This window comes from Streptomyces sp. NPDC008313, assembly GCF_042956125.1.
Classification (GTDB): domain Bacteria; phylum Actinomycetota; class Actinomycetes; order Streptomycetales; family Streptomycetaceae; genus Streptomyces.
Window position 1 is genome coordinate 1 of sequence record NZ_JBIBFR010000009.1, and the last position, 57671, is coordinate 57671.

General features: G+C 68.4%; 52 protein-coding genes, 1 pseudogene and 1 riboswitch (1 of these 54 running past the window's edge). Of the genes and pseudogenes, 29 read left to right on the plus strand and 24 right to left on the minus strand.

The window, feature by feature from the left end:
• Nucleotides 1–502 (minus strand): annotated as a pseudogene (locus ACFY93_RS13655) (transposase); the annotation flags it as partial.
• A 287-nt stretch (nt 503–789) separates the two neighbouring features.
• Between ACFY93_RS13655 and ACFY93_RS13660 the strand changes: the two are divergent.
• Together ACFY93_RS13660 and ACFY93_RS13665 are read left to right on the plus strand one after the other, a co-directional pair.
• Nucleotides 790–1857: a metallophosphoesterase gene (locus tag ACFY93_RS13660; protein WP_391357391.1), complete on the plus strand. Its 1068-nt coding sequence runs from the start codon at nt 790–792 to the stop codon at nt 1855–1857.
• Nucleotides 1858–2038: 181 nt separating this feature from the next.
• Complete coding sequence (locus tag ACFY93_RS13665) at nt 2039–2905, plus strand: hypothetical protein (RefSeq protein ID WP_391357393.1); 867 nt, start codon at nt 2039–2041, stop codon at nt 2903–2905.
• Nucleotides 2906–2986: 81 nt separating this feature from the next.
• On the opposite strand, the gene thiC is transcribed toward ACFY93_RS13665, so the two are convergent.
• Nucleotides 2987–4801, minus strand: coding sequence for a phosphomethylpyrimidine synthase ThiC (gene thiC / locus ACFY93_RS13670; protein ID WP_391357394.1), 1815 nt, complete (start codon nt 4799–4801; stop codon nt 2987–2989).
• A riboswitch (TPP riboswitch) is annotated at nt 4794–4949 on the minus strand. Its footprint overlaps the gene before it by 8 nt.
• A gap of 71 nt (nt 4950–5020) precedes the next feature.
• On the opposite strand from thiC, the gene ACFY93_RS13675 reads away from it, so the two are divergent.
• The gene (locus ACFY93_RS13675) at nt 5021–6421 is read left to right on the plus strand and encodes a YibE/F family protein (RefSeq protein ID WP_391357397.1); all 1401 of its coding nucleotides are present in this window, start codon (nt 5021–5023) and stop codon (nt 6419–6421) included.
• A 63-nt stretch (nt 6422–6484) separates the two neighbouring features.
• Here the strand turns inward: ACFY93_RS13675 and ACFY93_RS13680 are convergent, their stop codons facing one another.
• The 3 genes from ACFY93_RS13680 to ACFY93_RS13690 all read right to left on the minus strand — a co-directional run bounded on the left by ACFY93_RS13680 (nt 6485) and on the right by ACFY93_RS13690 (nt 7892).
• The gene (locus tag ACFY93_RS13680; RefSeq protein WP_391357399.1) at nt 6485–6922 is read right to left on the minus strand and encodes an SsgA family sporulation/cell division regulator; all 438 of its coding nucleotides are present in this window, start codon (nt 6920–6922) and stop codon (nt 6485–6487) included.
• A gap of 220 nt (nt 6923–7142) precedes the next feature.
• On the minus strand, nt 7143–7355 hold the full coding sequence (locus ACFY93_RS13685) for a DUF5326 family protein (protein ID WP_391357402.1): 213 nt from the start codon (nt 7353–7355) through the stop codon (nt 7143–7145).
• A gap of 219 nt (nt 7356–7574) precedes the next feature.
• A complete protein-coding gene (locus ACFY93_RS13690; protein ID WP_391357404.1) occupies nt 7575–7892 on the minus strand; it encodes a cupin domain-containing protein in 318 nt (105 codons plus the stop codon).
• Between the two features lie 57 nt (nt 7893–7949).
• Between ACFY93_RS13690 and ACFY93_RS13695 the strand changes: the two genes are divergently transcribed.
• The 5 genes from ACFY93_RS13695 to ACFY93_RS13715 all read left to right on the plus strand — a co-directional run bounded on the left by ACFY93_RS13695 (nt 7950) and on the right by ACFY93_RS13715 (nt 12392).
• On the plus strand, nt 7950–8327 hold the full coding sequence (locus ACFY93_RS13695; RefSeq protein ID WP_391357407.1) for a phage holin family protein: 378 nt from the start codon (nt 7950–7952) through the stop codon (nt 8325–8327).
• 155 nt (nt 8328–8482) lie between these two features.
• Nucleotides 8483–9655, plus strand: a complete 1173-nt coding sequence (locus tag ACFY93_RS13700; protein ID WP_391357410.1) for a cystathionine gamma-lyase — start codon at nt 8483–8485, stop codon at nt 9653–9655.
• Nucleotides 9656–9894: 239 nt separating this feature from the next.
• On the plus strand, nt 9895–10800 hold the full coding sequence (locus ACFY93_RS13705; protein ID WP_391357412.1) for a LysR substrate-binding domain-containing protein: 906 nt from the start codon (nt 9895–9897) through the stop codon (nt 10798–10800).
• A 125-nt stretch (nt 10801–10925) separates the two neighbouring features.
• Nucleotides 10926–11408, plus strand: a complete 483-nt coding sequence (locus ACFY93_RS13710; RefSeq protein WP_391357415.1) for an NUDIX domain-containing protein — start codon at nt 10926–10928, stop codon at nt 11406–11408.
• 117 nt (nt 11409–11525) lie between these two features.
• Nucleotides 11526–12392 carry a GNAT family N-acetyltransferase gene (locus tag ACFY93_RS13715; protein WP_391357417.1) on the plus strand — a complete coding sequence of 289 codons (867 nt, stop codon included), beginning with the start codon at nt 11526–11528 and terminating at the stop codon, nt 12390–12392.
• Between the two features lie 184 nt (nt 12393–12576).
• On the opposite strand, the gene ACFY93_RS13720 is transcribed toward ACFY93_RS13715, so the two are convergent.
• Nucleotides 12577–13785 (minus strand): MFS transporter, encoded by a 1209-nt coding sequence (locus tag ACFY93_RS13720; protein ID WP_391357421.1) that lies wholly within the window; start codon nt 13783–13785, stop codon nt 12577–12579.
• A 140-nt stretch (nt 13786–13925) separates the two neighbouring features.
• Between ACFY93_RS13720 and ACFY93_RS13725 the strand changes: the two genes are divergently transcribed.
• Both ACFY93_RS13725 and ACFY93_RS13730 read left to right on the plus strand, forming a co-directional pair.
• Nucleotides 13926–14384 carry a MarR family transcriptional regulator gene (locus ACFY93_RS13725; RefSeq protein WP_391357424.1) on the plus strand — a complete coding sequence of 153 codons (459 nt, stop codon included), beginning with the start codon at nt 13926–13928 and terminating at the stop codon, nt 14382–14384.
• A 10-nt stretch (nt 14385–14394) separates the two neighbouring features.
• Nucleotides 14395–14847 carry a GNAT family N-acetyltransferase gene (locus tag ACFY93_RS13730; RefSeq protein WP_391357426.1) on the plus strand — a complete coding sequence of 151 codons (453 nt, stop codon included), beginning with the start codon at nt 14395–14397 and terminating at the stop codon, nt 14845–14847.
• A 73-nt stretch (nt 14848–14920) separates the two neighbouring features.
• On the opposite strand, the gene ACFY93_RS13735 is transcribed toward ACFY93_RS13730, so the two are convergent.
• Together ACFY93_RS13735 and dnaB are read right to left on the minus strand one after the other, a co-directional pair.
• Nucleotides 14921–16306, minus strand: a complete 1386-nt coding sequence (locus ACFY93_RS13735; RefSeq protein WP_391357428.1) for a serine hydrolase — start codon at nt 16304–16306, stop codon at nt 14921–14923.
• Between the two features lie 60 nt (nt 16307–16366).
• Nucleotides 16367–17845 carry a replicative DNA helicase gene (gene dnaB / locus ACFY93_RS13740; protein WP_391357431.1) on the minus strand — a complete coding sequence of 493 codons (1479 nt, stop codon included), beginning with the start codon at nt 17843–17845 and terminating at the stop codon, nt 16367–16369.
• Nucleotides 17846–18295: 450 nt separating this feature from the next.
• Between dnaB and ACFY93_RS13745 the strand changes: the two genes are divergently transcribed.
• Nucleotides 18296–19642, plus strand: coding sequence for an MATE family efflux transporter (locus ACFY93_RS13745; protein WP_391357435.1), 1347 nt, complete (start codon nt 18296–18298; stop codon nt 19640–19642).
• A 183-nt stretch (nt 19643–19825) separates the two neighbouring features.
• On the opposite strand, the gene rplI is transcribed toward ACFY93_RS13745, so the two are convergent.
• From rplI to rpsF, 4 genes are all read right to left on the minus strand, one after another.
• On the minus strand, nt 19826–20272 hold the full coding sequence (gene rplI, locus ACFY93_RS13750) for a 50S ribosomal protein L9 (protein WP_391357437.1): 447 nt from the start codon (nt 20270–20272) through the stop codon (nt 19826–19828).
• A gap of 18 nt (nt 20273–20290) precedes the next feature.
• Nucleotides 20291–20527 carry a 30S ribosomal protein S18 gene (gene rpsR, locus ACFY93_RS13755; RefSeq protein ID WP_003949403.1) on the minus strand — a complete coding sequence of 79 codons (237 nt, stop codon included), beginning with the start codon at nt 20525–20527 and terminating at the stop codon, nt 20291–20293.
• A gap of 42 nt (nt 20528–20569) precedes the next feature.
• A complete protein-coding gene (locus tag ACFY93_RS13760) occupies nt 20570–21169 on the minus strand; it encodes a single-stranded DNA-binding protein (RefSeq protein WP_391357441.1) in 600 nt (199 codons plus the stop codon).
• A 77-nt stretch (nt 21170–21246) separates the two neighbouring features.
• Nucleotides 21247–21537, minus strand: coding sequence for a 30S ribosomal protein S6 (rpsF, locus tag ACFY93_RS13765; RefSeq protein ID WP_052578287.1), 291 nt, complete (start codon nt 21535–21537; stop codon nt 21247–21249).
• A gap of 276 nt (nt 21538–21813) precedes the next feature.
• Between rpsF and ACFY93_RS13770 the strand changes: the two genes are divergently transcribed.
• The 3 genes from ACFY93_RS13770 to ACFY93_RS13780 all read left to right on the plus strand — a co-directional run bounded on the left by ACFY93_RS13770 (nt 21814) and on the right by ACFY93_RS13780 (nt 24588).
• A complete protein-coding gene (locus tag ACFY93_RS13770) occupies nt 21814–22128 on the plus strand; it encodes a hypothetical protein (protein ID WP_391357444.1) in 315 nt (104 codons plus the stop codon).
• A 180-nt stretch (nt 22129–22308) separates the two neighbouring features.
• Nucleotides 22309–23430: a peptidoglycan bridge formation glycyltransferase FemX gene (gene femX, locus ACFY93_RS13775; protein WP_391357447.1), complete on the plus strand. Its 1122-nt coding sequence runs from the start codon at nt 22309–22311 to the stop codon at nt 23428–23430.
• Between the two features lie 126 nt (nt 23431–23556).
• On the plus strand, nt 23557–24588 hold the full coding sequence (locus ACFY93_RS13780) for an alanine racemase (RefSeq protein WP_391357450.1): 1032 nt from the start codon (nt 23557–23559) through the stop codon (nt 24586–24588).
• 107 nt (nt 24589–24695) lie between these two features.
• On the opposite strand, the gene ACFY93_RS13785 is transcribed toward ACFY93_RS13780, so the two are convergent.
• Both ACFY93_RS13785 and ACFY93_RS13790 read right to left on the minus strand, forming a co-directional pair.
• Nucleotides 24696–26201 (minus strand): glycosyltransferase 87 family protein, encoded by a 1506-nt coding sequence (locus ACFY93_RS13785; protein WP_391357452.1) that lies wholly within the window; start codon nt 26199–26201, stop codon nt 24696–24698.
• A gap of 117 nt (nt 26202–26318) precedes the next feature.
• Nucleotides 26319–28997 (minus strand): transglycosylase domain-containing protein, encoded by a 2679-nt coding sequence (locus ACFY93_RS13790; protein WP_391357454.1) that lies wholly within the window; start codon nt 28995–28997, stop codon nt 26319–26321.
• A 372-nt stretch (nt 28998–29369) separates the two neighbouring features.
• Between ACFY93_RS13790 and ACFY93_RS13795 the strand changes: the two genes are divergently transcribed.
• The 3 genes from ACFY93_RS13795 to ACFY93_RS13805 all read left to right on the plus strand — a co-directional run bounded on the left by ACFY93_RS13795 (nt 29370) and on the right by ACFY93_RS13805 (nt 32012).
• A complete protein-coding gene (locus ACFY93_RS13795; protein ID WP_391357456.1) occupies nt 29370–30053 on the plus strand; it encodes a helix-turn-helix transcriptional regulator in 684 nt (227 codons plus the stop codon).
• Nucleotides 30054–30097: 44 nt separating this feature from the next.
• Nucleotides 30098–31180, plus strand: a complete 1083-nt coding sequence (locus ACFY93_RS13800) for an inositol-3-phosphate synthase (RefSeq protein WP_391357458.1) — start codon at nt 30098–30100, stop codon at nt 31178–31180.
• 367 nt (nt 31181–31547) lie between these two features.
• On the plus strand, nt 31548–32012 hold the full coding sequence (locus tag ACFY93_RS13805) for a hypothetical protein (RefSeq protein WP_391357459.1): 465 nt from the start codon (nt 31548–31550) through the stop codon (nt 32010–32012).
• Nucleotides 32013–32121: 109 nt separating this feature from the next.
• Here ACFY93_RS13805 and ACFY93_RS13810 read toward each other — a convergent pair whose 3' ends face one another.
• Nucleotides 32122–33588 (minus strand): CCA tRNA nucleotidyltransferase, encoded by a 1467-nt coding sequence (locus ACFY93_RS13810; RefSeq protein ID WP_391357461.1) that lies wholly within the window; start codon nt 33586–33588, stop codon nt 32122–32124.
• Nucleotides 33589–33821: 233 nt separating this feature from the next.
• Between ACFY93_RS13810 and ACFY93_RS13815 the strand changes: the two genes are divergently transcribed.
• The 7 genes from ACFY93_RS13815 to trxA all read left to right on the plus strand — a co-directional run bounded on the left by ACFY93_RS13815 (nt 33822) and on the right by trxA (nt 43531).
• A complete protein-coding gene (locus tag ACFY93_RS13815; RefSeq protein WP_391357462.1) occupies nt 33822–36197 on the plus strand; it encodes a DUF6049 family protein in 2376 nt (791 codons plus the stop codon).
• A gap of 46 nt (nt 36198–36243) precedes the next feature.
• Nucleotides 36244–38496 carry a murein biosynthesis integral membrane protein MurJ gene (murJ, locus tag ACFY93_RS13820; RefSeq protein WP_391357465.1) on the plus strand — a complete coding sequence of 751 codons (2253 nt, stop codon included), beginning with the start codon at nt 36244–36246 and terminating at the stop codon, nt 38494–38496.
• A 118-nt stretch (nt 38497–38614) separates the two neighbouring features.
• The gene (locus ACFY93_RS13825) at nt 38615–40330 is read left to right on the plus strand and encodes a protein kinase family protein (RefSeq protein ID WP_391357467.1); all 1716 of its coding nucleotides are present in this window, start codon (nt 38615–38617) and stop codon (nt 40328–40330) included.
• Nucleotides 40331–40355: 25 nt separating this feature from the next.
• Nucleotides 40356–41072, plus strand: a complete 717-nt coding sequence (gene sigM / locus ACFY93_RS13830) for an RNA polymerase sigma factor SigM (RefSeq protein WP_391357470.1) — start codon at nt 40356–40358, stop codon at nt 41070–41072.
• On the plus strand, nt 41069–41998 hold the full coding sequence (locus tag ACFY93_RS13835) for an anti-sigma factor family protein (protein ID WP_391357473.1): 930 nt from the start codon (nt 41069–41071) through the stop codon (nt 41996–41998). The genes sigM and ACFY93_RS13835 overlap by 4 nt, the downstream gene beginning before the upstream one ends.
• A gap of 184 nt (nt 41999–42182) precedes the next feature.
• The gene (trxB, locus tag ACFY93_RS13840) at nt 42183–43154 is read left to right on the plus strand and encodes a thioredoxin-disulfide reductase (RefSeq protein WP_391357476.1); all 972 of its coding nucleotides are present in this window, start codon (nt 42183–42185) and stop codon (nt 43152–43154) included.
• A 44-nt stretch (nt 43155–43198) separates the two neighbouring features.
• Complete coding sequence (trxA, locus tag ACFY93_RS13845) at nt 43199–43531, plus strand: thioredoxin (protein ID WP_391357478.1); 333 nt, start codon at nt 43199–43201, stop codon at nt 43529–43531.
• Between the two features lie 148 nt (nt 43532–43679).
• On the opposite strand, the gene ACFY93_RS13850 is transcribed toward trxA, so the two are convergent.
• From ACFY93_RS13850 to rpmH, 9 genes are all read right to left on the minus strand, one after another.
• Nucleotides 43680–44297, minus strand: coding sequence for a GNAT family N-acetyltransferase (locus tag ACFY93_RS13850; protein WP_391357481.1), 618 nt, complete (start codon nt 44295–44297; stop codon nt 43680–43682).
• 327 nt (nt 44298–44624) lie between these two features.
• Nucleotides 44625–45719: a ParB/RepB/Spo0J family partition protein gene (locus ACFY93_RS13855; RefSeq protein WP_391357484.1), complete on the minus strand. Its 1095-nt coding sequence runs from the start codon at nt 45717–45719 to the stop codon at nt 44625–44627.
• Nucleotides 45716–46789: an AAA family ATPase gene (locus tag ACFY93_RS13860; RefSeq protein ID WP_391358024.1), complete on the minus strand. Its 1074-nt coding sequence runs from the start codon at nt 46787–46789 to the stop codon at nt 45716–45718. The genes ACFY93_RS13855 and ACFY93_RS13860 overlap by 4 nt, the downstream gene beginning before the upstream one ends.
• 352 nt (nt 46790–47141) lie before the next feature.
• Nucleotides 47142–47858 carry a 16S rRNA (guanine(527)-N(7))-methyltransferase RsmG gene (gene rsmG, locus ACFY93_RS13865; protein WP_391357487.1) on the minus strand — a complete coding sequence of 239 codons (717 nt, stop codon included), beginning with the start codon at nt 47856–47858 and terminating at the stop codon, nt 47142–47144.
• 204 nt (nt 47859–48062) lie between these two features.
• Nucleotides 48063–48572 (minus strand): R3H domain-containing nucleic acid-binding protein, encoded by a 510-nt coding sequence (locus ACFY93_RS13870; protein WP_391357490.1) that lies wholly within the window; start codon nt 48570–48572, stop codon nt 48063–48065.
• Nucleotides 48573–48587: 15 nt separating this feature from the next.
• Entirely contained in the window at nt 48588–49868 is a 1281-nt protein-coding gene (gene yidC, locus ACFY93_RS13875) for a membrane protein insertase YidC (protein ID WP_391357492.1), read from the minus strand.
• Between the two features lie 3 nt (nt 49869–49871).
• Complete coding sequence (gene yidD, locus ACFY93_RS13880; RefSeq protein ID WP_391357494.1) at nt 49872–50225, minus strand: membrane protein insertion efficiency factor YidD; 354 nt, start codon at nt 50223–50225, stop codon at nt 49872–49874.
• The gene (gene rnpA, locus ACFY93_RS13885; RefSeq protein WP_391357497.1) at nt 50222–50593 is read right to left on the minus strand and encodes a ribonuclease P protein component; all 372 of its coding nucleotides are present in this window, start codon (nt 50591–50593) and stop codon (nt 50222–50224) included. Before rnpA ends, yidD begins: the two co-directional genes overlap by 4 nt.
• A 19-nt stretch (nt 50594–50612) precedes the next feature.
• Nucleotides 50613–50750 carry a 50S ribosomal protein L34 gene (gene rpmH, locus ACFY93_RS13890; protein WP_003949374.1) on the minus strand — a complete coding sequence of 46 codons (138 nt, stop codon included), beginning with the start codon at nt 50748–50750 and terminating at the stop codon, nt 50613–50615.
• A gap of 383 nt (nt 50751–51133) precedes the next feature.
• Here rpmH and dnaA point away from each other — a divergent pair, with 383 nt between their 5' ends.
• From dnaA to ACFY93_RS13915, 5 genes are all read left to right on the plus strand, one after another.
• A complete protein-coding gene (dnaA, locus tag ACFY93_RS13895; protein WP_391357499.1) occupies nt 51134–53167 on the plus strand; it encodes a chromosomal replication initiator protein DnaA in 2034 nt (677 codons plus the stop codon).
• A 991-nt stretch (nt 53168–54158) separates the two neighbouring features.
• Nucleotides 54159–55289, plus strand: coding sequence for a DNA polymerase III subunit beta (dnaN, locus tag ACFY93_RS13900; RefSeq protein ID WP_391357502.1), 1131 nt, complete (start codon nt 54159–54161; stop codon nt 55287–55289).
• A gap of 213 nt (nt 55290–55502) precedes the next feature.
• Nucleotides 55503–56378: a phosphogluconate dehydrogenase (NAD(+)-dependent, decarboxylating) gene (gene gnd / locus ACFY93_RS13905; protein WP_391357505.1), complete on the plus strand. Its 876-nt coding sequence runs from the start codon at nt 55503–55505 to the stop codon at nt 56376–56378.
• Between the two features lie 51 nt (nt 56379–56429).
• Complete coding sequence (gene recF, locus ACFY93_RS13910) at nt 56430–57554, plus strand: DNA replication/repair protein RecF (protein WP_391357508.1); 1125 nt, start codon at nt 56430–56432, stop codon at nt 57552–57554.
• Nucleotides 57551–57671, plus strand: partial view of a DciA family protein gene (locus ACFY93_RS13915; RefSeq protein WP_391357511.1) — the 5' end (the start) only. It continues 473 nt past the right edge of the window; only the first 121 of its 594 coding nucleotides appear in the window; it begins with the start codon at nt 57551–57553; its stop codon lies beyond the right edge, outside the window. The genes recF and ACFY93_RS13915 overlap by 4 nt, the downstream gene beginning before the upstream one ends.

A 57671-nucleotide genomic window follows, 5' to 3' on the forward strand; every position in this document is an offset into this window, starting at 1 on the left:
CCGCCGCGGGAACGGCCCAGACTCGCCGCCGCCAGACGGGCCCTGCGGCGCCTGGTCAGCCGTCGGCGCTCTTCGACGGCGGGATCATGCTGTCCGTCTTGTTCCTTGCCTGTGCCCCTTTTTCGGCGGCTGCCTTCTCCAGGGCGTCCAGCACCTCGGCGTCGACGGGCAGTCCGGCCGCGTCGTGATGGGCCCGGGCCGTGGTCGAGTCCACGCTGACCAGCGACAGGTCCACCTTGCCCTGCCGGGCGGCCTCGGCGATCACACCGTCAAGCAGCGCGGTGAACACGCCGACCTTCCGCCAGTACCGGAACCGGTCGTAGACGGTCTGCCACGGCCCGAAGCGCTCGGGCATCTCCCGCCACTGGGCCCCGGACCGGAACTTCCACACGACGCCCTCGAACTGGGCCCTCAGATTCTGCGGATACGGGCCGAAGGCGCCGATCGGCAGGAAGGGCGCGATGAAGTCCCAGTCGTCATCGGTCAGTTGCGCTCGAGTCACGGGCACTGTTCTACCGAAGGTTCCGGCCCGCCAAGGCCGGAACCGCCAATAGAGAGATCACGACATCAGACAGGCCCTAGCCCAGGCGGCCAGGTCCGGCTCACGTGGTCGAAAGCTCCGCACAATTAGGGCGAAAGCCGCGGTGAAGCGGGGTCCTTCCCCGATTCACCACCCCTGGGTCATCACATGGCGCGATCCGCATTCCTATGATGGGCGGACGACACCGCGGGCCGCTGCGACCAGGCAGTCCGACAAGGTGCAGATGCGGCGCGATGGTGGAGGGGTCGATGACTCAGGGGGCCGGTCAGGGACCCGAGGTGATGCGCACGGCGACGTTGCGTGACTTCCGGGTACCCGCGTACGTCCACGAGACCGGTCCGTACGCGCAGAGCTCGCCCCCCGACGAGGCCACCGCGCCGGTCGCGGAGCCCGAGGGATACACGCCCACACAGCGCGACCTGCCCGTCATCAACAGGGACGACACCCTTCAGGTGGCCGTCGGCCCGGCGGCCGTGCCGGTGCCGCAGCCCACCGACGGCAAGGGACCGCTGTTCGTCGTGGGGGACGTGCACGGTTATCTCGACCAGCTGATGGCCGCGCTCCAGGAGAAGGGCCTCCTCGACTCCGCCGGGAACTGGTCGGCGGGCACGGCACGCCTCTGGTTCCTCGGCGACTTCACCGACCGCGGGCCCGACGGCATCGGCGTCATCGACCTCGTGATGCGGCTGTCGGCCGAGGCAGCCGCGGCCGGAGGATACTGCAAGGCGCTCATGGGCAACCACGAGCTGCTGCTGCTCGGTGCCAAGCGGTTCGGTGACACCCCCGTGAACTCCGGCGCCGGGACGGCCACCTTCCAGGCCGCCTGGCTGCTCAACGGCGGACAGAAGTCCGACATGGACCGCCTCCAGGACCACCACCTCCAGTGGATGGCGCGGCTCGACGCCATGGAGCAGGTCGACGGGCACCTGCTGGTGCACTCCGACACCACGGCGTACCTCGACTACGGCGACTCCATCGAAGCGGTCAACGACACCGTCCGCGAGACCCTCACGCGCCACGACGCGGACGAATGCTGGGACCTCTTCCGCAAGTTCACCAAGCGGTTCGCCTTCCGCGACGACGGCGCCGGTGCCGTCCGCGAGCTGCTGGACGTCTACGGCGGCAGCCGCGTCGTGCACGGTCACAGCCCGATCCCCTATCTGCTGGGCGAAGTCGGCTCCGAGGACGGCGACGACACCTCGGGCCCGGTCGTGGAAGGACCCCACGTCTACGCCGACGGCCTGGCCATCGCGATGGACGGCGGCGTGACCATGGCCGGAAAGCTGCTGGTCCAGCAACTTCCCCTGGCCGTCTGAGCATGCACCGGACCGGCGTCGTCCACCGAGGACTTCGCTGACCAGGGGGCAATTTCTGGAAACCCCCTGTCACGGTGGACCGTCACCGCTCTACCATCGGCTTATCCGTAGCAGGCTCCCCTCCGTTTCTGCCCGACGGCTCGTCAGCGTGCGAGCCCCAAGCCCTACGGAGCATCGGGGGATGCACATGAACAGCGTTCCGCAGCACCTGCTGAACGAGGACCGCCAGGAGTACGAGCGGATCCTCGATGAGGCGCTGCGCTCCGCCCCACACCGACCGGAACTCGCCGCTGTCGGCCGGCGGCTCAACTCCGAACAGCTGCGGACCATGGCACTCAACGCCACCGCCCTCATCACGGTGGCCGCCGCGGCCGAATACCAGCATTACGTCAAGGTCCGCGAGGAACTGCGCCGTCCGGCGCGGTCCGCCCCGTCCGCCCACGAGGAAGCCGGTTCCGCGGAGCCGGGCACGGGAGGACTGGGGCTCGCCACCACGATGGGAGAAGTCACCGAGACGGCCGGGGCCGGCGCCGTCGCCGTCGTCGCGGTGCTCGCCCCCGTCCTCGCAGGGACGTCAGCGGCGATATTCCTGCTCGTGGGCTACATCCTCAAGATGGTCGCCCCCGGCCAGGCGTTCGCGCAGACCCTGCTCACCACGGGATGGGTGTTCGCCGCGATCACCGCGGCCGCGATCCTGGTCGCCGCCGGTGGCCTGCTGCTGACCGCCCTGCGCAACGGCTCCGCCTCGTTCGAGGCGGGGGCCCACGGCGAGCTGGACGAAGAGGTGACCCGCGCCAGAGAAGCCTGGCACGACGCCCTCCTGGAGCGCGGCTTCCTGCCGTTCCTGCACGATGCGCTCACCACCCCCGACACGGCTCCGGTGGGCCCCAAGACGCAGCAGCCGACCGGCCGTATGCCGCATCTCGGGTACCACCGCCCCGGGTTCAGCAGCCCCGAGGGCGGCCCGGCGTCGGGCTCCCGTCCCAGCTTCTCCAGCCCGGACTTCTCCAGCCCGGACTTCGGGGGCCCGGAGCACCAGCCGGAGTGACATCCCGGCTTGCGCCCCCTCACCGGGAGCGCAAGCCGCCGTCACTCGTGAGCGGAGCCGTCGGCCACCGCCGCGGCGCCGCTATTCGGCCATGGGCAGGTACACCTTGTTCCCGCTCGCCGCGAACTCCTTCGACTTCTGAGCCATGCCCTCCTCGATCTCCGAGCGTGTGCCGCCGTGCTCGCGACGAATGTCCTGCGAGATCTTCATGCTGCAGAACTTCGGGCCGCACATCGAGCAGAAGTGCGCCGTCTTGGCGGGCTCCGCCGGCAGAGTCTCGTCGTGGAACTCCCGTGCGGTGTCCGGGTCGAGAGCCAGGTTGAACTGGTCCTCCCACCGGAACTCGAAGCGGGCGTCCGACAGGGCGTCGTCCCATTCCTGCGCGCCCGGGTGCCCCTTGGCGAGGTCCGCCGCATGAGCCGCGATCTTGTACGTGATGACGCCCGTCTTGACATCGTCCCGGTTGGGCAGACCCAGGTGCTCCTTGGGCGTGACGTAGCAGAGCATGGCCGTGCCCCACCACGCGATCATGGCGGCACCTATACCGGAGGTGATGTGGTCGTACGCCGGCGCGACGTCTGTCGTCAGCGGGCCGAGCGTATAGAACGGTGCTTCATCGCAGATCTCCTGCTGAAGGTCGATGTTCTCCTTGATCTTGTGCATCGGGACATGCCCCGGGCCTTCGATCATGGTCTGTACGTTGTAACGCTTCGCGATCGTGTTGAGTTCCCCGAGGGTCCTCAACTCCGCGAACTGCGCCTCGTCGTTGGCGTCCGCGATCGATCCGGGCCGCAGGCCGTCGCCGAGCGAGTACGTGACGTCGTAGGCGGCGAGGATCTCGCAGAGTTCCTCGAAGTTCTCGTACAGGAACGACTCCTTGTGGTGCGCCAGGCACCAGGCCGCCATGATGGACCCACCGCGGGAGACGATGCCGGTCTTGCGGTTCGCGGTCAGCGGCACGTACGGCAGGCGTACGCCCGCGTGGACCGTCATGTAGTCCACGCCTTGCTCGGCCTGCTCGACGACCGTGTCCTTGTAGATCTCCCAGGTGAGTTCCTCGGCGCGGCCGTCCACCTTCTCCAGCGCCTGGTAGAGCGGCACGGTGCCGATCGGCACCGGCGAATTGCGCAGTACCCACTCGCGGGTGGTGTGGATGTTGCGTCCGGTGGACAGGTCCATGACCGTGTCGGCCCCCCAACGGGTCGCCCACGTCATCTTCTCCACCTCCTCCTCGATGGAGGAAGTGACCGCCGAGTTGCCGATGTTGGCGTTGACCTTCACCAGGAACCGCTTGCCGATGATCATCGGCTCGATCTCCGGGTGATTGACGTTCGCCGGAAGAACCGCCCGGCCGGCCGCGATCTCCTCGCGCACCACCTCGGCGTCGACGTTCTCCCGGACCGCCACGAACTCCATCTCGGGGGTGATCTCACCCCGTCGCGCATAGGCGAGCTGTGTCACGGCCTTCCCGTCACGGCCCCTGCGCGGCTGGCGCGGCCTGCCGGGGAAGACCGCGTCGAGGTTGCGGAGTCCACCGCGCGGCGAGGTGTGCTTGATCCCGTCGTCCTCGGGGCGGACCGGGCGGCCCGCGTACTCCTCGGTGTCACCCCGGGCGATGATCCAGGGCTCGCGCAGCGGCGCCAGACCCCTGCGTACGTCGGTGTCGACGGCCGGGTCGGTGTACGGCCCCGAGGTGTCGTACAGGGTGACCGCCTGCCCGTTGGTCAGGTGCACTTGACGGACCGGCACACGTAGATCGGGGCGTGATCCGTCGACGTAGGCCTTGTGCCAGCCGATGGTTCCGGCGTCCTGGGGCTGACTGCTCTCCCCAACGGCCGGGACGGCAGCGTCGTCCGTCTGGCTGGAGGCAGGCGTGCGTACGTCCTTGTTGGTCATGAGACCTACTCCCTACGCCGGCATTACCCGGTAACAGGTTCGGCGGTCGACGCAGCGGCTTCCGTCGTCGATGTTTCATGTGAAACATCGACGGGACGGACGTCAGCGCCCTCTCAGCCCGGTGCTCCGAGCTCCCGCGTGTGCAAAGGTGCCTCCACGCTAGCGCCCGGACGGGCGCGGTGAACAGTGGGCCCCCTTCGTTCTTGCGATGATCGACCGGTGACTCTTCCGCATCAGCCCGAGCTTCCACCCTCCGAGCCGCCGCACGGGCACGGCTCCGGTGAAGGCCTCGCAGTCCGCACCCGTTCAGGTGGCGGCCACGGAGACGGCCACGGACACACGCACAGCCATGGCCCCGCCGCGCCGGTCTCCCGGCATCTGCGCAGGGTCATCGCCGCGGTTTTGGTTCCCTTCGCCGCCGCGGTCGTCGTGGGGCTCATCGTGCTATGGCCGGGGGGTGCGCCGACCCACGAGCGCACCGGTGTCGGCTTCGACCGGCAGACCCAGCAGGCCACCGTCACCAAGGTGGACTCGGTGGACTGCGCGTCCGTGCACGCCTCCGGGGGCGCGGCCGACGGCGACACGTCCACCGCTGAGGGGACGCCGGCGAAGGACCGGTCCCCCGGGGACTGCAAGAAGGCGACGATCCGGATCGACACCGGCAAGGAGAAGGGCCGTACGTTCACGGAGCTCGTCCAGCCCGACCAGTCACGGCAGTTGCACGAGGGCGAGAAGGTCGTGGTCGCCTACGAGCCCTCCGCACCCAGGGAACTTCAGTACTCGGTCACCGACGTGAACCGCACGGTACCCATGGCGCTGCTCGCGGGGATCTTCGCGCTGGCCGTCGTGGTGGTGGGCCGGATGCGTGGTGTCATGGCGCTCGTGGCGCTGGCCGTGAGCTTCGGGGTCCTGACCCTCTTCATCCTCCCGGCGATTCTGCAGGGCTCGAACCCGTTGGTCGTGGCCGTCGTCGGAGCGAGCGCCATCATGCTCATCGCGCTGTACATGTGCCACGGACTGTCCGCGAGGACGTCGGTGGCCGTGCTCGGGACGCTGCTCTCCCTGCTGCTGATCGGGCTGCTCGGCTCGATGTTCATCGGCTGGGCCGCGCTGACCGGCAACGTCGACGACAACACGGGCCTGATTCACGGCCTCTACCCGTCGATCGACATGAGCGGTCTGCTGCTCGCGGGCGTCATCATCGGTTCGCTCGGGGTGCTCGACGACGTGACGGTGACCCAGACCTCGGCGGTCTGGGAGCTGCATCAGGCGGACCCGACCATGGGCTGGCGCGGCCTGTACCGGGCGGGCATTCGCATCGGGCGCGACCACATCGCGTCCGTGGTGAACACCCTGGTCCTCGCGTACGCGGGCGCCGCGCTGCCGTTGCTGCTTCTCTTCTCGATCGCGCAGAGCAGTGTCGGCACCATCGCCAACAGCGAGTTGGTCGCGGAGGAGATCGTGCGCACGCTCGTCGGCTCGATCGGGCTGGTCGCGTCGGTTCCGGTGACCACCGCGCTGGCCGCTCTGGTGGTCTCGGCGGACCGAGCGGGCGTACCGGCGCAGGCCGGTGCCCCGACGCCGGTTCGCGCAGGGCACGGCCGACGCCGCAAGCGGTGACGTACCGAGGCTCGTCGTCCGCGCGAGAGGAAGCGTTACGGCACGGTCAGTGGTTCGTCGGCCTCAGCCCGCGCTCTGCTCCTCGGCCAGGATGCGGTCCAGGGCCTCGTCGAGGTGCAGATCGAAGTCGGCGAGGTCACGCTCCCGCCCCAGCGGCACCAGTCTGTCGGTGCGGTCCAGGAAGGCCAGCAGCGGAGCGGCGCCCGACCGGAAGAGCGCCTGGTCACATCCGACCTGAAGCCGGATCAGCACGTCACCGGACTCCTCGTCGGCGTCCGGCGTGATGTGCACATCGCCTTCGCCGCAGGCGCCCTCCACACCGTCACTGAGCAGCTCACGCCCGAAGGCCCAGGTCACCGGTTCGTCCCCGGGCAGGTGGAAGGTCAGCCGCACGGCATAGGGATCACAGGTCTCGTATCGCAGCTCCACCGGAATGCGGAAGGAGAGCTCCTCCGACACGAGGAAGCTCATCATGACCTCTGCCTGCACCGACTCGCGCATCGCCTACCCCGTCGTTTGCCGTCGACTGGCCGGGAATCGTTTCCCGTGACACTGCTGGCATCTCGCTCAACGTACACATCAGATCACAACGAGTGAGTTCTCAGCTGCTGTAACGGGAAGACTGGGGCCCCAACAGTTTTTCGATGGCGTCCTGGAGTGGGCCAGGGCGTCGGTTCGGGCTGGGTGGACCGGCCGTCGCACGCCGGCCGCCCGGGTGTGTCTACCAGTCCCCTCGTGACGACGAACTCGACGTGAACTTCCGCACCACGTAGATCAGACCGCCGACCAGGGCGACGAAGACGAGCAACTTGAAGAGCAGCCCGACGACCACCTGGACGACGCTGAGGATCAGTCCGCCGAACACCACCAGGGCGATGACCGGAACCGCGACCCACTTCACCCACCACGGCATACCCGCGAAGATCTCTCGCATCGCCCTTGTCCTTCTCTCTGCCCGTTTCCGGGGCCCACGTCGTGTCTCCGTCCGGGGACACGGTCTGACTGCCCGCTCGGTGCCCGGCCCCGGCGTCCCGCATCCCCGTGCCGGCACCCGGAGCCCTGCACTCGATGCTAGGGGTGCCGAGCAGCGGTGCGGGGCCGCGCAGCCCTTGTCCTCCCCTGATCGTCCCCCTAGGGGATCGGGCCGCGGGAGTCAGCTCTCAGGCGGCGAGAAGACCACCAGCACTCGCAGATCCTCGGTGATGTGGTGGAACTTGTGCGTGACGCCCGCGGGGACGTAGACGACGCTGCCGCGCGCCACCTGGGTCGTCTCCATGCCGACCGTGATCGAGGCACGCCCGCTCACGACGAAGTACACCTCGTCCTGCTGATGCGGGTTCTGCGGGTCGGGTGACCCCGCGTCGAGCGCGTACAGACCGACCGACATGTTCCGCTCACGCAGAAACTGCAGGTAGGCACCGTCGTTGGCGGCGCGTTCCGCCTCCAGTTCGTCCAGTCGGAATGCCTTCATCGATCTTGTCCGCCCTCGCCATGTTCCAGAACCGGTCTCTCTGCCACGATCAGACACATGAAGAATTTCGTAGTCAAGACGATCGCCAACGCCGGGGCCCTGGCCGTCGCCGTGTGGCTGCTCGACAAGATCACCCTGACCGGCGACAGCACGGGCAAGAAGGCCGGCACCCTGATCCTTGTCGCCCTCGTCTTCGGCTTGGTGAACTTCCTGGTCAAGCCCGTCATGAAGGTTCTGACCTTCCCCCTGTTCATCCTCACCCTCGGCCTGATCACACTCGTGGTCAACGCGTTGATGCTGCTGCTCACGTCGTGGGTGGCCGACAAGCTCGACCTCAGTTTCCACGTGGACGGCTTCTGGACCGCCGTGCTCGGCGGCCTGATCATCTCGGTCGTCTCCTGGGCCCTCCACGTCGTCCTGCCCGACGAGGACTGAGGGCGTACGGCGCCGTCGCGCACCCATGTCCCCGGCGGCCCTGGCCTGGGACCGGGGCCGGGAGATGAGAGGTTTCGCCGGGTCTCCTGAGAAGGTGGAGGCGGCGAGCCCCGGTCTGCTCGCCGCTGACACGAGCAGGGGAAGGGACGGGCGGCATGACGTCAGAGGATTTCGGCGCGGGACCCGGCGACGACACGCGCGCGACGGGACAGGGCGACGGCACACGAGCGGTCCGGGCGGGACTGCCCGAACCCGTGAAGTACGAGCCCACTCTGCCCGGGCCGGTGTTCGCCGCGCACTTCCACCTGCCCGGCGACCCGACCGGCCCCTACACGTACGGACGTGACGACAACCCGACGTGGACACACCTCGAGCGCGCCATCGGCGAGCTGGAGGCACCCGGCCGTGACAGCACCCGGACCCTCGCCTTCGCATCCGGGATGGCCGCCGTCTCCGCGGTCCTCTTCTCCCAGCTGCGAGCCGGCGACATCGTCGTCCTTCCGGACGACGGCTACCAGGCCCTCCCGCTGGTGCGTGAACAGCTGACCGCGTTCGGCATCGAGGTGCGCACCGCTCCGACCGGCGGCGATGCCCAGCTGGAGGTCCTGGACGGAGCCAAGCTGCTCTGGATCGAGACTCCTTCCAACCCTGGTCTCGACGTCTGTGACGTGCGCAGGCTCGTGGAGGCCGCGCACGCGCAGGGCACTCTCGTCGCCGTCGACAACACCCTGGCGACCCCGCTCGGCCAGCGCCCTTTGGAGCTGGGTGCGGACTTCTCCGTGGCCAGCGGCACGAAGATGCTCACCGGACACGGGGACATCCTGCTCGGATACGTCACCGGGCACGACGCCGACCGCATGGCCTCCGTCCAGCGGTGGCGCAAGATCGCCGGGGCGATCCCGGGGCCCATGGAGGCGTGGCTGGCCCACCGGTCGATCTCCACGCTGCAACTGCGCGCCGACCGGCAGACCGCCAACGCCCTGGCCCTCGCCGAGGCTTTGCGCGGCCGGTCCGAGGTGACCGGACTGCGCTATCCCGGGCTGCCCGACGACCCCGCACACAAGATTGCTTCGCAGCAGATGCGCCGATACGGGTGCGTCGTGTCGTTCACGCTGCCCACGCGCGAGCGTGCCGACCGCTTCCTCGACGCGCTGCGGCTGGTGGACGACGCCACCAGCTTCGGCGGAGTGCGGTCGACCGCCGAACGCCGCGGAAGGTGGGGCGGGGACGCGGTGGCCGAAGGCTTCATCCGCTTCTCGGCCGGAGCGGAGGACCCCACGGATCTGGTGGCGGACGTAATGCGGGCACTCGACGAGACCGCCGAGTGATCGCTGACTGAGCGTCCGGCACGTACACGGTCGCGCTCACCCGGCCGACGCCCGGACGCGGCGGAGCGGACGGTCCGAGCCTCCCCCCTCGTGGCTCGGACCGCCCCGGTTCCACGCGCGAAGAACCGCGCGAACAAGGCTAGTTGACTCTGCGTCAGTGTCCAATCACGGTAGCGACAGCGACCTATCGACTTATTTATAGTGGGCGCGGTCAAGGAGCCTGGAGGGGAGGATGCGCCATGGATCTGGCCCTGCTGCGCACGTTCGTCACCGTGCACCGGGCCGGCTCCTTCACCCGCGCCGCCGCTCTCCTCGGCCTCTCGCAGCCGGCCGTCACCGCGCAGATCCGCACACTGGAACGCCAGCTGGGACGGCCCCTCTTCCTGCGTCAGGCGCGCGGGGTGACTCCCACCGGCATCGGCGACGAACTCGCCCACAAGGCCGCCCCGCACCTCGACGCCCTGGTGGAGATCGCTGAGACAGGACTCGACGAGGAATCCTCCCTACGGACCCTGCACCTCGCCGGGCCTCCCGAGTTCACCGCCGAGCGAGCCCTTCCCGCGCTCGCGGAACTGGCCGGCGACGACGGGCAGGGCTTCGCACTGCGTGCCTCCTTCGGTAACGCCGAGGAAGTCCTGGAGGGACTCGCCGCCGGGCATCATGATCTGGCCATCACGACGGCACGCCCGCGCGGGGCTCTGCTCACCGCGACTGCGCTCTGCGACGAAGAGCACGTCCTGATCGCCGCTCCTCGCTGGGCGGCCCGAATCGGCCCCGGCAAGCTGCGCCGCAAGGGTGCCCCCGTCCTCAAGGACTGCCCCGTCGTGGAGGTGCACGAATCCCTCCCGCTTGTCGCACGGTACTGGGCCTCGGTCTTCGACTGCCTGCCTTCGACGTCCGGCACGGTGATCGTCCCCGACCTGCGGGCCGTCCTCTCCTGTGCCACCGCGGGTGCCGGTCTCGCGGTGCTGCCTCGCTATCTCTGCGCCGACGCCGTCGCCCGGGGCGACGTCGTGGCACTTCATGAACCCGCCGTCCCCCCTTTGCGTACGTACTTCCTGGCCGTCCGCACCGGCACCCTCGCGATGCCACACATTTCACGGGCACACGACTGGTTGCTGCGCGCCGCCTCCGGCTGGGGCTGAGGCGGCTCTCACCGGGCGCGCCCCGAGGCGCGTCGCGAGCCGCCGGGCGCCAGGACAGCCGGTTCGGCAGCGTCTTCCCAGCCGCCCGATGTTTCACGTGGAACCAGCCGGGCCACATTTCTCCCATGACCGTTCGACCCGTGGTCAAGCGCACCGCCCGAGCCGTCCTGCTCGACGGTGACGACCTGATTTTGATCAAGCGGACCAAGCCCGGCCTCGATCCCTACTGGCTCACACCGGGTGGCGGGGTCGAGCCGGAGGACACGACTGTCGTCGACGCGCTCCACCGCGAAGTGCACGAGGAGCTGGGTGCCAAGATCACCGATGTCGTGCCCTGCTTCGTGGACACCGTCGAGCACATCGGTGACGACGGCGGCGCGACCGGCGTAAAGGTGCAGCATTTCTTCGTCTGCCACCTGGAATCCATGGACCCGGCCCTGCGGCACGGCCCCGAAGTGGACCAGCCTTGCGGGGAGTACGAGATCGTCCGTGTGCCATTCACCCGGGTCGGCATCGCGTCCGTCCATCTCGTGCCGCTTTCCCTGCGGCACTACCTTGACGGAAACATCGAGGGAGTGCGGGCCATGCACGCGCCCGACCTGGGCTGACCGACCACTCATTCTCCCCCCGGCAGCCAAAGCTCCGGCGCCTGCGTGGCCAGAAACACGCCTGACCTCCCGCAAACCGGTGGACGACCCCGGCGGCATTCGGACAGCCTGGCCTGTGTGCCGACACCTTCCCTTGCCGCTCTACCCATCCGCCGGCTGACCCCAGGCGATCTGACAGCCTGCGCCGATCTGTCCCAGGACCGGGGCTGGCCCCGCGAGGAACACAAGTGGGGCCTGCTTCTCGCGGCGGGAAAGGGGTACGGCATCGACGACCCCGACGGTGGCCTCGTGACCGCCTGTGTGGTCACCGAGTACGGGACGAGGGAGCGTCTCGCCCTGGGAGCGATCGGCATGGTGCTGGTCGCGAAGCGACATGCACGGCAGGGCATCGGCCGACGTCTCATGAGACATGTTGTCGCAGAGATGGGCGTCACCCCCCTGACGCTGCATGCGACCCCGTTCGGCCGCCCGCTCTACGAGGAGCTGGGGTTCAAGGTCACCGGCTCGGCAGCGATGGTTCATGGGCAGTTCGTGGCGGACGGCTTCGAACCCGCCGTCGCCACGCGCGCGGCCACCGCGGAGGACCTCACCGCCATCCTCCGGCTCGACGCAGAGGTTCTCGGCGCCGACCGCACGCACATCCTTGCGCGACTGCCCGCCTTCGCCGACCTGCTGCACGTCGCCGAAGAGGCCGGGCAGCTGATCGGATACGCGGCTGCCTGGCCGAACATGGACACCCACGTGGTGGGCCCTCTCATCGCCCGGGACCAGGAGACGGCCAAGGCCCTGGTCGCCTCGCTGGCCGCCCGGACGGGCCGCCCGTTGCGAACCGACATCGATGTGCGGCACGAAGAGTTGCTGTCCTGGATTCAGGCACATGGCCTTACATCGGTCTCCACCAACACGGTGATGGTCCTCGGCATCCCTGAGCCGCCGGGTGACTGGTCACGGCGCTTCGCCCCCCTCACCGTGGCCGCCTGCTGAGGACGGAGCCGGGCAGAAGCCGGCCCCCACACGCATGGGGTGCCGGCTCCTGCCCGCTCGCGTGGTGCGGCTGTCAGGCGAGCTTCTCCACGGCCGCGGTGGCGAAGCCATGGTCCTGTTCGCCCAGGCGGACGCTGTGGCCGAGCGGCACAGGGACGGCTGCGCCTCCGTGCCGCGTGGTCTTTCAATGAGGGACGGCGGCGCGTGTCCCGGAGGGAGCGGCACCCGCGATCACGGTGCTGTGACCTCCCGAGCGTCGTTCCAGAGCGGCCGAGAACACGGCCAGCACCAGGGCCCCGCCGGCGAGAGCCGCGCCGACCCAGTTCGGAGCCGTGTAGCCCAGGCCGGCCGCGATGACGAGGCCGCCCAGCCACGCCGAGAGGGCGTTGCCGAGGTTGAAGGCGCCGATGTTCACGGCCGAGGCAAGCGTGGGCGCTCCATGGGCATGGTCCAGGACGCGCTTCTGCAGCGGCGGCACGGTCGCGAATCCGAGGGCGCCGATCAGGGCGATGGAGATCGCCGCGAGGGCCTTCTGGTGTGCGGTGACCGTGAACAGGGCCAGCACGATGGAGAGGCCGCCCAGCGATACGTACAGCATGGGCATCAGTGCACGGTCGGCGAACCGGCCTCCCACCAGGTTGCCGACGACCATGCCGATACCGAACAGCACCAGCAGCCAGGTGACGGAGCCGTCGGCGAAACCGGTCACGTGCGTCATCATCGGCGCGATGTAGGTGATGGCCGCGAAGACGCCGCCGAAGCCGAGGACGGTCATGGCCATGGCCAGGAGCACCTGGATGTTCTTGAAGGCGGCCAGCTCGTGACGGAGACGCACGCCCTGCGGTTTCGGCATCTCGGGCACCAGCTTGGCGACGCCCAACAGACCCAGCACGCCGAGTGCGGCGACGCCGGTGAAGGTGGCGCGCCATCCCATGGACTGTCCGACCAAAGTCCCCAGCGGTACCCCGACGACGTTGGCGATCGTCAGCCCGCTGAACATCATGGCGATGGCGCCGGCCTTCTTCTCAGGGGCGACGAGTTCCGCGGCCACCACCGATCCGATGCCGAAGAACGCCCCGTGCGCCAGGGACGCGACCACACGGCCCGCCAGCATCAGCCCGAAGACCGGGGCGACGGCGGACAGGAGGTTGCCGAGGACGAACAGCCCCATGAGCATCATCAGCATCCGTTTGCGGGACACCTTCGTACCGAGCGCGGTCATGATCGGTGCGCCGATGACGACCCCGAGGGCGTAGCCGGTGACCAGCAGCCCGGCGGTGGGGATGGAGACACCGAAGTCACTGGCGACCTCGGGCAGAACGCCCATGATCACGAACTCGGTGGTCCCGATGCCGAAGGCCCCTATCGCGAGGGCCAGAAGCGCGAGAGGCATGGTGGGGTACACCTTCCAGACGATTGCAGGAGCGCTTAACTTGCGCCCACAATAATTGCAGACGCGGGCTATATGCAAGCGCCGTATATTGCGGTCGTGCTCTACTCTGGACGCAGCCGTTGAGGAACGGAGGAGACCCCATGACTGCGACGGACCCCGCGCTCACAGCCCTGGCCCAGGGCTGGTGTGCCCTCTCGCTGCTGCACGGGAGGATCGAGGCGCACATCGAGCGCGCCCTGCAGACGCGGCACGGGCTGAGCGTGCGGGAGTATTCCCTCCTCGACGTCCTCAGCCGCCAGCACGACGGCGAGGGCGGCCATCTGCAGATGAGGCAGGTGGCCGACGCGGTCGTCCTCAGCCAGAGCGCCACGACTCGGCTCGTCACCCGGCTCGAGGACCGCGGTCTGCTCTCGCGCTACCTGTGCCCCACGGACCGGCGCGGCATCTACACCAACGTCAGTGAAGCCGGTCTCAGGCTGCTCGAAGAGGCGCGGCCCACCAACGACGCCGCCCTCCGCGAAGCGCTCGACGATGCGGCGGCCAACCCCGAACTCGCCCCACTCGTGCGGGTCGTGGAGTCGGCCGGCGCACCCGCCTAGGGTGGGAGCCATGGGAGACCCTGAGATACGGGCGGCGGTCCTGGGCGATGTCCCGGCCATCGTCGCGATGCTGGCCGACGACCCACTGGGCGCGCAGCGGGAATCGCCGGACGACCTGGCCCCGTACGCGGCGGCTCTGGAGCGTCTTCGCCGCGACCCGAACCAGCACGTCATGGTCGCCGAACGTGAAGGGCGCGTCGTCGGCACACTGCAGCTCACGGTCATTCCCGGGCTGTCCCGCAAGGGCGCCACGCGTTCGGTCATCGAGGGCGTTCGGGTGCACTCCGGTGAACGGGGCAGCGGCTTGGGTACCCAGCTCATCGAGTGGGCCATCGACGCATCGCGCCGCGAGGGCTGTCAGCTGGTCCAACTGACGTCCGACGTCACGCGCACCGATGCCCACCGTTTCTACGAACGGCTGGGCTTCACCGCTTCGCATGTCGGCTTCAAGCTGCCGCTCTGAGGATTCCCCTTCAGCGAGCTGGGCGGGTGTCCCTGTTTCACGTGAAACAGGGACACCCGCCCGCAAGCAGCCCTCAGCCGATCCCCCGCCACCCCTCCGGATCCAGCCCGCCCGGCACCGGCGCCGTCTCGTCGTACGGACAACGCGTGAACACGAACGAACCGAGATCCAGATGGCTCACGGATCCGTCTGAGCGCCGGACAGCCCGCAGAGACTCTCCTGCGTAGTAGCCGTCGAGCCCCGTCCACGTGCCGTCGCCGTTCGACCGGAATCGCGACCGGCGGCCACCCGTCGGCAGCGGTTCGAGGGAGACGTCGCCGACGGACGCAAGCCGCAGCACGAAGGCCTGAGTCCCCCAGAACCATTGCCCTGTCAACTCCAGGAGAGACCGGTCGACTTGGGCAAGCGGCCGCCAGGGCTCAGGAAGACGGGGTTCGCACTCCGCCACGACGCGTACGAGGTCGGCGGCGACCGTCGACACTTGAGGGCCGGAGGTGCAGTTGGCCAGGACGACGGACGCCAGGTCGTCCTCCACGCTGATCGTCAGGTTCGCGAGAAAGCCCGGCAGCGAACCGGAATGCCCGACGAGGGTCCGCCCGTCCCGGTTCTGGATCTGCAGGCCGAGTCCATAGGCACTGCCGTCCGCCAACTCCTCGCGCTCCGGCGGTGCGGCGGGGGCCCGCATCTCCAGCACCGACTCGGCGCTCAGCACACGGGCGTTCCCTCTGGTGAGGAAGGCGGCGAAGCGGGCCAGGTCACCGGTCGTGGACCAGAGCTGGCCGGCCGGGGCCATCCGCCCCAGGTCCTCCATCGGCTCCGGCAGCATCACATCGGCCCACGGGTGCACGGCCCACCCGTCGGCATGCAGGGCCTGCTGGTGCGCGGTCGTGCGGTGCAGTTCCAGCGGCTCCAGCACCTCCCGCCGCAGCACCTCCTCCCAGCCGACGCCTCTGAGCCGCTCGACCATCGCTCCCAGCAACGTGTATCCAGGGTTCGAATAGTGGTGCCGCCGCCCGGGCGGATGCAGCAACGGCCGCTCACCCAGCACATCGGCAAGCTCCGGACGAAGCGAACCGGCGGTACGTTCCCACCAGGGGGCGGGCGACTCCGCCGCCAACCCGCTGGTGTGAGCCAGCAGTTCGGCCACGGTGACGTCACCGACGCCGGTGCCCGGGAGGTGCTTCTCCAGCGGGTCGCCGAGGTGGAGGACACCCTCGTCCCGCAGCCGCAGCACCAGGACCGCAGTGAAGGTCTTGGTGATCGAGCCGATGCGGTACTGCACGTTCTCGTCCGGCGACTGTCCGTCGACCGAGGAACTCGCCCCGTTCCACACCGTCTCCCCACCCCGGACCACCGCCGCGACCAGCGACGGAGCCCGGCCTTCGGCCTGCGCCACCGCAAGGCGGTGCGCCAGGGACCTGCGTGTGGCAGGAAGCAGCTCTTCCTGAGATGTCGTCATGCCCCCAGTTCACCCGCGTCACGTCCTCACGTCGAGCGCATATACGCCGAGGGTGACGGATCAGGTCTGCGCCATGTCCACGAAGCGCGAGTAGTGGCCCTGGAAAGCGACGGTGATCGTCGCGGTGGGACCGTTACGGTGCTTGGCGACGATCAGGTCGGCCTCGCCCGCACGGGGCGACTCCTTCTCGTAGGCGTCCTCGCGGTGCAGCAGGATGACCATGTCGGCGTCCTGCTCGATGGAGCCGGACTCGCGGAGGTCCGACACCATCGGCTTCTTGTCCGTGCGCTGCTCCGGACCACGGTTCAGCTGAGAGAGCGCGATCACCGGAAGCTCCAGTTCCTTGGCCAGCAGCTTGAGGTTTCGGGACATGTCCGAGACCTCCTGCTGACGGCTCTCGGCGCGCTTGGAACCGCCGGACTGCATCAGCTGGAGGTAGTCGATCACGACGAGCTTGAGGTCGTTACGCTGCTTCAGACGACGGCACTTCGCACGGATCTCCATCATCGACAGGTTCGGGGAGTCGTCGATGTAGAGCGGTGCCGCCGAGACATCGGGCATCCGGCGGGCCAGGCGAGTCCAGTCCTCGTCGGTCATCGTGCCTGACCGCATGTGGTGCAGGGCGACGCGTGCCTCCGCGGACAGCAGACGCATCGCGATCTCGTTGCGGCCCATCTCCAGCGAGAAGATGACGCTGGGCAGGTTGTTCTTGATCGAGCAGGCCCGGGCGAAGTCGAGAGCCAGCGTCGACTTACCCATGGCGGGCCGCGCCGCGATGACGATCATCTGTCCCGGGTGCAGCCCGTTGGTGAGCGAGTCGAAATCCGTGAACCCCGTGGGCACGCCGGTCATCTCGCCGCTGCGGGATCCGATCGCCTCGATCTCGTCGAGCGCGCCCTCCATGATGTCGCCCAGCGGCAGGTAGTCCTCACTGGTGCGCTGCTCCGTGACCGCGTAGATCTCGGCCTGGGCGCTGTTGACGATCTCGTCGACGTCGCCGTCGGCCGCGTATCCCATCTGCGTGATCCGCGTACCCGCTTCGACCAGGCGGCGCAGGACCGCGCGCTCGTGCACGATCTCCGCGTAGTACTCGGCGTTCGCCGCCGTCGGAACCGTCTGGACTAGGGTGTGCAGATAAGAGGCCCCGCCGACCTTGGTGATCTCACCGCGCTTGGTGAGCTCGGCGGCGGTGGTGATCGGGTCGGCCGGCTCACCCTTCGCGTAGAGGTCGAGAATCGCCGTGTAGATCGTCTCGTGCGCCGGCCGGTAGAAGTCGTGGCCCTTGATGACCTCGACGACATCGGCGATGGCGTCCTTGGACAGGAGCATGCCGCCGAGGACGGACTGCTCGGCATCGAGGTCCTGAGGTGGTACACGCTCGAAGGCCGAGCCCCCGCCGTCCCACGCCCCGCTGTCACGGCCCCGGTCGTGCTGCTCGTCGCGGCCGCGGCCACCGTCACCGCGTCGGCGGGAGGCGGGCAGACGATCACTGGGGCCACTGTCGGCCCACGGGTCGTCCAAGGGCTCGGAAATGCTCACCGAGCCACCTCCTCCCGTCCGCCGAGCGGACCTAACCGTGCCAGTCTGTTCTACGGCACGGCACTGACAAATGGGACGCCCAACTCCGGTTCTGACGCGTCGGTTTTGCGAGGTTTCCGAGAGCGGTGGAGGGAGCGTGCGCCGCACCACGTTAGGCGTGCGGGCACCGTCAGCCAATCTGGTTATCCACAGGCCATGTGGACGACGGCCCGGATGCTGTGGAGAAGTCTCCAAAACCTGTGCACGACCCGGTGGACAGTCCTGTGAACAAGCCCTCAGCACCACGAGGAGACCCACTCTGAGCTGCTGGTTTCCCGTCCACCGGCTGTGCAGGAGAAAAACTTTCCCAGTCGGACCAAGATCCAGTCAATCCACCCGGAGGGGTGCACCCCGCCCGAGCAAAAGTAAGGACCGACAGACTGTTGCATCTCTTACCTGTGGAAGATTAGATTGGTGCACATGACACAGGGTCCCGCGGCGCTCAAGGCCGCCCGGCGCCGGCACGACCGCGAGATCGTCGCCCTGGCTGTTCCAGCCTTCGGCGCACTCGTCGCGGAGCCGTTGTTCGTGATGGCCGACAGCGCGATCGTCGGCCACCTCGGCACCACACAGCTGGCGGGGCTCGGTATCGCCTCCGCCCTTCTCATGACAGCCGTGAGCGTCTTCGTCTTCCTCGCCTATGCCACGACGGCCGCGGTCGCCCGCCGAGTCGGTTCGGGTGACCTGCGCGCGGCCATCCGGCAGGGCATGGACGGCATCTGGCTCGCTCTCCTGCTCGGCGCCGGCGTCATCGCCGCCGTCCTGCCGACGGCCCCCGCACTGGTGGGCCTCTTCGGCGCCTCGGACACCGCCGCCCCGTACGCGACGACGTACTTGCGGATCTCGGCACTCGGAATCCCGGCGATGCTCATCGTGCTGGCCGCGACCGGTGTCCTGCGCGGACTGCAGGACACCAGGACGCCGTTGTACGTCGCTGTGGCGGGTTTCATCGCCAACGCCGTCCTCAACGCGGTACTCGTCTACGGCGCCGACCTGGGCATCGCCGGCTCCGCCTGCGGAACGGTCATCGCGCAGTACGGCATGACGGTCGCGTATCTGTGGGTGGTCGTCCGTGGAGCCCGTCGGCACGGCGCGTCGCTGCGGCCGGATGCCGCCGGCATCCGTGCCTGTGCTCAGGCAGGCGCACCCCTCTTGGTGCGCACGCTCTCCCTGAGGGCGATCCTCATGATCGCGACCGCCGTCGCCGCCCGGCTCGGAAACACCGAGGTCGCCGCCCATCAGATCGTGCTGTCGCTGTGGAGCCTGCTCGCCTTCACGCTCGACGCGATCGCCATCGCCGGGCAGGCCATCATCGGTCGCTGTCTGGGCGCCGGCGATGCCGCGGGGGCCCGTGAAGCCTGCCGTCGGATGGTGCGGTGGGGTCTGGCGACGGGCACTCTCCTCGGCCTTCTCGTGGTACTCGCGCGTCCGCTGCTCCTGCCGTTGTTCACCGGCGACTCGGCGGTCCAGGACACAGCCCTGGCCGCTCTGCTGGTCGTGGCGTTCTCCCAGCCGATCAGCGGCATCGTCTTCGTACTCGACGGAGTCCTGATGGGCGCCGGAGACGGCCCCTATCTGGCGTGGGCGATGCTCGTGACGCTCGCGGTCTTCGCCCCGGTCGCGCTCCTGATCCCGGCCTTCGGCGGGGGACTGACGGCACTGTGGGCAGCCATGGCGCTGATGATGGCAGTGCGCTGGCTGACCTTGTGGCTGCGCTCCCGCTCGGGCCGGTGGATCGTCACGGGCGCGACGCGCTGACCGTCGTTCCTCTCCACCACGTCACCATGCGTCCGGCCGCCCCGACGCGTCTTCCTGTCCTGTTTCACGTGAAACAGGACAGGAGCCGACCCGGCAGGCTCCTTCTTCCGGACACATGCGTGGGGCCGCCCTCCCTCAGGAGTGCGGCCCCACAGATGTGCTCAAGCTCCGCAAGCAGCGAGCTTACGCAGCGACGACCTCGATGCTGACCTTGGCGGCCACCTCGGGGTGCAGACGCACGGACGTCTCGTGGGCGCCCAGCGTCTTGATCGGCGAGCCCAGCTCGATGCGGCGCTTGTCGACCTCGGGGCCACCGGAAGCCTTGATCGCCGAGGCGATGTCGGCCGGGGTGACGGAGCCGAAGAGACGACCGGCGTCGCCGGAGCGGACGGCCAGACGGACCTTGACGCCCTCGAGGCGGCCCTTGATCTCGTTGGCCTGCTCGATCGTCGCGATCTCGTGGATCTTACGAGCGCGACGGATCTGCTCGACGTCCTTCTCGCCACCCTTGGTCCAGCGGATCGCGAAGTTCCGCGGGATCAGGTAGTTGCGAGCGTAACCGTCCTTGACGTCGACGACGTCGCCGGCGGTACCGAGGCCGGAGACCTCGTGGGTGAGGATGATCTTCATGTGTCGGTCACCCTTCCCTTATCGCGCGGTGGAGGTGTAGGGCAGCAGCGCCATCTCACGGCTGTTCTTCACAGCCGTGGCGACGTCACGCTGGTGCTGCGTGCAGTTGCCGGTCACGCGGCGGGCACGGATCTTGCCGCGGTCGGAAATGAACTTCCGCAGCATGTTCGTGTCCTTGTAGTCCACGTACGTGACCTTGTCCTTGCAGAAAGCGCAGACCTTCTTCTTCGGCTTGCGCACAGGCGGCTTCGCCATGGTGTATCTCCTGTGTGATCAAGAAGTGTGGGCCGAGCCGCCCTAGAAGGGAGGCTCGTCCGAGTAGCCGCCGCCGGAGCCGCCGGAGCCGCCGGAGTTTCCACCCCAGCCGCCACCGCCGCCCTGGTTGCCGCCGGCGGGAGCGCCGGTCGCCCACGGGTCGTCCGCGGGAGCACCGCCGCCGCCCTGCTGACCGCCGCCGGGGCCACCGCCCCAGCCGCCGCCCTGCTGGCCGCCGCCACCGCCGCCGCCGCTGTAACCGCCCTGGCCACCACGTCCAGTGGTCTTGGTGACCTTGGCCGTGGCGTTCTTCAGACTGGCGCCGACTTCCTCGACGTCCAGCTCGTAGACCGTGCGCTTGACGCCCTCACGGTCCTCGTAGGACCGCTGCTTCAGCCGGCCCTGCACGATGACGCGCATGCCTCGCTGGAGCGACTCGGCGACGTTCTCCGCCGCCTGACGCCAGACCGAGCAGGTCAGGAACAGGCTCTCGCCGTCCTTCCACTCGTTGGTCTGACGGTCGAAGGTGCGGGGGGTGGACGCGACACGGAACTTCGCGACCGCCGCACCGGAAGGGGTGAAGCGCAGCTCGGGGTCGTCGACAAGATTGCCGACGACCGTGATGACGGTCTCGCCTGCCATGGGGGAACCTCTCGGCGGGTTTGCTGCTGGCTGCTTGTGCTGCTACTCGATGTCCGAGATCAGCTGAGCGGGGAAGCTCAGTGGGTCTCGGGACGGAGGACCTTGGTCCGGAGGACCGACTCGTTCAGGTTCATCTGGCGGTCGAGCTCCTTGACGACCGCAGGCTCGGCCTGCAGGTCGATGACCGAGTAGATGCCCTCGGGCTTCTTCTTGATCTCGTACGAGAGACGACGACGGCCCCAGGTGTCGACCTTCTCGACCTTTCCGTTGGCCTCACGGACCACGGAGAGGAAGTTCTCGATCAGCGGGGAGACTGCGCGCTCCTCGAGATCGGGGTCGAGGATGACCATCACCTCGTAATGACGCATGTGTAACCCACCTCCTTTGGACTCAGCGGCCACGGTCGTTCCGTGGCAGGAGGGTTGTGATGCGTACGCAACGGTATCGGCAGCCACTGACAATCGGGCCTCACCGACGGAGAACCGATCGGATCAGCCGGTCGCGGCCTGGGCAGACACCGGTGCAGACGGTACAGAGTACCCGCACACCGGCTTCCGGTTGAAATCTCACCGCTGAGGCGGTCAGTCTGTACACATCGGGTGTGTATGGCGCTACGATGCGCCGCTTTCCGCAGGAGGTGCCCCATGGCACAGGCATTGCGACCCAACCCCGTCGGATCCCTTCTCGCCACCGATCACAAACCCCACCCGCTCCAGGACACGCTGACGGTGGTGACCCTCGTGCTCGGCATCACCGCGTTCGTCACGGGGCTGTTCCACCATCTGCACCTGGTCAGCTCGTGGGCGGGCCTGATCGGCATCATCACCGGGGCGTCCGGGCAGTTCCTGTCCGAGACGACCCGCGAGCGCTTCGGTCTGATCCTGGGTCTCGGTGCCTCGGGCGTCGGTCTTCTGCTCGGAATGGCGCACGGCGGACTCTTCGGCGGGGTCGTCGGCTGAGCCTTCCCCGCACCTTCGGCCGCACGGCCGGCCGGCGCCCTGGGGCGCCCCGGTCCGTGCGCCGGCCGGGGTACAGGTTCCGTACGGGCCAGACGGGGCGCTCGCGGGGCGCAGTAGGCTTCGCGCGAGAGCCGGAGCCCCTGTACCCATGGGGACACACCAGCCCGAGGAGCGCCCCGAATGAGCCTGACCCTGAGGACCATCAGTCGAGAGCAGCATCTGGCATACATCCAGAGCCTGCCCGCGGCGAGCCACATGCAGGTCCCGGCCTGGGCAGACGTCAAGGCGGAATGGCGCTCCGAGAGCCTCGGCTGGTTCGACGACCGCAACGGCGAGATGGTCGGCGCGGGTCTGGTCCTCTACCGCCAGCTGCCCAAGATCAAGCGTTATCTCGCCTATCTGCCCGAGGGCCCGGTCATCAACTGGTTCGCGCCGAACCTCGACGACTGGCTGCAGCCCATGCTGGCGCACCTCAAGCAGCAGGGCGCCTTCTCGGTGAAGATGGGTCCTCCGGTGATCATCCGGCGCTGGGAGGCCGCTTCCATCAAGCAGGGCATCCAGAACCCGGACGTGAAGCGCCTGCGTGACATCGAGGCGGACTTCATCGAGCCCCGAGCCTTCGAGGTCGCCGACAAGCTGCGCCGTATGGGCTGGCAGCAGGGGGAGGACGGCGGCGCCGGCTTCGGTGACGTCCAGCCCCGCTACGTCTTCCAGGTGCCGCTCGCCAACCGCTCCCTGGAAGAGGTCCACAAGAACTTCAACCAGCTGTGGCGCCGTAACATCAAGAAGGCCGAGAAGGCCGGTGTCGAGGTCGTCCAGGGCGGTTACCAGGACCTCGCGGAGTGGCAGCGGCTCTACGAGATCACCGCGGTGCGCGACCACTTCCGGCCCCGCCCGCTCTCCTACTTCCAGCGCATGTGGACGGCCCTCAACACCGAGGACCCCAACCGTATGCGTCTGTACTTCGCACGGCACAACGGCGTCAACCTGTCCGCGGCGACGATGCTGGTCGTGGGTGGGCACGTCTGGTACTCCTACGGCGCCTCCGACAACATCGGCCGCGAGGTCCGGCCCTCGAACGCGATGCAGTGGCGGATGCTCCGGGACTCCTACGCCCTCGGGGCGACCGTCTACGACCTTCGCGGCATCTCCGACTCGCTGGACGAGACCGACCACCTCTTCGGCCTGATCCAGTTCAAGGTCGGCACGGGCGGCCAGGCCGCCGAGTACCTCGGAGAGTGGGACTTCCCGCTCAACAAGCTGCTCCACAAGGCACTCGACATCTACATGTCGCGCCGCTGACCCGGGCGGCCCTCGTGCCGTGCGGACGCTTCCGCACGGCATCGGCCACCGGTTCGGCGGATCCGCCACAATGTCCGTGCATACATCTCATAAACGGCAGCCACGAGAAAGGTTCCGGGACCGGCCATGGCGCTCACGCTCTACGTCGACACCGCGCGCTGGCGGGCACACCACAAGCACGTGTCCGAGCAGTTCCCGGGGCTCGTCCCCGTCTGCAAGGGCAATGGCTACGGCTTCGGCCACGAGCGGCTCGCGGACGAGGCCACGCGCATGGGCTCGGACGTGCTCGCCGTCGGCACCACCTACGAAGCCGCCCGGATCAAGGACTGGTTCGGCGGCGATCTGCTGGTCCTGACGCCCTTCAGGAGGGGCGAGGAGCCCGTTCCCCTGCCCGACCGCGTCATCCGCTCCGTGTCGTCCGTGGACGGCGTCTACGGGCTCGTGGGCGCCCGAGTGGTCATCGAGGTCATGTCCTCGATGAAGCGCCACGGCGTGAGCGAGCAGGACCTCGCCCAGCTGCACGCCGCGATAGAGAACGTGCGGCTCGAGGGTTTCGCGATCCACCTGCCTCTGGACCGCACCGACGGCTCGGACGCCGTCGAGGAGGTCATCGGCTGGATGGACCGCCTGCGTGCCGCCCGCCTGCCCCTGCACACCATGTTCGTCAGCCATCTCAAGGCCGACGAACTCGCGCGGCTGCAGCAGCAGTTCCCGCAGACCCGCTTCCGTGCACGCATCGGGACGCGGCTGTGGCTCGGAGACCATGAGGCGACCGAGTACCGCGGGGCCGTCCTGGACGTCACCCGCGTCTCCAAGGGCGACCGCTTCGGCTACCGGCAGCAGAAGGCGGCCTCCGACGGCTATCTGGTCGTCGTGGCGGGCGGTACGTCGCACGGTGTGGGTCTGGAGGCTCCCAAGGCCCTGCACGGCGTCATGCCGCGGGCCAAGGGGGTGGCGCGTGCCGGCCTCGCCACCGTCAACCGGAACCTTTCCCCGTTCGTCTGGGCGGGCAAGCAGCGCTGGTTCGCGGAGCCGCCGCACATGCAGGTCTCGATCCTCTTCGTGCCCTCGGACGCGCCGGAACCGAAGGTCGGTGAGGAGCTGGTGGCCCATCTGCGGCACACCACCACGCAGTTCGACCGGATCGTCGAGCGCTGACCCGACCCGGGCCGAGAGTCGTCGTCGACTCCACTGCGGTCATACGAAAGGCCGTACACGGCTCCCCGTGTACGGCCTTTCGTATGACGGCCTTTCCGTCTGTTCGCTCAGGGCGAAATCTCCCCGGTATCCGCCCGGTGACCGCCCCACTCCACCTGCGGCCCGTCGAGGTGGGCCGCGTGCCGCGGCGGATGGGCCGCGGCTCCCAGCACGAAGACGTCCGCCGCGCCGTCGAGCACACCGCCCGAGGGATCGTCGTCGCCCGCCCGGCGCACGACGTCCCGTTCGGGCATGAAGATGTCACGCACGACCACGGCGCACAGGTACAGGGTCCCCAGAAGGTGTACCGCGATCGCCAGTTGGTAGCCCTCGGTCGGCAGCCCCTTGTGGGCGTCTCCGCTGGTCGTGTACGCGAGGTACATCCAGATGCCGAGGAAGTACGCGACCTCGCACGCCTGCCAGACCAGGAAGTCCCGCCAGCGTGGCCGGGCCAGAGCGGCGAGGGGAACCAGCCAGAGCACGTACTGGGGTGAGTAGACCTTGTTCGTGAGGATGAAGGCCGCGACGATCAGGAAGGCGAGCTGTGCGAAGCGCGGGCGTCGCGGAGCGGTGAGCGTGACCGCCGCCATCCCCAGACAGACGACCGCCATCATGATCAGCGCGTAGGTGTTCGCCGTGTCGGCGGTGATGGTGATCTTCGCCCACTGCGAGATGAACAGGAAGACGGAACCGAAGTCCACTCCGCGGTCGTGGCTGAAGCTGTAGAACTTCGCCCACCCTTCGGGTGCGAAATACATCACCGGGAGGTTCACGGCGAGCCAGGCCCCGACGGCACCGAGAAGCGCTGTCCCGAACTCCCGCCACTTGCCCGCCCGCCAGCACAGAACAAGGAGCGGCCCCATCAGCAGGAAGGGGTAGAACTTGGCCGCCGTGGCCAGTCCCAGCAGGACACCGAAGGCGAGGGAGCGGCCCCGGGACCACATGAGCATTGCGGCGGCCAGCAGAGCGACGGCGAGAAGATCCCAGTTGATGGTCGCCGTCAGCGCGAAGGCGGGCGCGAGAGCGACCAGGAGGCCGTCCCAGGGGCGCCGGCGATGGGTGCGCGTCGTACACACCGCGATGACGGCCGCGCAGATCATCAGCATCCCCGCGTTGACCATCCAGTAGAACTGCTCCTGGTCCTGGATGCTCCCGCTGCCCGGCGTGAGCCAGGAGGCGACCTCCATGAAGACGCCGGTCAGCACCGGGTACTCGAGGTACTCCATATCGCCGGGAAGCCGGTCGAAGTACGGCACGAGTCCGTCGGCGAAGCCCCGGCCCTGATAGAGGTGCGGAATGTCCGAGTAGCAGGCGTGCGTGTACTGGGAGCTCGCCCCGAAGAACCAGGCACCGTCGTAGCAGGGCAGTTTCTGCACCATGCCGAGGGCGAACATGCCGATGGCCACGAGCGCGATGACCCGTACAGGCGTCCACCAAGTGACACCGGGCAGGGCACGTCGTCCGAGAGGGCCGCCGATCAGCTCACTGGCAGCCGCGGCGACCTCGTCCTCCTTGGTGGGCCGCACCTGCTCCGGCTCGTGGACGCTCTTCCGCGTCATCTCTGCACTGGGCATGCCGCACATCCTGCCGTACCCGCCTTGGAATACGCCGAGGGCCGCCGCACCTGGTCGGTACAGCGGCCCTGTTTCACGTGAAACTGTGTGTTTCACGTGAAACACACACGGTGACTTCTAGCCGTTCGGCCCTCCGAAAATGCCTCCGTTGCCATTGCCTCTGGTGTTCCCGTTGCCGGTCGAGTCCGTCGGACTGGGGCTGATTCCCCCGCCGGTACTCCCGGTGTCCGTGCCACCCGTACCCGTGCCGCCGTTGTTCGAGCAGTTCCAGTCGAAGCGGCCACACGTGTCGCTCGGGGTCGGCGTGGGAGACGGTGCGGACTCCGTCGGGGTCGCACTCGGCGTGGGACTCTCCTCGACACTCTTGGTGGGTGAGGGAGTCACGCTCGGGCTCGGATTGTCGTTGATGATCGTCCCGATCGGGTCGGGCGTCGGGAACTTCTCCGGGTGCGTGTGCTTGAGGGCCTGCTCCATGTAGTCGTGCCAGATCTCGGCAGGGAACGAGGCACCGTGGATCTTCTCCTGGCCACCCGTGCCGTACATCTCGAGGAACTTGCGCTTCTTGCCGGACGCCTTGTCGTCCATCCGGTACATCGTGATCGCCGTCGAGAGCTGCGGGGTGTACCCGACGAACCAGGCGGACTTGTTGCCGTCGGTCGTACCGGTCTTGCCGGCCACGTCACGGCCGCTCAGCCGCGCGGCGGTACCCGTTCCCTTGTCGACCACGGTCTTCAGCACATCGGTGACGTTGTCGGCGACCTGAGAGGTGAAGGCCCTCTTGCTCTTGGCGGCGTCCTCGTCGTGCTGGAAGACGGTGCCCTCCTTGCTGGTGACCTTCTCGACGGAGTACGGGTCGCTCTGCTTGCCGCTCGCCGCGAAGGTGCCGTACGCACCGGCCATGCGGATCGCACTCGGAGATGACGTACCGAGCGAGAAGGACGGGAAGTGGGAACTGGCGAGGCTCGACTCGAGAATGCCCGCGTCGAGAGCCGCTTCCTTGACCTTGTCCAGGCCGACGTCCATGCCGAGCTGTACGTACGCGGAGTTCACGGACTCACGCATCGCCTCGCGGAGGTCGATCTGGTACGTGGGCGGGTTGTACGACTCATTGCCGTCGTTCTTCTGGAGCCACTCGTTGCCGTCCTCGTCCATCCAGACGTCGTGGTTGTACTCCTTGATCTTCAGCTTGTTCTGGCCGCTGTAGAGGCTCTTCGGCGAGACGATCGTCCGCTCGTCCTGGGCCTGCTCCTCGTCACCGTCGGGGTCCCGCACCCCCCATGACATCGCGGCCGCGAGTACGAACGGCTTGAAGGTCGAACCCACCTGGGCGCCCGTCGCATCGGCGTTGTTGGTGAAGTGCTTGGTCGCGTCCACACCGCCGTAGATGGCCTCGATCGCCCCGTTGTCCGGGTTCACGGAGGCACCGCCGAACTGGACGTACTTGTCCTTCTTCGGCCGCGCACCGGGCTTGATGTTCTCCTTGCGGACCTTCTTCACCGCTTCTTCGAGCGCTTTGACCTTCCTCTTGTCGAAGGTCGTGTAGATCGAGTAGCCGCCCTGCTGGAGCTTGTTCGCGGTGATCCCGGTCTTGTCGCTGTTGTTGATGACGTACGCCTTGGCGAGATCGACGAGGTAGCCGATCTGGCCGCTCAGAGCGACGTTCGACCGCGGGCTCTTGATCTCGGGGAACTCCGTGTACTTGTTCCGTACCTCGGCGGTCAGGCGCTTGTCCTTGACCTCCTCGTCGAGGATCCACTTCCACCGGGCCTTCGCCCGAGCGGTGTTCGCCTCGGCCGTGGCCGCGGGGTCGATCGAGACCGAGCCGGCGGGGTCGTAGTACGTGGCGCCCTTGAGCACGGCTGCCAGGAAGGCACACTCGCTCGGGTTCAGATCGGCGGCGTCCTCGTCGAAGTACGCGCGCGCGGCTGCCTGGATGCCGTAGGCGTTGCGGCCGTAGTACGCGGAGTTCAGGTAGCCGGCCATGATGTCTTCCTTCTTGACCTCGGCGCCGACCTTTATGGAGACGAACAGCTCCTTGAACTTCCGCGAGATGGTCTGCGACTGGTCGTCCAGCATCGCGTTCTTCACGTACTGCTGGGTGATGGTGGAGCCACCCTGTGTCTGACCACCCTTGGCCATGTTCACGAAGGCGCGCGCGATACCCATGGGGTCGATACCGCTGTCGGTCTCGAACGTCTTGTTCTCCGCCGACATCACGGCGAAGCGCATTTCCTTGGGGATCTCGTCGTAGCTGATGATCTGGCGGTTCGTCTCACCGCCGGTGGCGACCATCTGGCTGCCGTCAGCCCAGTAGTACACGTTGTTCTGCGCTTTGGCGGTCTTGGCCACGTCCGGGACACCCACCAGGGCGTAGGCCACACCGGCGATGGCCACCAGGCTTCCGAAGAAACCGATGAACAGTCCCGTCACGAGCCGCCAGGAGGGGACCCAGCGCGCGGCGCCGGACCTGCCCGCACGCGGGTAGTCGATGAAGCGTTTCTTGGGAGGTACGGACCGGCCCCGGCCGCGACCGGGTCCCCCGGGACCTCCGCGCCCCGGTCCGTCGGCCGCTCTGCGGCGACTGCCCCCGCCGCTGCCTCTCTGCGCGGCCCGGCGGGCCTCGGCACGGCTGGCGAACGGGCGCTCCTCACCTTCCGGCTCGTAGGAGCCGGAGGAAGACCCGGTGGCGCCTCGCGGTGCGGCACGACGGGCCGACGACGGGCCGGACTGGCCGCGTCGGGCCGCGGCACGTCCGCCGCCCTGCGGCTGCGGCGGTTTGCGACGGTGCTCGCTCATCGAACGATTACTCCTCGGGCAGGCGCACCCTTGCGCGCCTGGAAACGGCGGCTGGTTTCCGGTCCCCCCGAAGTACGGATGCGGTCGTTTCCTCATTCACCCGTACCGCACCGAGGACAAGGACGTCCTCAGGCGTCACTCGGTTCCCGGTGGCATGCATGGCGCACAGACTACGCACCGCCAAAACCCGCCTAGACCGAAGTTCGGTCCAAATCAGGCAACTTGCTTCCCACGAATCAGTGATGTGACGCCGTTCACTCCGCCCGCTCTTGTCGCATGCGCATGACCGTTCTATCGTGCTGATGTATCGAGTCGATACATCAGCTCGGCATAACGTCCGTGCCGAACGGCCGCGACAGAGGGGAGGCGACGATGAGCCGGCGTTCCGGGATCCTCGAGTTCGCCGTCCTCGGCCTGCTCCGCGAGTCCCCGATGCACGGTTACGAGCTGCGCAAACGACTCAATACGTCACTGGGTGTGTTCCGTGCGTTCAGCTACGGGACGCTGTACCCCTGCCTCAAGACGCTGGTCGCCAACGGCTGGTTGATCGAGGAATCGGGTTTCACGCCGCAGGACGCCCTCGCCACGTCGCTCTCGGGACGTCGCGCCAAGATCGTCTACAGGCTGACGGCGGACGGCAAGGAGCACTTCGAGGAGCTGCTCTCGCAGACGGGCCCCGACGCCTACGAGGACGAACACTTCGCCGCGCGTTTCGCCTTCTTCGGACAGACGTCCCGTGATGTGCGCATGCGCGTACTGGAGGGGCGCCGCAGCCGGCTGGAAGAGCGTCTGGAGAAGATGCGCGCCTCCCTGGCCCGTACCCGGGAGCGCCTCGACGACTACACCCTTGAGCTCCAGCGCCACGGTATGGAGTCCGTGGAGCGCGAAGTGCGCTGGCTGAACGAGCTCATCGAGAGCGAGCGGGCGGGACGGGACCAGAAGCGTTCCGCTCCCGAAGGCTCCGCTCAGCAGGACAACACATCTGGAGAGACGGGCGGCCTGCCCCGGCACCGGGACAGCACCCGGCCGGATCCGTCCGACGACACCGCCACGTGAGGCCCGTTCGGGGCTTCACCGAGTACACACAGGGAGCAACCGGAATGGGTTCGGTTCGCGTAGCCATCGTCGGCGTGGGCAACTGCGCCGCCTCGCTGGTGCAGGGCGTCGAGTACTACAAGGACGCCGACCCGGCGGCCAAGGTGCCCGGCCTGATGCACGTGCAGTTCGGCGACTACCACGTCGGTGACGTCGAGTTCGTCGCCGCCTTCGACGTCGACGCGAAGAAGGTCGGCCTCGACCTCTCGGACGCCATCGGTGCCAGCGAGAACAACACCATCAAGATCTGCGATGTCCCCAACAAGGGCATCACGGTCCAGCGCGGTCACACCCTCGACGGTCTCGGTAAGTACTACCGCCAGACCATCGAGGAGTCCGCCGAGGCCCCGGTCGACGTCGTCCAGATCCTCAAGGACAAGCAGGTCGACGTCCTGATCTGCTACCTGCCGGTCGGTTCCGAGGACGCTGCGAAGTTCTACGCCCAGTGCGCCATCGACGCCAAGGTCGCCTTCGTCAACGCCCTTCCGGTCTTCATCGCCGGCACCAAGGAGTGGGCCGACAAGTTCACCGAGGCGGGCGTCCCGATCGTCGGCGACGACATCAAGTCGCAGGTCGGCGCCACCATCACGCACCGTGTGATGGCCAAGCTGTTCGAGGACCGCGGTGTCCGTCTTGAGCGCACCATGCAGCTCAACGTCGGCGGCAACATGGACTTCAAGAACATGCTGGAGCGCGACCGGCTCGAGTCGAAGAAGATCTCGAAGACGCAGGCCGTCACCTCGCAGATCCCCGACCGGGAGCTGGGCGAGAAGAACGTACACATCGGCCCGTCGGACTACGTGCAGTGGCTCGACGACCGCAAGTGGGCGTACGTCCGCCTCGAGGGCCGTGCCTTCGGTGACGTCCCGCTGAATCTGGAGTACAAGCTCGAGGTCTGGGACTCCCCGAACTCCGCCGGTGTCATCATCGACGCCCTGCGCGCCGCGAAGATCGCCAAGGACCGGGGCATCGGTGGCCCGATCCTCTCCGCGTCGAGCTACTTCATGAAGTCCCCGCCGGTCCAGTACTTCGACGACGAGGCCTACGCCAACGTCGAGAAGTTCATCAAGGGCGAGGTCGAGCGCTAAGCGCTCAGCCTTTCCGGCCAGTGAAGGTCCCCGGGTGACTCACCCGGGGACCTTTCCGCTGTCGTTCGCCGGTGCTTTCGTGGCCGGATCTTCTCCGTTTACGACGCGCTGTCCGACGTCACTCACGTCCGTGCGGCCGCGACCACCGCTCTGCTCCAGCCGCCTGACGGCCGCTCGGCTCTCCTCACCGTCACGATGACTCTCATCTGCACGGTGATTACTGGTGCTGTGACCCACTTTGACCCTCGATGAGTGTCACATCAGTGCTACGGAGGCCATCCGGGCTACAGAGTTGTCCGTGGGGACCGGTAGCTTACGTGCGTCTTATATCGCGCCACGGCGCTCCTACGTTCGAGGGGGACCCCCAGTGACCACGCCGCCCCAGGGCCAGAATCCATACGCATCCCAGCCGGGCACGCCCGCGGGGCAGCAGCCCGGCCAGCCCGGGTCTCCCACACAGCCGTACCCGCCGTTCCAGCAGGGCGCGCCGGTCCCGCCGCCCGCTCCGGCCGGGCGGGGTGGCAAGAAGGCGCTGCGCATCGTCGCGCTGATCGTCGTCGCGATAGTCGTGATCGCGGGCAAGTGGTACCTCGGCCGGAGCGACGCCGAGACCGTGTCCGTGGGTAACTGCATGCACAACGACGGCACGACGATCAAGCCCGACCTGAACACGGTCGACTGCTCCTCGGGCGACGCGCAGTACAAGGTCGTCGAGAAGTTCGACGACAGCACCGACGACAGCAAGTGCAAGAACGTCGCCGACGCGACGATCTCGTACATCCAGTCGGGCAGCGGCCACGACGTGGTGCTCTGCCTCAAGGAAACCAAGTAGCAGGTTGTCGGGTCCACACCTTTGGGCGGTGTTTCACGTGAAACACCGCCCAAAGTGCTGTCCAGGCCGGTTCCGGCGCCACGTTTCACGTGAACATGGCGCCATCGCGTCAGCCCTGTCCGGCCCACCACTCCTTGAGCGCTGAAACCGCCGCGTCGTGCTCCATGGGCCCTTCCTCCAGCCGTAGCTCCAGAAGGAACTTGTAGGCCTGCCCGATCACCGGTCCCGGGCCGACACCCAGAACCTTCATGATCTCGTTGCCGTCGAGGTCCGGGCGAATGGAGTCCAGCTCCTCCTGCTGCTGAAGCTGCGCGATGCGCGCCTCCAGGCCGTCGTACGCCCTGGAGAGGGTCGCAGCCTTGCGCTTGTTCCGCGTCGTGCAGTCGGAGCGCGTCAGCTTGTGGAGGCGGTCGAGGAGAGGACCGGCGTCGCGTACGTAACGACGGACGGCCGAGTCCGTCCACTCGCCGGTGCCGTACCCGTGGAAGCGCAGGTGCAGCTCGACCAGGCGAGAGACGTCCCTCACCAGTTCGTTGGAGTACTTCAGCGCCGTCATCCGCTTCTTGGTCATCTTGGCGCCCACCACTTCGTGGTGGTGGAAGGAGACCCGGCCGTCCCCCTCGAAGCGGCGTGTCCTCGGCTTGCCGATGTCATGGAGGAGTGCGGCGATCCGGAGAGTCAGGTCGGGCCCTTCCTCCTCCAGCGCCATGGCCTGCTCCAGCACGATGAGGGTGTGCTCGTAGACGTCCTTGTGCCGGTGGTGCTCATCACGCTCGAGACGCAGGGCCGGGAGTTCCGGCAGCACCCGCCCGGCCAGGCCGGTGTCGACCAGAAGCGTCAGGCCTTGACGCGGGTGGGCGGAGAGGATCAGCTTGTTCAGCTCGTCCCGCACGCGCTCCGCCGAGACGATCTCGATGCGCTCGGCCATGTCCGTCATCGCGGTGACGACGTCCGGGGCCACCTGGAAGTCGAGCTGCGCGGCAAAGCGTGCGGCTCGCATCATCCGGAGGGGATCGTCGGAAAATGACTCCTCGGGGGTGCCGGGGGTGCGCAGGACCTGAGCGGCGAGGTCGTCGAGTCCGCCGTGCGGGTCGATGAACTCCTTCTCGGGCAGTGCGACAGCCATCGCGTTCACGGTGAAGTCGCGCCGGACGAGGTCTTCCTCGATCGAATCCCCATAGGCCACCTCCGGCTTGCGCGAAGTCCGGTCGTACGCCTCCGAGCGGTACGTGGTGATCTCGATCTGGAAGGACTGCCGCCCGTCCCCGACGCGGGCGTCCTTCTGCACTCCGACGGTGCCGAAGGCGATCCCGACCTCCCATACGGCGTCAGCCCAGGGCCGCACGATCTTCAGTACGTCCTCAGGACGGGCGTCGGTCGTGAAATCCAGGTCATTGCCGAGCCGGCCGAGGAGCGCGTCCCGGACCGAGCCACCGACCAGGGCGAGGGAGAATCCCGCCTCCTGGAAACGGCGGGCGAGGTCGTCGGCGACAGGGGACACCCGCAGCAGCTCACTCACCGCGCGGCGCTGCACCTGACTCAGGGCACTGGAATTGTCTTCGTTGGCGTTCGGCACAACAGAAAAGGGTACGTGGCCCGGCCGTCCGCGGGTGCCTCCGTCGAACGTGCGCAGGTGTCCTGATTCACAGGAGCGGGCGCACCTCCCGCAATACAGGTACATAGAGGACGGCCTCCCCGTTTCCCCGATCTTGCCGAGTGGTCCGCGGCACTTCCCCTCAGCGCGCATCGTTACCATGCGTGGACGCACATTCCAACGACCACTGACGACGACGAGGGACGGGCGAGCGCGTGGCCGAGGCGGCAGACTTCCAGGGGATGAGTCCCTCACCTGCCCGCCGGTGGCTCAGGCGCGCCGGAGCACTGCTCGCCGGGGCGCCTCTGCTGGCCGGCGTGATCCAGCTGTCCTCCGGCCCGGTCGCGCACGCGGCCGCCCCCGGCTCCCTCACCGACGCCACGGGGTCAGGGACGGTCGCCGTCGCCGTCGACGCGCTCACCCCGAGCGTTCCCACGGAGGGTGACACTCTCACCGTCTCCGGGACGGTCACCAACAAGGGCAAGCAGGCCGTCACCGACGCCCACGTGGGGCTCCGTGTCGGGTCGAGCCTGAGCGGGCGGTCGGCCATCGACAGCGCCGCGAAGCGCGGCGCGTTCCAGCCGGGCCTGGACGGGACCGAGGTGGGCGGCAAGTACGTCGAGAAGTTCTCGAAGCTCACCGCGGGCGTCTCCCGTCCCTTCAGCATCGAGGTGCCGGTGAAGGAGCTGGACCTCGGCGCCGACGGCGTCTATCAGCTCGGTGTCTCCCTCTCGGGCCGTACCGCGTCCCAGCAGTGGGAGCAGGTGCTCGGCATCCAGCGGACGCTGCTGCCCTGGCAGCCCGATCCGGCGGACACGAAGAACCGCACGACCTACCTCTGGCCGCTGATCTCCACCGTCCACCTCACGGCCGAGACCGGCTCGGACGAGCAGCAGACGCCCGTCTTCCAGAACGACGACCTGGCCAAGGAGCTGTCACCGGGCGGGCGCCTGGACCAGCTCCTCTCGCTGGGCAGCGAACTGGACGTCACCTGGGTGGTCGACCCGGACCTGCTGGCATCCGTCGACGCCATGACCCACACCTACCGGATCCGCGGCGCCGGCGGCACGGTGGCGGGAAAGAGCCAGGCGGTCGCCAAACAGTGGCTCGCCAAGCTCGAGAAGACGGTCGCCGACAAGGAGATCGTCGCTCTGCCCTTCGCCGATCCTGATCTGGCCTCGCTCGCCCACAACGGCAGGAAGGTCACCGGCTCCCTGAGTCACCTCAAGGGCGCCACGGACGCGGCATCCATCACGGTGAAGACGATCCTGCACGTCACGCCGAGCACCGACTTCGCCTGGCCCGCCGAAGGTGCCGTCGACCCGTCGATCGTCAAGGTCGCCACCTCCGCCGGCTCCGACAAGGTGATCGCCCGCAGCGACAGCCTGCGCGAGACCGGCGGCCTGGCCTACACCCCCAGCGCCGCCCGCCCCGTCGGAGGGGGGACGACGGCGGTGGTGGCGGACGCCCAGCTGTCCAAGGCGTTCCAGGGCGACATGACGAAGGCCAGTACGTCCACACTCGCCGTGCAGAGGTTCCTCGCACAGAGCCTGATGATCAACCTCCAGGACCCCGGCAAGCAGCGGAACATCGTCGTCGCTCCGCAGCGCATGCCCTCGGCCGGCCAGGCACAGACCATGGCGCAGGCGGTCACGGCACTGCAGGACGGCCATTGGTCGGAGTCGCAGAAGCTGTCCGCCGCGGCCAAGGCGAAGCCGGACGCGGGCGCCACCACGAGGGTGCCCTCCGGCTCCTCGTATCCGTCCTCCCTGCGCAAGCAGGAGCTGCCGCTGTCCGCCTTCGAGGAGATCCAGGAAACACAGGAAAAGCTCGACAAGTTCACGGTGGTCCTCAGCAACGCGTCCCGCGTGGTCACCCCCTTCGGCCGCGCCATGGACCGGGGGATGTCCACCTCGTGGCGAGGCCGTGCCACCGAGGCGAAGATGTTCCGTGAGGGCGTGCGGTCCTACCTCGACGAGCTCACCGGACTGGTGAGACTGATCGAGAAGTCGGACGCCAAGCTGTCGGGCCGCAGCGCCACGATCCCCGTGACCGTGCAGAACAACCTCGTGCAGGGCGTCGATCATCTGAAGCTGCGCCTCACGTCGAAGCAGCCCACCCGCCTCAAGATCGGCGACGGCCCCTACGCCGAGGAGCAGATCAAGGTCGCGGGCGAGCACAGCCAGTCGGTGAAGTTCACCACCTCCGCCAACGCCAACGGTCCGGTCACGGTGGTCGCGCAGCTGTACACGGAGGACGGCCAGGCGTACGGTCCCGCCGTCACCTTCGAAGTGAAGGTCACCGAGATCACCCCCACGGTGATGCTGGTCATCGGCGGCGGTGTACTGCTGCTCGTGCTCGCCGGATTCCGTATGTACACGCAGCGCAAGCGTGCGGCGGCCCGGCAGGCGGCGGACCAGCAGGACGGCCCGGGTGAGGAGGACGATGCCGACGGCGGGGACGGTACGACGGCGTCCTCCGACGGGGATCCGGTACGGGAGGACGCCCCGGACCAGCGGAGTGACCCGGCACCGGACACCGCACCGGAAAACGCCGACCCGTCCGGCACGGGTGAGAGAGTGGACCGTTGAGCGATGTCGTGGCCCCCGGGCCCGGGGACGATGAGGTGGGGTAACCATGAACGCGCCGTACGACGGTGACCGCGGTCAGGCCGCGGGCAGCTCGGGGTACCCCGAGGGCCCACCGCCCGAGCCCGGTCACCTGCCGCCGGGGCCCCCCGCGGACGCCTACCTTCAGGACGCCTACGCCCAGGATCCGTACCAGGCGCAGGACCTCTCCGCCCAGGACCCGGTCTCCGAGGCGCTCTACGACCGCGCCGCGCATCCCCCGCCGCCCCCGGGCACCTACCAGCCGCAGCCCCCGCTCTACGGCCGGCCGCCGACGTCGCAGTACGCCCCCGATCCACGTGTCTGGGCCCAGACGCCGGCCCCCGAGCCGGAGGGCCCCACGCGGCACCTGCCGTACGGTGACGACGCCCGTACGACGCAGTTCGTCGGCGTCGACGATCTGGTCACCCAGGCCGGCGAGGGGCGCCACGAGACCGACGCCTTCGCTCATCTCTTCCGTGACCAGGAGCAGGTTGGCAGCCCGGCCACGGGGCCGTCCATGGTCCCCGGTCCCGCCCATCCGCCGGCCGCCGGTCAGGGGCCGGTCGCACCGGCGTCGGTACCGATGTCCGACGAGACCATGCAGCTCACCCCCACCGCGGCACCCGCTCCCGCTCCCGCGCCGAAGGCGGGCGGGCGGGCCTCCGGCCTGCTGAAGTCCAGTGCCGTGATGGCGGCGGGCACGCTGGTCTCCCGGCTCACCGGTTTCGTCCGCACCATGATCATCACTGCGGCTCTCGGTGCCGCGACCCTGGGCGACGCGTGGACCGTCGCCTACACCCTGCCGACGATGATCTACATCCTCACCGTCGGCGGAGGCCTCAACTCGGTCTTCGTACCGCAGCTGGTGCGCTCGATGAAGGAGGACGAGGACGGTGGCGAGGCCTACGCCAACCGTCTGCTGACCCTCGTGATGGTCGCCCTCGGCGTGATCGTCACGGCGGCCGTCTTCGCGGCGCCGCTGCTGATCCAGCTGATGTCGGACGCCGTCGCGAGCAATCCGGCGTCGAACAACGTCGCCGTCTCGTTCGCCCGGTACTGCCTGCCCACGATCTTCTTCATGGGCGTCCACGTCGTCATGGGACAGATCCTCAATGCCCGCGGGAAGTTCGGCGCGATGATGTGGACTCCGGTCCTCAACAACATCGTCATGATCTTCACCTTCGGGATGTTCCTCTGGGTGTACGGGACGGCGTCCAGTTCCGGTATGAAGGTGACCAACATCCCGCCGGACGGCATCCGTCTGCTGGGCGTCGGCACCCTCCTCGGCCTGGTCGTACAGGCGCTGGCGATGATCCCTTACCTGCGCGAGACCGGCTTCCGGTTCCGCCCGCGCTTCGACTGGAAGGGCCACGGTCTCGGCAAGGCCGTCAAGCTCGCCAAGTGGACCGTGCTCTTCGTCCTCGCCAACCAGGCAGGCGTCCTGGTCGTCACCCAGCTGGCCACCGCGGCGGGCAAGGCGTCCGGCAAGGGCGGCGCGGGCATCATGGCCTACTCGAACGCCCAGCTGATCTGGGGAATGCCGCAGGCGATCATCACGGTCTCCGTCATGGCCGCGATGCTGCCGCGGATCTCGCGAGCCGCCCATGACGGCGACCCGGGCGCGGTCCGCGACGACATCTCCCAGGGACTGCGGACCTCGGCCGTGGCCATCGTCCCCGTCTCCTTCATGTTCGTCGCCCTCGGCATTCCCATGTGCACGCTGCTCTTCGGCCCCAGCGGCATTTCGGTCGCCCGGTCCATGGGGTACGTCCTGATGGCCTTCGGCCTCGGACTGATCCCGTTCTCGGTCCAGTACGTGGTGCTGCGCGGCTTCTACGCCTACGAGGACACCCGGACCCCCTTCTACAACACGGTCGTCGTCGCCGCCGTCAACGCCGCCGCGTCCGCCGTGTGTTACGTCGTCCTGCCCGCCCAGTGGGCCGTGGTCGGCATGGCCGGCTCGTACGGTCTCGCCTACGCCGTCGGCGTCGGAGTGGCATGGCAGCGGCTGCGCAGAAGGCTGGGCGGCGACCTGGACGGTGCCCGGGTGCTGCGCACGTACGCGAGGCTCTGTCTGGCCGCCGTCCCCGGAGCGGTGGCGGGTGGCGCGGCCGGTTTCGCCGTCACCGATGCCCTCGGGCATGGCACGCTCGGGTCCATCGCGGCTCTGGTCGCCGGCTCGATCGTGCTTCTCGGCGTCTTCTACGTCGCTGCGCGGAAGATGCGCATCGACGAACTCAACTCAATGGTCGGTATGGTCCGCGGGCGCCTGGGGCGTTGAGTCCCGGGTACGCGCACAACCATCGTCCGCCGCCGTGTGTCGTGCTTAGCGGCGGACTGTGGGCACAATTGGTCTCGGCGTCGAACAGGGTGCAACGGATGGGGAGGCAGGAGCGACGGTGGCGGAACGGAGCACGGCTGCCGTCGACGTGGCAGACAACAGCGGCGACAAGCCGCTGACCGCGAAGGCGGACCAGTCCACGGCCGACGGGGTGGCCCAGAACCGGGAGCGGGACACGAAGAGCGAAGAGGCACAGGGGAGCGGCGGGGCCGAGAACCCCGAGAAGGCCTCACCTCCCGAACTGCACAGTGGCCACAAGCTCGCCAGGCGCTATCGTCTCGAGGAGTGCGTCACTCGTCTGGACGGTTTCAGCAGCTGGCGAGCGGTGGACGAGAAGCTTCGCCGCGCTGTCGGCGTGCACCTGCTGCCCGCCGACCATGCACGGGCCCGTTCCGTACTCGCCGCCGCCCGCTCCTCGGCCCTGCTGGGCGATCCCCGCTTCGTCCAGGTCCTGGACGCCGTCGAGGAGAACGACCTCGTCTACGTGGTCCACGAGTGGCTCCCCGACGCCACGGAACTGACCGCCCTCCTGGCCTCCGGCCCCCTGGAGGTCCACGACGCCTACCAGATGGTGACCCAGGTCTCCCAGGCGATGGCCGCCGCCCATCGTGAGGGACTTTCCCACCTCCGGCTCACCCCGGGTGCCGTGTTGCGTACCTCGTCCGGCCAGTGGCGCATCCGCGGCCTCGCCGTGAACGCCGCGCTGCGCGGCATCGAGTCGGACGCCCCGCAGCGCACCGACACGGAGGCGATCGGCGCTCTGCTGTACGCCGCGCTCACCCAGCGCTGGCCGTACGAGGAGGACGCGTACGGCCTGTCCGGGCTTCCCAAGGACGTCGGCCTCATCGCTCCCGACCAAGTACGGGCCGGCGTGCACCGAGGCCTGTCGGAGCTCGCGATGCGCGCGCTCGCCAATGACGGCGCGACCGCCTCCCGTCAGGAACCCCCGTGCACGACGCCGGAGGAGCTGGTCAAGGCGATCAGCGAGATGCCGCGCATCCGCCCGCCGGAGCCCGCGTTCACGGCGCCCCCGGAGTATCAGCGCACCTCGTACCAGCAGGGCGCCTACGCCCGTCAGACGCCGCATCCCGGGGTCACCCAGCCGGTTCCCACGCCTCCGCCCCCGCTGCAGAGCCGGACCGGAAAGGCCCTCAAGTGGGCTGTATCCGCTCTGCTCATCGCCGCTCTGGGACTCGGCAGCTGGCAGCTCGCGGACGCGCTGATGGACCGCAGCAAGTCGTCCGGGGACACCAACCAGACGCACACGACGGACGGCAACGACAAGGGCACCGACAAGACCAAGCCGACGAAGCCGCTCGCAGTCCAGGGCGCCAAGGAGTACGTCGCCAAGGGCAACGCCCAGCACCCGGGCGATGTCGGCAAGACGTACGACGGCGACTCCTCGACGTACTGGCGGACCGCCAGCTTCCTGGACGGTCCGGAACTCGCGCCGTACAAGCCGGGTGTCGGCATCGTCTACGACCTCGGATCGGCCAAGCAGGTCTCCGCGGCGGCCATAGGGCTTCACTATGTGGGCGACCACACGACCGTCGAGCTCTACGCGACGGACTCGCTCACGCCCTCCTCGCTCGGCTCGATGAAGAAGATCGGCACCACCACCACGACGGGTACCAACGCCTCGGTGAAGGTCACCAAGCCCGTGAAGAGCCGGTACGTGCTCGTATGGCTGACAGCTCTGCCCCGCGCGGCCGGTGACCAGTACAGCGACGCCGGCTTCAAGCAGGCCATCACCGATGTGAAGTTCACGGGCTGAGAACCCGCGCAGGGAGGGGGTCCCGTTGGCCGACGAAGCCGCGCACGGCGAAGCAAGCGATCAGGACCTCCTCGCCCGTCACGTGGCGGGTGACCCGGAGGCCTTCGGTGAGCTTGTGCGGCGGCACCGTGATCGGCTGTGGGCGGTGGCGCTGCGGACGCTCGGGGACCGCGAGGAGGCGGCTGACGCGGTCCAGGACGCGTTGGTCTCCGCCTACCGGGCCGCGCACACCTTCCGTGGCCAGTCCGCTGTCACGACCTGGCTGCACCGCATCACGGTGAACGCCTGCCTGGACCGCGTCCGCAAGGCCGCCTCCCGGAAGACCGCCCCCATCGACGACACGGAACGGCTGGAGCAGCTGCTCGAGCCGCATGAGCCGGCTTCCTCTCCGGCCGAGCGCAACGATCTGCACCGGGAGCTGATGGAGGCGCTGGTTACTCTGCCGGCCGACCAACGGGCCGCTCTCGTCCTCGTGGACATGCAGGGCTACCCCGTCGCCGAGGCCGCCCGCGTCCTCGATGTGCCCGTCGGCACGGTGAAGAGCCGTTGCGCCCGCGGCAGAGCGAGACTGCTTCCGTTGCTCAGGCATCTGCGAGCAGACGGCGCCCTCGGGGGAGTGACCAAGGAGTCCGGTGACGGACGGAACCGGACTCAGGGGGCATCCGTCCCACCGGCAGCGAGACCTGACGACACAGGGCCAAGTGATTCAGCTGCGGTGAAGGGCGGAGGTGGGCGAGCATGACGACGACCGATACGGCCGGGCATCCGGACGTCGAGGAGATCTCCGACCTCACCGAGGGCCTTCTTCCGGCCTCCCGTACTGCCGAGCTACGACACCACCTGGAAGGCTGCTCTCTCTGCGCAGACGTCCACGACTCCCTGACGGAGATCCGCGGTCTGCTCGGCACGCTCCCCGGCTCGGAGCGCATGCCGGCCGACGTCGCGGGACGCATTGATGCGGCACTCGCCGCCGAGGTCCTGCTGACATCCACGGCACCGGACAGCCAGCCCGCCACGGAGAAGACCGGGCCCGCCCCATCGACGGGTGCTGATGTTTCACGTGAAACATCAGCCTCGGCCCCGGTGGGACGCCCCGCAGGGTATTCCCGTGCGGCCACGGGACCCGGCCGTACCAAGAAAGGGCGTCACGGCCGCCGCAACATCACCATCGGAGCGGTTCTCGCTGCCGCCGCTGTCGGTCTGGGCTCCCTGATGCTGCAGGCAGTGGACGACGACTCCGGGAAGCCCTCCGCGACAGCCACACAGCCCCACATGGACGCGGCACACACCTACGCGGACGACAGGCTGCAGGGACAGGTGGCAGACCTGCTGGCGTCCCAGAGGGAGAACGACGGCCGCACCAAGAGCGGCAAACCCTCGCTAGGTATCGAGTCCGACTCCGGGGCCACCGGCATGGAGCGGAACAACACCTTCGAAGGCACCACCGTGCGGGTGCCGAGCTGTATCGAGCAGGCCATCCCCGGCAACCAGGCACTGCTCGCGTCCGACGAGGGCGTGTATGACGGGCGCCGCGTGTACCTCGTGGTGACGCCTGATGCCTCCGGCAGCGGTCGGGTCACGGCCTATGTCGTCGACGCGGCCTGTACGAAACGGGACCCCGCGTCCAAGGGTGAGGTCCTGCTGAAGCGCAGTTACGCGCGGTCCTGAGCCCACCGTCCCGAAGAAGAACCGCCTGCCGAGCGGCGCGCGGCGTCCCGGCTTGTGTCGCAACTCCGTGTGCTCGGGCACAACGGGAATGCGAGCCCCTTAGGATCCGTTGGGTGGGGTGAGAGTTCCGAGAGAGGCTCCCACCGGCAGTACGCAGCAGTCTCCAGAGACGAGGAATCAAGCCGTGAGCGACGTCCGTAACGTGATCATCATCGGCTCCGGGCCCGCCGGCTACACGGCGGCGCTCTACACCGCGCGCGCGTCGCTGAAGCCGCTGGTGTTCGAGGGCGCCGTCACCGCCGGCGGTGCCCTGATGAACACCACCGAGGTGGAGAACTTCCCCGGCTTCCAGGACGGCATCATGGGCCCCGAGCTCATGGACAACATGCGGGCCCAGGCGGAGCGCTTCGGTGCCGAGCTGATTCCGGACGACGTCGTCACCGTGGACCTCAGCGGTGAGATCAAGACCGTCACGGACACCGCCGGGACCGTGCACCAGGCCAAGGCCGTCATCGTGACCACGGGTTCGCAGCACCGCAAGCTCGGCCTGCCGAACGAGGACGCTCTCTCGGGCCGCGGCGTCTCCTGGTGTGCCACCTGTGACGGCTTCTTCTTCAAGGACCAGGACATCGCCGTCATCGGCGGCGGCGACACGGCGATGGAGGAGGCCACCTTCCTCTCCCGCTTCGCCAAGTCGGTGACCATCGTCCACCGGCGTGACACCCTGCGTGCCTCCAAGGCCATGCAGGAGCGTGCCTTCGCCGACCCGAAGATCAAGTTCGTGTGGGACAGCGAAGTCGCCGTGATCCACGGCGACCCGAAGCTCGCGGGCCTCACGCTGCGCAACCTGAAGACCGGCGAGACGTCCGAGCTGCCGGTGACGGGCCTGTTCATCGCCATCGGCCACGACCCTCGCACGGAACTCTTCAAGGGACAGCTCGACCTGGACGACGAGGGCTACCTGAAGGTTCAGGCCCCGTCGACCCGGACGAACCTCACCGGTGTCTTCGGCGCCGGCGACGTCGTCGACCACACCTACCGCCAGGCGATCACCGCCGCGGGCACCGGTTGCTCCGCAGCGCTGGACGCCGAGCGTTACCTGGCGGCCCTCGCGGACAACGAGCAGAACCCCGAGCCCGAGAAGACCGCTGTCTGACCCTCCGTCCAGCCTCACCGCACCACCGAGTTAAGGAGCCCGCCGTGGCCGGCACCCTGAAGAACGTTACCGACGACTCCTTCGAGCAGGACGTGCTCAAGAGCGACAAGCCCGTCCTGGTGGACTTCTGGGCCGCCTGGTGCGGGCCGTGCCGCCAGATCGCGCCGTCGCTCGAGGCGATCGCCTCCGAGTACGGCGACAAGATCGAGGTCGTCAAGCTCAACATCGACGAGAACCCGGGCACGGCCGCGAAGTACGGCGTCATGTCCATCCCGACCCTGAACGTGTACCAGGGCGGCGAGGTCGCGAAGACCATCGTCGGTGCGAAGCCGAAGGCTGCGATCGTGCGCGACCTCGAGGACTTCATCGACGAGTAAGCGGCATCGCCGTCGCGCAGTCCGGCGAGGTTTCACGTGAAACACGGATGGGCCAGCCCGATCGGGCTGGCCCATCCGCATGCGCAGGGGCAGGGGCAGAGCCGCAGGAGCAGAACCAGAACCGGATGGTACGGACGGTCGCGCTTCGTCACAGCGGACGCAGCACTGGTTCCTTCTGTACGGCGCCCAGCAGCCGGTCGAGCGCCAGCTCGACGTCTTCCTTCCAGGAAAGCGTCGTCCGCAACTCCAGCCTCATGCGCGGATACGTGGGGTGAGGGCGGACCGTCTTGAAGCCCACAGCGAGCAGATGGTCCGCCGGCAGCACACAGGCAGGCTCCTTCCACCGGGCATCCCCGAAGGCCTCGATCGCCTTGAAGCCCCGCCGGAGTAGATCCTTGGCCACGGTCTGCACCATCACGCGTCCGAGCCCCTGCCCCTGGTAGGCGGGCAGGATGAAGGCAGTTATCAGCTGGACCGCGTCAGACGACACCGGACTCGTGGGGAACGCGGTGGAACGGGGAACGTAGGCTGGAGGCGCGTACATCACGAAGCCCACGGGCACGTCGTCGACGTAGACGACTCGGCCGCAGGATCCCCACTCCAGCAGGACGGCGGAGATCCATGCTTCCTTCTCCACTCCTGGGGTCCCCGCTCTTACCGCGGCTTCACCGCTGACTGGGTCCAGCTCCCAGAAGACACACGCCCGACAGCGCCTGGGAAGGTCCTGAAGGTTGTCCAGTGTGAGCGGTACGAGCCGACGCCCCATGAAGGCTGTTCCTCGCTTTCCTCGCCCGCGGCATCACGGGCGGCTGTCAGAGTGCTGCGCTCCCTGATCAAGCTGCCGACGAACCCGCCGACGGCTCCGAGTCCCAGGCCTGCGGTCACCAGCCCGGCGCGGCTCACCGTTCGCATGGCTTCCGCCTCCTATGAAGGTGTTGCCTGGTGGATGCGCCATACCCGAACGCATCGTATCCATGATGCGATTCCATCGATACCGCCTGAAAGCAAAGAGCGGGCCGTGTTCCGGTACACACCGGACAGGGCCCGCTCCTGCGACGATCGCCGACGACATACGCCTTCGGCGACCGTCGGTTCAGCTTTCCGACTCCTCCGCCTCGTCCTCCGCGGCGCCATTGGGAAGGACAGGGCCCTCCCCCGGTGCCAGCGTGCCGAGGATGCGTTCAAGATCGTCCATCGAGGCGAATTCGACGACGATCTTCCCCTTCTTCTGTCCGAGGTCGACCTTCACCCGGGTCTCGAACCGGTCCGAGAGCCGCGTCGCCAGCTCACTCAGCGCGGGGGAGAGTCGGGCGCCTGCTCGGGGCCCCTTGGAGCGCGGAGCCGCCTGAGGCCGCGACACCATCAGCTGCACGATCTCCTCGACAGCTCGTACCGAGAGACCCTCGGCCACGATCCGCAGAGCCAGCCTGCTCTGCTCCTCAGCGTCCTCGACCGACAGCAGCGCCCGGGCATGTCCGGCGGACAGCACCCCGGCGGCCACCCGGTTCTGCACCGCTGCCGGAAGCTTCAACAGTCGCAGGGTGTTGGAGACCTGCGGACGAGACCGGCCGATGCGGTCCGCCAGTTGATCGTGCGTGCAGTTGAAGTCCCTGAGCAGCTGGTCGTAAGCGGCAGCCTCCTCGAGAGGATTCAGCTGCGCACGGTGCAGGTTCTCCAGCAACGCGTCGAGGAGGAGCTTTTCGTCGTCCGTGTCCCGGACGATCGCCGGAATAGCGTCGAGCCCGGCCTCACGGCAGGCGCGCCACCGGCGCTCGCCCATGATGAGTTCGTAGAGGGCGGGGCCCGTCTGGCGTACGACCACAGGCTGGAGCAGCCCGACCTCCTTGATGGAGGTCACGAGTTCGGCGAGGGCGTCCTCGTCGAACACCTCACGCGGCTGCCGCGGGTTCGCCTTGATGGAATCAAGGGGCAGCTCGGCGAAGTACGCACCGACGGGTGATGCCGGCGTCTCCAGCGTGCCGGTCGTCGACGGCTCCTCTGTTTCACGTGAAACAGAGGCCAGCGGGCCTACGCTCGTCGCCGCGACACCACGCTCGGCAGTGAGTACGGGCACCGCTGCCGAGGAGGTGGAAGGGCCGACTGCTGGGGAGCCGTCCATCTCTCCCGTGGGGGCTGCGGGGATGAGGGCGGCGAGACCGCGCCCCAGTCCTCGTCGTCGGTCGCTCACTGGATCCCCTCCACCATGTTCTGATCATTCTGTGCGCCCGCGTGGGCGCGCTCCCCGTCATACGACATGCCCACACCGCGCAGCGCGATTTCTCGCGCTGCCTCAAGGTACGACAGGGCGCCACTCGACCCCGGATCGTAGGTCAGTACGGTCTGCCCGTAGCTCGGCGCCTCGGAGATGCGGACCGACCGGGGAATGCTCGTGCGTAGAACCTCGTCACCGAAGTGGTTACGCACTTCGTCCGCCACCTGGGAGGCCAGCCGGGTTCGGCCGTCGTACATGGTGAGCAGGATCGTCGACACATGCAGTGCCGGGTTGAGGTGCCCACGGACCAGGTCCACGTTGCGGAGCAGTTGCCCGAGGCCTTCCAGCGCGTAGTACTCGCACTGGATGGGGATCAGGACCTCCGCACCGGCGACCAGGGCGTTGACCGTCAGAAGACCGAGTGACGGTGGGCAGTCGATGAGGATGTAGTCCAGCGGCTGCTCATACGCCTTGATGGCGCGCTCAAGCCGGCTCTCCCGTGCTACGAGAGAGACCAGTTCGATCTCCGCACCGGCGAGATCGATCGTGGCCGGGGCACAGAAGAGGCCTTCGACGTCGGGGACCGGCTGTACCACTTCGGAGAGAGGCTTGCTGTCGATGAGCACGTCATAGATCGAGGGCACGTCGGCGTGATGGTCGATCCCCAGCGCGGTGGATGCGTTGCCCTGCGGGTCGAGGTCGACCACCAGCACCCGGCCGCCGTGCAGCGCGAGTGAGGCGGCGAGGTTGACCGTGGTCGTGGTCTTGCCCACGCCGCCCTTCTGGTTGGCGACCACCATGACGCGCGTCTGCTCGGGTCTGGGCAGACCTTCACCGGCACGTCCCAGTGCCTCTACAGCCAATTGGGCAGCGCGACCGATGGGAGTGTCGTCCATCGGGGGCGGTGTTTCACGTGAAACATCGTCCCCGATCGACTCGGTACGGGGACCGGGGACCGGATCGGTCATCGGTCCCGCGATGTTGGCGTCGGACCGCAAGGATTCACTCTCCTCGACTTCAGGCTCGCAATGAACAGAGCCTCCCATGCCTTCGGGGTCATGAACCAGCGAGGCCCTTCGTTCTGTGGAGAAATCCACCTCTGTGGACAACTCCGCTCCCTCTCCGAGTGACCCGAGGGGTTTCCGCTCGCGAGGTTCGGCCGCAGCGCGACCGCGACTGATGATGCCATGCAGCAGTGAGCGACGTTTCACGTGAAACACGATGCCTAGCGACCGCGTCCCATTCGGCGCGACACTCCGATATCCACAGCTTGGGGAGCTTATGTGGAGTACGCCCCCAGGGCAGTCCCGCCACAAGCCCACAGCAGCAGTGCCGGCACGAAAGAGCTCCTGGCCCACACACTGGGGCCAGGAGCTCATGTCATGCCGAGCAGGATTCCTACCGTCGTCGGCGGGCTCGCCCCGTCCGAGCCGCCTTGGCCCGCTTGGCCGCGAAGCGCACGCCTCCGGGGCTTTCCCCGACCTCGACCCGGACCACCGTGGACAGCGGGTCCACGATGCCCTCACCGACATGCAGTACCGAGGTCTCGGCAGCGCCGAGCTTGCTCAGCGCGGTCGCGGCACTCTTCAGCTCTTCCTCAGCGGTGTCGCCCTTGAGCGCCAGCATTTCCCCGTAGGGACGCAGGAGAGGAATGCCCCAAGTCGCGAGCCTGTCCAGCGGCGCCACGGCACGTGCCGTCACGACATGAACCGCCGGGAGGCTGCCCATGACCTCCTCAGCACGTCCACGGACTACCGTCACGTGATCGAGCCCGAGGAGTTCGACGACCTCGGTGAGGAAGTTCGTCCGCCGCAGCAGCGGCTCGAGAAGGGTGATCTTCAGGTCGTCGCGGACGAGAGCCAGGGGGATGCCCGGCAGGCCGGCTCCCGATCCCACGTCGCACACGGTCACGCCCTCGGGCACCACCTCGGAGAGCACGGCGCAGTTCAGTAGATGCCGCTCCCACAGCCGAGGCACCTCGCGGGGGCCGATCAGGCCGCGCTGCACTCCCGCCTCGGCCAGCAGCTCCGCGTACCGGACCGCGTCTGCGAAACGATCGCCGAATACGACTCGGGCCTGATCGGGCGCAGGGGGAAGCTCCGCTGCCTCCGTCACGGGGGACCGTCCTTCCGTACGGCGTCGGCGCACTCAGCGCCGACTTCCAGGACTATCAGGGACTGCAGCAGGCAGGACCGCCGCTGCCGGGACCAAGCTTTCGAGGATAGGCCCGACGGCAGAACGGCTGCCGGGGGATTACCAGGCTGACAAACTTCGGCCCCGCCTGCTCAACAGACGGGGCCGGAGGAACGCACGAACCGATCAGGCGGGAAGGACGACGACGAACCGCTGCGGCTCCTCGCCCTCGGACTCGCTGCGCAGGCCGGCGGTCTTCACCGCGTCGTGGACCACCTTGCGCTCGAAGGGGGTCATCGGCTCCAGCTTCACGGGCTCACCCGAGCTCTTGACCTCGGCGGCCGCCTTCGCGCCGATCTCAGACAGCTCCTCGCGCTTCTTGGCCCGATAGCCGGCGATGTCCAACATGAGCCGACTGCGGTCACCGGTCTCCCGGTGCACGGCCAGGCGCGTGAGCTCCTGGAGGGCCTCCAGCACCTCGCCGTCCCGGCCGACCAGCTTCTGCAGATCGCGCGTACCGGCGTCGCTGATGATCGAGACAGCGGCGCGGTCGGCCTCGACGTCCATGTCGATGTCACCGTCGAGGTCGGCGATGTCCAGCAGACCCTCGAGGTAGTCCGCCGCGATCTCGCCCTCCTGCTCCAGGCGGGTCAGGGTGTCGCCCTCGGCGGCGGCGGAGGTGGTGCCTTCCGTCACGGGATGGACTCCTTCTTACTTCTTGGACGGGGACTTGGGCCGCTGCGGACCCTTGCGCTGTCCGGACTGGGCCTTGCTGCGGGTACCGGTGCCGGGCTTGCCGCCCGCCGGCTTTGCGGTGCCGGACGTGGAGTCCTGCGGCGCGTCGGACTTGGTCAACGAGGTCTTCGGCTCCGACTCGCCCGCTGCCTTCGTGGCGCCGCCCTGTCGCTGGGACTTGGACTGGCGCTTCGGCTGCTGACGCTTGGGGACGGAGGAGGTGGTGGTCACCGTCCCGTCCTCGGCGGTCTCGGTGACGATCGTGCTCTCACCCTTGACCACGGCGCCGTCGGCCTGGGCCGCCAGCCCCGCCTTGCTCAGACCGTTGATGAACTTGCGCTCGAACTCGTTGCGGTCACGGCCCTTGGCGACGATCGCCTTGACGATGGCCTTCTCGCGACGGCTGCGCGCCTTGCCGTGGTGCGTGACGTGCTTCTGCAGGCGCTCCAGGAACGCCGCCTGAGCCTTGCTGCCCGGGGTCGGGTTGTTGCGGATGACGTACATCTGCTGGCCCATGGTCCACACGTTGGTGGTCAGCCAGTAGACGAGGACACCGACCGGGAAGTTGATACCGAAGACGGCGAACATCACCGGGAAGACGTACATCAGCATCTTCTGCTGCTGCATGAACGGCGTCTTCACGGTCGTGTCGACGTTCTTCGTCATCAGCTGGCGCTGTGTGAAGAACTGCGACGCGGACATCATCACGATCATGATCGCGGTGACGACGCGGACGTCCGTCAGCGTCGCTCCGAGCGACGCGACCTTGTCGGCCCCGTCGGTGAACTTCGCCGCGAGCGGGGCGCCGAAGATGTGGGCCTTCCGCGCGCTCGCGAGCAGCTGATCGTCGATGACGCCGATCGTCTTGCCCGTCGCGATGCCGTTGAGCACGTGGTAGAGGGCGAAGAAGAACGGGGACTGCGCCAGGATGGGAAGGCACGAGGAGAGCGGGTTGGTACCCGTCTCCTTGTACAGCTTCATCATCTCTTCGGACTGACGCTGCTTGTCGTTCTTGTAGCGCTCCTGGATCTTCTTCATCTCGGGCTGCAGCGTCTGCATCGCCCGGGTCGCCTTGATCTGCTTCACGAAGAGCGGGATCAGGCAGATACGAATCAAGATCACCAGGGACACGATGGACAGGCCCCAGGCCCAGCCCGTGTCGGCACCGAAGATCTTGCCGTACACGGAGTGGAACTGGACGATGACCCAGGAAACGGGTGTCGTGATGAAGCTGAAGAGACTGGCAATCGTGTCCACTAATCAGGCTCCTTGAGCATGGGACGGGGTCTCGGCGGCCGGGCTCGAGGGAGTGGTGCCCCCGAGGGCCGGTTCGGCGGCGGAGGGCCCGCCCTTACGTGCGCGCCATGCGTGACGCAGCATCTCGTGCCACCGCGGACGCTTGCGCGGCGGGACATGGTCCACGCCACCCAGCGACCAGGGATTGCACCGGAGGATGCGCCAGGCCGTGAGTGCCGTGCCCTTGACCGCGCCGTGCCGGTCGATGGCCTGGAAGCCGTAGTGGGAACACGACGGGTAGTACTTGCACACCGGCCCGAGCAACGGGCTGATGGTCCACTGGTACAGCTTGATGAGAGCCAGCAGCGGGTACTTCATCGCGCGCCCCCTCCCAGCAGCCGCTGAAGTGCGGCATCCAGGTCTCGGGCCAGTTGTGCATGGTCGGCGTCACCCGCACCGGGCAGCGCTCGTACGACTACCAGGCTACCGGGGGGCAAGAGGGCCACTCGGTCACGCATCAGATGGCGAAGCCTGCGCTTCACCGTGTTGCGCACAACCGCTCCACCCACGGCCTTGCTCACGACGAAACCCGCACGCGTCGGGGGAACGCTCTCCCCAGGCGCGTGCGGGTCCGTTGCACCGCTACGAAGGTGGACGACGAGGAACGGGCGTCCGGCCCGGCGTCCTCGACGTACCGCGGTCGCGAAGTCCTCGCGCCGCCTCAGCCGATGCTCGGTAGGCAGCACGACAACATGACCTGTTCGATCAGGCGGACAGGCGGGCGCGACCCTTGCCACGGCGGGACGCGAGAATCGCGCGGCCGGCACGGGTGCGCATCCGCAGCCGGAAGCCGTGGGTCTTCGCGCGACGACGGTTGTTCGGCTGGAAGGTGCGCTTGCTCACTCGGGGGCTCCAGAAAGAATCGGTGGCGGCGGGGTGCCGTCCTGGCTGTCACCGTGCGCCCACGAGTAGCTCGCGATCACGCCCGAGTGCACCGCTTCCGATCACTCGCGTGATCTATGCCCATCGGAGGCAGGCGGCAGCAGCCATCGACAACTCGACCTGGTCACGGTACGCGCGGCTACGCCATCCGGTCAAACCGGCATCTGCGTGCCGCCCGCCGGGAGACACTGTCCACAGGCTGGGGACAACAACTTGAACCCTACCGGCCACGCTGACTACCGTGGCTGAACTCCGATTCGTTCCCTTCTTGCTGCCCCACCCCCTTTACATCCCGACCCGTCCCGGAACCACACGTTCGTGGGACTCGTGAGAGAGCGTGCCCTGTGGCTGACGTACCTGCCGATCTTGCCGCAGTGTGGCCACGAGTACTGGAACAACTGCTCGGCGAAGGCCGCGGGCAAGGGGTCGAGGCGAAGGACGAACACTGGATCAAGCGCTGCCAGCCCTTGGCCCTGGTCGCCGACACCGCGCTGCTCGCCGTTCCGAACGAGTTCGCGAAGGGCGTACTCGAGGGACGCCTCGCGCCGATCGTCAGCGACACCCTGACCCGGGAGTGCGGCCGTCCGATCCGCATCGCGATCACCGTCGACGACTCCGTGGGCGAGCCCTCCCCGCCGCCGTCCTCCCAGCACCGCTACGAGGAGCCCGAGCTCCCCACCGCCCAGGGCCGTGACACCTACGACGGCCGGGGACGCGAGGGATACGAGGGGCAGGGCCGCGATCCCTACGACGCTCAGCGCCGTGACGACTACGACGCCCCGCCCCGCGACGGCTACGAGGGGTACGGCCGGCACCGCGCGGACACCCACCGCTCCGAGCCCCACCGGCAGGACACCCACCGTCCGGAGCCCCAGCGCACCGAGGGCCACCGTTCCGAGGGCCACCGCGCCGGCCACCCGGACCAGTCCACCGGCGGGCCCGGCGACCAGCAGCAGGCGCCCCGGCCCGACCAGCTCCCGACCGCGCGGCCCGCCTACCCGGACTACCAGCGGCAGGAACCGGGCGGCTGGCCCCGCCCCGCCCCGGACGACTACGGCTGGCAGCAGCAGCGCCTCGGCTTCCCCGACCGGGACCCGTACGCGTCGCCCTCCCAGGACTACCGCCCCCAGCCGATGGAGCGCCCGCCCTACGAGCAGCAGCGCCTCGACTACGAGCAGCCCCGGGCGGACTACGACCAGCGCGGCGACCGCCGCGACCTCCAGGAGCCCCCGGCCGGCGGCGGCCACGGGCGCGTCCACCGCGGCGGCCCCTCGCTGCCCGCCTCCAGCGGCGCCCCCGGCCCCCTGGCCGCGCAGCCGGCGCCGGCGACCGGACCGGGCGAGCCCACCGCACGCCTCAACCCGAAGTACCTCTTCGACACGTTCGTCATCGGCGCGTCCAACCGCTTCGCCCACGCGGCGGCGGTCGCCGTCGCCGAGGCGCCCGCGAAGGCGTACAACCCCCTCTTCATCTACGGGGAGTCCGGCCTCGGCAAGACGCATCTGCTGCACGCGATCGGGCACTACGCGCGCAGCCTGTATCCCGGCACGCGGGTGCGGTACGTGAGCTCGGAGGAGTTCACCAACGAGTTCATCAACTCGATCCGCGACGGCAAGGGCGACAGCTTCCGCAAGCGGTACCGCGAGATGGACATCCTGCTGGTCGACGACATCCAGTTCCTGGCGGACAAGGAGTCGACGCAGGAGGAGTTCTTCCACACCTTCAACACGCTCCACAACGCGAACAAGCAGATCGTGCTCTCCAGCGACCGGCCGCCCAAGCAGCTGGTGACCCTGGAGGACCGGCTGCGGAACCGTTTCGAGTGGGGTCTGATCACCGACGTCCAGCCGCCCGAGCTGGAGACCCGTATCGCGATCCTCCGCAAGAAGGCCGTCCAGGAGCAGCTGAACGCGCCTCCGGAGGTCCTGGAGTTCATCGCGTCCCGCATCTCCCGCAACATCCGGGAGCTGGAGGGCGCGCTGATCCGGGTCACGGCGTTCGCCTCGCTCAACCGGCAGCCGGTGGACCTCGGCCTGACGGAGATCGTCCTCAAGGACCTGATCCCCGGTGGCGAGGACTCGGCCCCCGAGATCACCGCGACGGCCATCATGGCGGCGACCGCGGACTACTTCGGGCTGACGGTGGACGACCTGTGCGGATCCTCGCGCAGCCGCGTCCTGGTGACGGCCCGCCAGATCGCGATGTACCTGTGTCGCGAGCTCACCGACCTGTCCCTGCCGAAGATCGGCGCCCAGTTCGGCGGACGCGACCACACGACCGTCATGCACGCCGACCGCAAGATCCGCGCGCTGATGGCCGAGCGACGCTCCATCTACAACCAGGTCACCGAGCTCACCAACCGCATCAAGAACGGCTGACCGGCACAGCTGTACGCCGCTGAGGGCGCCCCGGGACACGCTCCCGAGGGCGCCTTCGCCGTTCCCCGCCCGGCGCCGGGCTCCGCCGGTCCGACGCTCCGCCCGTCCTTCGAGGCGGCCGCGGACGGCCTCCGACGCTCCCGATCGCGGCCGCCCGACGCCCACGCCTCCAGCCTCCCCAGGCCACCGCGTCCGGCCTCCCGGGCGGCCCCTGTTCGAAGACGGCCCGGGTTACGGCCGCTCTCCACAGATTCGGTGACTTTCTCGCGTCCACACCCTGGGGACCGGAGAGTTTTCCAGACCGTGTCCACAGGGGACCCTGGTGAAAACGCATCCAGCCAGGTCAGGCACCTGTGGATCCGTGGACGAAGGATCTCCACAGGGTGTGGACAGGGAAATGATCCACAGGCTGTGCGCCGAGTTGTCCACCGGCAACCCACAGGCGCGGGCCGGTTGTCCCCAGTGATCACCAGCTTCTCCACACCGCTGTCCACTGTTCGGCAACTTCAGGCGCCCTCTCACCGTGTCGAGTGAAAGGCGTCACATCAAGGTGCCGGGTTGGCCTGTGGGGAACGCGGGTAAAACTGGGGACGGCGCTGGGGAGAAGTAGCCCTCTCCTGTGCACGGTGTGTGCAGAACTTTTCCCCGTCCACAGCGGAGCCCGGTTGTCCACCGCCTCCACCCACAGGGTCAGTGGATAAAATTCCGCCTCTGAGCTGCGGAAACGGGGTTATCCACGGTATCCACAGCCCCTACTACTACTCCCAACTAGAGAGAGCTGGGAATCCGTTTCGAAGGAGGGGCTGTGCACAACTCGCTGTCCGGGGCTCCGGTGCCGCTCGGCACGACTTGACCCCGACGGGCACCTACTGTCAGTGCGGTGCGTCAGACTGGTCCCCGGCGTCCTACCCCTCACCGGGACCGGCGACGCCGAGTCACAGGACGAAGGCCAGCAGGGCGAGAGCGCCGGCAACAGACGGAGGCGGCAACGGTGAAGATCCGGGTGGAACGCGACGTACTCGCGGAGGCAGTGGCCTGGGCGGCACGCAGCCTCCCGGCCCGTCCGCCGGCGCCTGTGCTCGCCGGCCTCCTCCTGAAGGCCGAGGAGGGCGCCCTGAGCCTCTCCAGCTTCGACTACGAGGTCTCGGCGCGGGTGTCCGTGGACGCGGAGGTCGACGAGGAGGGCACCGTCCTCGTCTCCGGCCGCCTGCTCGCGGACATCTGCCGCGCCCTGCCCAACCGGCCGGTGGAGATCTCCACAGACGGTGTACGGGCGACCGTGGTCTGCGGCTCCTCGCGATTCACACTCCACACCCTGCCTGTGGAGGAGTACCCGGCCCTGCCGCAGATGCCGACGGCGACCGGCACCGTGCCCGGCGAGGTCTTCGCCTCCGCCGCCGCCCAGGTGGCCATCGCGGCCGGCCGTGACGACACGCTTCCGGTGCTGACCGGTGTGCGCATCGAGATCGAGGGCGACAGGGTCACACTGGCCTCCACCGACCGCTACCGCTTCGCGGTCCGGGAGTTCCTGTGGAAGCCGGAGAACCCGGAGGCGTCCGCGGTCGCCCTGGTGCCCGCCAAGACGCTCCTGGACACCGCCAAGGCGCTCACGAGCGGCGACAGCGTGATCCTGGCGCTGTCCGGCTCGGGGGCCGGCGAGGGCCTGATCGGCTTCGAGGGCGCCGGCCGCCGCACCACCACCCGCCTGCTCGAGGGCGACCTCCCGAAGTACCGCACGCTGTTCCCCACGGAGTTCAACTCGGTGGCCGTCATCGAGACCGCCCCCTTCGTGGAGGCCGTCAAGCGTGTGGCCCTGGTCGCCGAGCGGAACACCCCGGTGCGGCTGAGCTTCGAGCAGGGTGTCCTGATCCTGGAGGCCGGTTCCAGCGACGACGCACAGGCTGTGGAGAGGGTCGACGCGCAGCTGGAGGGCGACGACATCTCGATCGCCTTCAACCCGACCTTCCTGCTCGACGGTCTGAGCGCCATCGACTCGCCGGTGGCCCAGCTCTCCTTCACGACGTCCACGAAGCCGGCCCTGCTGAGCGGCAAGCCCGCCCTGGACGCCGAGGCGGACGACGCGTACAAGTACCTGATCATGCCGGTGCGGCTGAGCGGCTGAGCGGTTTCCGCTCCGGCCGCCGCGCCGGGCGGCCGGAGCGGAAACGGCAGAAGCGGCGGGCTTCGCGGCGGGCCGCCGGGCCGGGGCGCGAAGCCGCAGGTGGGAGTACGTATGAGCGCGTATGCCCACAGGTGTGCGTGAGCCTGCGGGTTTAGGCTCGGAGGCGGGTACCAAGGTGCCTACCCACCACGTCGCGAACCTAAGGAACAATTGATGGAGCTCGGTCTCGTCGGCCTCGGCAAGATGGGCGGCAACATGCGCGAGCGGATTCGCCGCGCAGGTCACACCGTCATCGGATACGACCGCAACCCGGATCTCGCCGATGTCCACAGCCTCGAGGAGCTTGTGGGCAGGCTCAAGGGTCCGCGCGTGGTGTGGGTGATGGTCCCGGCCGGTGCCCCCACCCAGTCCACCGTCGACCAGCTCGCCGAGCTGCTCGAGCCCGGGGACGTCGTGGTGGACGGCGGGAACTCCCGCTGGACCGATGACGAGAAGCACGCCGAGGAGCTGGCGGCCAAGGGCATCGGCTTCGTCGACTGCGGCGTCTCCGGCGGTGTCTGGGGCCTGCAGAACGGCTACGCACTGATGTACGGCGGCGACGCGGAGAACGTCGCCAAGGTGCAGCCCGTCTTCGACGCCCTCAAGCCCGAGGGCGACGCCGGTTCCGTGCACGCGGGCAAGGTCGGCGCCGGCCACTTCGCCAAGATGGTCCACAACGGCATCGAGTACGCCATGATGCAGGCCTACGCCGAGGGCTGGGAGCTGCTGGAGAAGGTCGACTCGGTCACCGATGTGCGCGAGGTCTTCCGCTCCTGGCAGGAGGGCACGGTCATCCGTTCCTGGCTGCTCGACCTGGCGGTCAACGCCCTCGACGAGGACGAGCACCTGGAGCAGCTGCGGGGTTACGCGCAGGACTCCGGGGAGGGCCGCTGGACGGTCGAGGCGGCCATCGACAACGCGGTGCCGCTTCCCGCGATCACGGCGTCGCTGTTCGCCCGTTTCGCCTCGCGGCAGGACGACTCGCCGCAGATGAAGATGATCGCGGCGCTGCGCAACCAGTTCGGCGGCCACGCGGTCGAGAAGAAGTAGTCCACCGGTCCGCTGAGCGGATCCGAACGCTGGGGGAGGTCGGCGACGACCATGCACGTCACGCATCTGTCGCTGGCCGACTTCCGCTCGTACGCCCGGGCCGAGGTGCCGCTCGACCCGGGCGTCACCGCGTTCGTGGGGCCGAACGGCCAGGGCAAGACGAACCTGGTCGAGGCCGTCGGCTATCTGGCCACCCTCGGCAGCCACCGGGTCTCCTCCGACGCACCGCTCGTGCGGATGGGCGCCGACCGCGCGATCGTCCGGGCCCAGGTCCGTCAGGGCGAGCGGCAGCAGCTGGTCGAGCTGGAACTCAACCCGGGGAAGGCCAACCGGGCCCGCATCAACAGGTCGTCCCAGGTCAGACCGCGGGATGTGCTGGGGATCGTCCGGACGGTGCTGTTCGCGCCCGAGGACCTCGCGCTGGTGAAGGGCGATCCCGGGGAGCGGCGCCGCTTCCTGGACGAGCTGATCACCGCACGCTCCCCGCGCATGGCCGGTGTCCGGTCGGACTACGACCGGGTCCTCAGACAGCGCAACACGCTCCTGAAGTCCGCCGCCCTGGCGCGCCGCCACGGCGGCCGGACGATGGACCTGTCGACGCTCGACGTGTGGGACCAGCACCTCGCGCGGGTGGGCGCCGAACTGCTCGCCCAGCGGCTCGACCTGGTCGCCGCGCTGCAGCCGCTGGCCGACAAGGCGTACGAGCAGCTGGCGCCGGGCGGAGGACCGGTCGCCCTGGAGTACCGGCCCTCGTCGCCGGAGATCGTCGGCCACGCGCGCGAGGAGCTGTACGAGCAGCTCATGGCCGCGCTCGCCGAGTCCCGCAAGCAGGAGATCGAACGAGGCGTGACCCTGGTGGGTCCGCAGCGCGACGATCTGCTGCTCCGGCTGGGCAGGATGCCGGCGAAGGGGTACGCGTCCCACGGGGAGTCCTGGTCGTACGCGCTGTCGCTGCGCCTGGCCTCGTACGAGCTGCTCAGGGCGGAGGGCAACGAGCCCGTGCTGGTCCTCGACGACGTCTTCGCCGAGCTGGACTCCCGGCGCCGTGAGCGACTGGCCGAGCTGGTGGCTCCCGGGGAGCAGGTGCTGGTGACGGCCGCGGTGGAGGACGACGTGCCGGAGGTGCTGACGGGAACGCGGTACGTCGTCTCCGAGGGCTCCGTGGAGCGCGTATGACGAAGAACACGTCGCCGGACGGTCCGCAGGACCCGCGGGGCCACAACGGCCCGCAGGGCCCCCAGGAGGACCGCGGCCGCGGCAAGGCGGCGGAGCCCTCCGGCGTCGACCTCGCGC

Bases quoted from the DNA above. Each gene is read 5' to 3' on its own strand.
- ACFY93_RS13660 (WP_391357391.1), top strand. From the start codon at position 790: ATGACTCAGGGGGCCGGTCAGGGACCCGAGGTGATGCGCACGGCGACG.
- ACFY93_RS13665 (WP_391357393.1), top strand. From the start codon at position 2,039: ATGCACATGAACAGCGTTCCGCAGCACCTGCTGAACGAGGACCGCCAG.
- thiC (WP_391357394.1), bottom strand. From the start codon at position 4,801: ATGACCAACAAGGACGTACGCACGCCTGCCTCCAGCCAGACGGACGAC.
- ACFY93_RS13680 (WP_391357399.1), bottom strand. From the start codon at position 6,922: ATGCGCGAGTCGGTGCAGGCAGAGGTCATGATGAGCTTCCTCGTGTCG.
- ACFY93_RS13685 (WP_391357402.1), bottom strand. From the start codon at position 7,355: ATGCGAGAGATCTTCGCGGGTATGCCGTGGTGGGTGAAGTGGGTCGCG.
- ACFY93_RS13690 (WP_391357404.1), bottom strand. From the start codon at position 7,892: ATGAAGGCATTCCGACTGGACGAACTGGAGGCGGAACGCGCCGCCAAC.
- ACFY93_RS13695 (WP_391357407.1), top strand. From the start codon at position 7,950: ATGAAGAATTTCGTAGTCAAGACGATCGCCAACGCCGGGGCCCTGGCC.
- ACFY93_RS13700 (WP_391357410.1), top strand. From the start codon at position 8,483: ATGACGTCAGAGGATTTCGGCGCGGGACCCGGCGACGACACGCGCGCG.
- ACFY93_RS13705 (WP_391357412.1), top strand. From the start codon at position 9,895: ATGGATCTGGCCCTGCTGCGCACGTTCGTCACCGTGCACCGGGCCGGC.
- ACFY93_RS13710 (WP_391357415.1), top strand. From the start codon at position 10,926: ATGACCGTTCGACCCGTGGTCAAGCGCACCGCCCGAGCCGTCCTGCTC.
- ACFY93_RS13720 (WP_391357421.1), bottom strand. From the start codon at position 13,785: ATGCCTCTCGCGCTTCTGGCCCTCGCGATAGGGGCCTTCGGCATCGGG.
- ACFY93_RS13725 (WP_391357424.1), top strand. From the start codon at position 13,926: ATGACTGCGACGGACCCCGCGCTCACAGCCCTGGCCCAGGGCTGGTGT.
- ACFY93_RS13730 (WP_391357426.1), top strand. From the start codon at position 14,395: ATGGGAGACCCTGAGATACGGGCGGCGGTCCTGGGCGATGTCCCGGCC.
- ACFY93_RS13735 (WP_391357428.1), bottom strand. From the start codon at position 16,306: ATGACGACATCTCAGGAAGAGCTGCTTCCTGCCACACGCAGGTCCCTG.
- rplI (WP_391357437.1), bottom strand. From the start codon at position 20,272: ATGAAGATCATCCTCACCCACGAGGTCTCCGGCCTCGGTACCGCCGGC.
- rpsR (WP_003949403.1), bottom strand. From the start codon at position 20,527: ATGGCGAAGCCGCCTGTGCGCAAGCCGAAGAAGAAGGTCTGCGCTTTC.
- ACFY93_RS13760 (WP_391357441.1), bottom strand. From the start codon at position 21,169: ATGGCAGGCGAGACCGTCATCACGGTCGTCGGCAATCTTGTCGACGAC.
- rpsF (WP_052578287.1), bottom strand. From the start codon at position 21,537: ATGCGTCATTACGAGGTGATGGTCATCCTCGACCCCGATCTCGAGGAG.
- ACFY93_RS13770 (WP_391357444.1), top strand. From the start codon at position 21,814: ATGGCACAGGCATTGCGACCCAACCCCGTCGGATCCCTTCTCGCCACC.
- femX (WP_391357447.1), top strand. From the start codon at position 22,309: ATGAGCCTGACCCTGAGGACCATCAGTCGAGAGCAGCATCTGGCATAC.
- ACFY93_RS13780 (WP_391357450.1), top strand. From the start codon at position 23,557: ATGGCGCTCACGCTCTACGTCGACACCGCGCGCTGGCGGGCACACCAC.
- ACFY93_RS13785 (WP_391357452.1), bottom strand. From the start codon at position 26,201: ATGCCCAGTGCAGAGATGACGCGGAAGAGCGTCCACGAGCCGGAGCAG.
- ACFY93_RS13790 (WP_391357454.1), bottom strand. From the start codon at position 28,997: ATGAGCGAGCACCGTCGCAAACCGCCGCAGCCGCAGGGCGGCGGACGT.
- ACFY93_RS13795 (WP_391357456.1), top strand. From the start codon at position 29,370: ATGAGCCGGCGTTCCGGGATCCTCGAGTTCGCCGTCCTCGGCCTGCTC.
- ACFY93_RS13800 (WP_391357458.1), top strand. From the start codon at position 30,098: ATGGGTTCGGTTCGCGTAGCCATCGTCGGCGTGGGCAACTGCGCCGCC.
- murJ (WP_391357465.1), top strand. From the start codon at position 36,244: ATGAACGCGCCGTACGACGGTGACCGCGGTCAGGCCGCGGGCAGCTCG.
- ACFY93_RS13835 (WP_391357473.1), top strand. From the start codon at position 41,069: ATGACGACGACCGATACGGCCGGGCATCCGGACGTCGAGGAGATCTCC.
- ACFY93_RS13850 (WP_391357481.1), bottom strand. From the start codon at position 44,297: ATGGGGCGTCGGCTCGTACCGCTCACACTGGACAACCTTCAGGACCTT.
- ACFY93_RS13860 (WP_391358024.1), bottom strand. From the start codon at position 46,789: ATGGGAGGCTCTGTTCATTGCGAGCCTGAAGTCGAGGAGAGTGAATCC.
- yidD (WP_391357494.1), bottom strand. From the start codon at position 50,225: ATGAAGTACCCGCTGCTGGCTCTCATCAAGCTGTACCAGTGGACCATC.
- gnd (WP_391357505.1), top strand. From the start codon at position 55,503: ATGGAGCTCGGTCTCGTCGGCCTCGGCAAGATGGGCGGCAACATGCGC.
- recF (WP_391357508.1), top strand. From the start codon at position 56,430: ATGCACGTCACGCATCTGTCGCTGGCCGACTTCCGCTCGTACGCCCGG.